The following is a 57671-nucleotide window of genomic DNA, read 5'->3' on the forward strand; positions in this document are numbered from 1 at the left end:
CGGGCTTCTCGGCGGCGGCCGGCTTGGGGGCCGGCGGGCGCGGGGCGGCCGGACGGGCGGCCTGCGCGGGAGAGGGGGCCGCCGGACGAGCCGGGGCGGCCTTGCGTGCGGGGGCGGACTTGCCGCCTCCGTTGCCCTGCTGGAGGGCGTCCGTCAGTTTGCGGACTACGGGCGCTTCGATGGTCGAAGACGCCGAACGGACGAATTCACCGAGTTCCTGGAGCTTGGCCATGACGACCTTGCTCTCAACCCCGAACTCCTTGGCGAGTTCGTATACCCGGACCTTAGCCACTTCGCTCCTTTTAGGTCCGGGTGCGTCCGGACCGTCGCTACTTCATGGGCGTACTCATCGCGTGCTCATCGAGTGCTCATCGCAATCTCGACCTACTTCCAACTCGCGGGGTACCAGGGCCGCACGGGGGTTCCGTACGACCTTCCTTACGGTGTTGCCTGCTCAGCAACTCTCTGACTGTTCGACGTGGTGGCGCAACGCCTTTGTGTCGAGCGCTCCCGGGGCGCGCAACGCCCGCGTGAACGCCCGGCGGCGTACCGCCTGGTCGAGACAGACCAGCGCGGGGTGTACATACGCACCCCGGCCGGGCAGCGTACCGCGTGGATCAGGGACGCACTCGTCCTCGATCGCCACGATCCGCAACAGGTCCGGCTTGGCCGCTCGTTCCCTGCAGCCCACGCAGGTGCGTTCCGGGCATGATCGGGCGGGCGTCCGGCCAGACACTGTTAAGTCTACCTCCCCGTACCGACCTCACCCCTCTGGGTGAGAAATCGAACGGTTGTTGTCGTGATCCAAGCGCCGTGCGGCTTGGATCTATTCCCCGGTCTGCTCCGTGTCGGGGCGGATGTCGATCCGCCAGCCGGTCAGGCGGGCGGCGAGGCGGGCGTTCTGGCCCTCCTTGCCGATCGCCAGCGACAGCTGGTAGTCCGGCACCGTCACGCGCGCGGAGCGGGCGGCGAGGTCGACGACCTCCACCTTGGAGACCCGGGCCGGCGAGAGCGCGTTCGCGACCATCTCGGCCGGGTCGTCCGACCAGTCGACGATATCGATCTTCTCACCGTTCAGCTCGCCCATGACGTTGCGCACCCGTCCGCCCATGGGGCCGATGCAGGCGCCCTTGGCGTTCAGGCCCGAACGGGTGGACCGCACGGCGATCTTGGTGCGGTGACCGGCCTCACGGGCGATCGCGGCGATCTCGACCGACCCGTCGGCGATCTCCGGCACCTCCAGGGCGAAGAGCTTCTTCACCAGGTTGGGGTGGGTGCGCGACAGGGTCACGGACGGGCCGCGGACGCCCTTCGCCACCCGGACGACGTACGAGCGCAGGCGCATGCCGTGCGGGTACGTCTCGCCCGGCACCTGCTCCTGCACCGGCAGGATGGCCTCGAGCTTGCCGATGTCCACGAGCACGTTCTTCGGGTCGCGGCCCTGCTGGACCACACCGGTGACGATGTCGCCCTCGCGGCCGGCGTACTCGCCGAGCGTCGCGTCGTCCTCGGCGTCGCGCAGCCGCTGCAGGATGACCTGCTTGGCGGTGGTGGCGGCGATACGGCCGAAGTCGGACGGGGTGTCGTCGAACTCGCGGGGCTCCTGCCCCTCCTCGAGGTCCTCGGGGTCTTCCTTCGCCCACACGACCACGTGACCGGTCTCGCGGTCGAGCTTCACGCGCGCGTGGCGGTGGCTCCCCTCGGTGCGGTGGTAGGCGATGAGGAGGGCCGACTCGATCGCCTCGACCAACAGGTCGAAGGAGATCTCCTTCTCCCGAACCAAGCCCCGCAGGGCACTCATGTCGATGTCCACGGCTACGCCTCCTCTTCCTTCTTGTCGTCCTTGCGGCTGAACTCGACCTGCACGCGCGCCTTCTCGACGTCCTGGAAGGCGAGTCTGCGGGCGGTGGCCTTGCGGCCCTTGACCCCGGGCACCTCGACGTCGAGTCCCTCGTCGTCCACCGTCAGGATCCGGGCCACCACGTCGCCGCCCTCGGCGAGCTGGAACTTCACCAGGCGGCCCACGGCGCGCAGGTAGTGGCGGTGCTCCTTCAGCAGGCGCTCCGCGCCCGGGGTGCCGACCTCGAGGGTGTACTCCCCCTCGCCCATCGCGTCCGTCTCGTCGAGCTTCGCCGAGAGCGCGCGGCTCACATCGGCGATCTGGTCCAGGTCCGCCCCGGTGTCGGAGTCGACGACGACGCGCAGCACCCGCTTGCGTCCGACGGAGTCCACCGCGATCTCTTCGAGATCCAGGCCCTGGGAGGTGACGAGCGGTTCCAGGAGCTCTCGCAGCCTCTCGCTCTGGGTGGTGCTCATCCGGGTGACTCCTCGGCCGCGTGTGCTGTTGTGGGATGGGTCGCGTGTCTGGTCAAAGGGTATCCGGTCGCAAGGGGTGTTGCCGTCCAGTGCGTACGGGCGGTGCCGATGAGCGGCACCGGGCGGGGACGCGGGTACCGTGATCACGGCGGGCCGTCCCGCCCGTGTGTTCGTACGAGCCCCCCGAGGACGTCAGCCGTGCCGTACCCCCCACCGTCGCGCATCCCCTCGGGGACGCGCAGAAGATCCCTGCTCGCCTCGGCCGCCGGCGCCGCCCTGCTGGCGGGCTGCTCGGGCGGCTCCCAGGACTCCGGAAGCACCGGCGGCAGCCCGTCGGTCGCCGAGAAGGCACGCGCACGTGCGGCGCGGGACAGCGCGGGGCTGGTGGAGCGCTACGACGCCGCGATCGCCGCGTTCCCGGGGCTGGCGGAGCACCTCGCGCCGTTGCGGGCCGAGGTGGTCCGGCACACGGAGGCGTTCGGCGGAGTGCGCAAGACCACGAAGAAGGCTTCCCCCACGGCGCCGCCCTCCCCCTCCGCCTCCCCCTCCGCCTCCCCCTCCGCCTCCCCCTCCGCCTCCCCCTCCGCCTCCCCCTCCGCCTCCCCCTCCGCCTCGGCTTCCGCTCCGGCGGACGAGAAGGACGCCCTCACCGGCCTCGCCGACGCCGAGCGGACCCTCTCCGACCGGCGGACGGCCGCCCTGCTGGAGGTGCCCGGCGAACTGGCGCGGCTCATGGCCTCGGTCGCGGCGGCCGGCGCGGTGCACGCCTACCTGCTGACGGAGGGGGCCCGGTGAGCGAGCAGCAGACCCTGAAGGCCCTGCAGGCGGCGCTGGCCGCCGAGCACGCCGCCGTGTACGGCTACGGCGTCGTCGGCGGCCGGATCGGCGAGAGCCGTCGTACGGAGGCCAGGGCGGCGTACGACGCCCACCGCGCCCGGCGCGACGCGCTGGTGCGTGACATCCGGGATCTCGGCGGCACGCCGGTGGCCGCGGCGGCCGGGTACGCGCTGCCGTTCCCGGTGCCGGACCCGGCCGCGGCCGTGCGGCTGGCCGCCGAACTGGAGGACCGGGTGGCCGACGTGTACTCCGACGTCGTGCGGGCCACCGGCGGCTCACGGCGCGACGCGGCGGCGCGGGCCCTGCGGGAGGCGGCGGTGCGGGCCGTGCGCTGGAGCGGGGAGAGCGTAGCCTTCCCTGGGCTCGCGGAGCGGGCGGCCACACCGGCCGCCTCGCCGACGCCCTCGGCTTGACCGGCAGCGAAGGGAACGACTCGCGCATGGCATTCGAACCGCCGCAGCGCCTGGTGAGGGCGCTCGGCGAGACGGCACCGGACGGTGACGACTGGCTGGAGACGCTGCCCGGGGCGGCGCAACGGGCCGTCGCCCTGCGCGAGTTGACCGTGGAGCGGGTGCAGGTGCCCGGCGGCCGCAGCAGCCTGGTGGTGCTGGTCCGGCGCGCCGACGGCAGTCCCGCCGTGCTCAAGCTGGCGCCGCCGCGGTTCCGGCCGGAGGCGGAGCGGGCGGCGCTGGCGCGCTGGGGCGGCTCGGGTGCCGTGCAACTCGTCGAGGAGTCCGCGCAGGAGGGCGTGCTGCTGCTGGAACGGCTGCATCCCGATGTGTCGGTGCGGTCCCTGCCCGAGGCGAAGGCGCTGCTGGAGGCGGCGGGGACCCTGCGGCGGCTGTGGGTGGAGCCGCCGGCCGAGCACGCCTTCGAGAGTGTCGCCGAGCGGACGGAGCGGCAGGCGGCGGCCATGCGGGCGAGTGCGGGCGCGGAGGTCGTGCCGCTGGTGGACGCGGCGCTCACGGCACGTGCGGAGCTGCTGGCCGCGCCGCCCGAGCGGCGGCTGCTGCACGGGACGTTCCGGCAGAGCAAGGTGCTCGCGGGTGAGCGGATGCCGTGGCTGGCCGTCGGGCCCGATCCGGTGGTCGGCGAGTGCGCGTTCGACCTGGCGCGACTCGTGCGGGACCGGGTGGAGGACCTGATCGCCTCGCCGTCGGGGGCGGCGACGACCCGGCGGCGGGTGAAGCGGCTCGCGGAGTCGCTGGAGGTGGATCAGGAGCGGTTGCGGGGGTGGACGCTGTTCCGGGCCGTGGAGTCCGGGGTGCGGGCCCTCCGGGTGGGGCGGCCTAAGGACGCGGAGCTGCTGCTCGAATTCGCCGGGTGGCTTTAGGGCGGATCAGCTCCGGGGGTGCGGTTTCCGTTCCGCGACCGTCACTTTCAGGGCCAGGACCGGGCAGTCCGCCGCTGCTCTGCGGGCGCGTTTCACCGTGTGGGCCGGCAGCGGGGTGCCGGCCACGAGCGGGTAGCCCCACTCGTCCAGGCTGATGTGCTCGGGGAGGAGTTCCGCGCACAGGCCGTGGCCCTGGCAGGACGTCCAGTCGATGTCGATGCGCTGGTCCATCTCAGGCCTCCTGGGGGACGGGGAGGACGGGTGTGCGGTCGGTCGCGGTGCACAAGCCCCGCGCGTGGGCGTCGAGTTCGGCCGCGAACGTCGTCATCGCGCTGCGCACCAGGCGGACCGTGCCGTCCGGGTGGTGGCAGGCGCCGCGGCCCTCGACCAGGCCGGCCCAGCGGGCGACGTCGGTGCGGGCTGTGCCGTGGCGGCCGGGCGCGGCCAGGGTCCGGAAGGCGGCGGCGATGCGCGGCAGCCCGTTGATGCAGGGGCCGCACTGACCGGCCGACTGCAGGGCCAGATAGCGCAGAACCCGGGACGTTTCCACGAGGCCGCAGCGCTCGGCGGGCAGGGCCGCCAGGACGCCGGCGCCCATCGTCGAGGCGTCCAGCGGGAGTCCGGCCGCCTCGGCCGCCGGAATCCAGGTGCCGTGGTAGCCGCCGAGGAGGACGGCGGACATCCCGTCCACGGGGAGGAGGCGGTGCAGGGGCGTGCCGAACGGGGCCTCGACGACGCGCGGCCGGTGACCGGGCACGTGCACCGTGCACAGCGCGCTGCCCGGCTGGGCCGCGGTGCCGGCCGTGCGGAACCACTGTGCGCCGTAGCGGGCGACGAGGGCGAGGTGGGCCAGCGTCTCCACGTTCTGCACCAGGGTGGGAGCCCGGCGCACGCCCTCCTCCCGGACCGGCGGGTGCTGGTACCCGGGCAGCGCCGGGCCCCCGCCGACGAACCGGGCGAGCGCCGAGGCCTGCCCGGACAGGAACCGTCCGGGCAGCCGTACGACCGTGACGGGGACCGGGTCCGCGCGGTGGGCGACGGCCGCCTCCAGGCAGGACGCGCCCTCCTCGACCGCGAGGTACGCCTCCCCGGCGCCGACCGCCCGCGCCGCCACCTGGACGCCGTCGAGGACGAGGTGCGGCGACAGGGCGAGCAGCGTCCGGTCCTTGCGGCTGGCGGGCTCGCCCTCGGCGCCGTTGGCGACGACCACCGGGGCCCGGCCGGTGCGGCGGGCGGCCTCGGCGACCGCGGCGAGCTTGCGGTGCACGGAGAAGGCGGCCCCGCCCCGGCCGGTCAGCCCGGAAGCGGTGACGGCCCTCAGCAGCGCGGCCGGATCGCCGTACGGCAGGGGGCCGTAGCGCTGCTCGTGCGTGGGCAGGTCGGCCGGGGTGCCGCCGGGGGCGAGGAGGCGCGGGGGCATGTACAGGTCGGTGTGGGTGGCGGTCATGGGCGGGCTCCTTCGGCCGTGCGGAGGACGGCTGCGGGGGTGCGGCGGGTGGCGCGGGCGGCGTGGGCGAGCCGGACGCCTCCGGCGGCGGCGACGGCGGCCACGCAGGAGACCGTCAGCCATGTCATCCAGTCGGTGCCGGTGTCCGTGCCGATGCCGATGCCGTGGACCAGGGCGACGGGCCAGGCGGCGTAGGCCGTCCAGTGCAGCGCCCGCCAGATGCGGTGGCCGATGCGTTGCCGCAGGAGGCTGGTGATCAGGACGGCGAGCATCAGGTCGAGGGCGACCGTGCCGAGGCCGAGCCAGAGGGGCTGGTAGGCGGAGACGAAGGGGACGAGGACGTCGGTGGGGCTGATGTCGACGTAGGTGTCCAGCACCGCGAGCGCGATGTGCAGGGCCAGGAAGGCCGTCGCGGAGAGGGAGAGGGTGCGGTGGAGGGTGACGGTGCCGAAGCGGGGCAGGCCGGGGAGTCTGCCGCGCAGGCGGACGGCGATGCCGAGGAGTACGACGACCGTGAAGAGGATCAGGCAGACGGCGCCGGTGGCCCGGTTGGCGTACCAGAGGGTTGCGGAGGTCATGCCGCTTTCCCCTGCGGCCTCGCGCCCGTGGGGGTGACGGGCCAGCCCGGAGTCGTGATGACCAGCCCTTCCCGGCTCACCAGACGGGCCGGCAGGCCCCTCATCGTCAGCCAGTGTTCCGCTCCCGCGCCCTTCACCAGGGCCGCCGTCGTCGCCGCGTTGGCCTCGGCGCAGGTGGGGGCGGCCACCGAGACCGTGCGCCACGGTGTGCGGGCCGGCAGGCCGGTGCCGGGGTCGACGATGTGGTGGAGGGTCCGGCCGCCGCGGCTCCAGGTGCGGGCGGCCGTGCCCGACGTGGCGAGGCCGCCGCTGTGCAGGCCGACCGTGGCGTACGGGCCCTCGGCGGGGCCGTCGTCGACCGGGCCGGTGACGTCCTGGACGCGGACCTGCCAGCCGTCCGCGGGGGGCTTGCCGACGACGGCGGTGTCGCCGCCGAGGCTGACGAGGACTCCGCAGCCGGCCGTCGCCGCGAGGATCGCCGCCGCCTTGTCGGCGGCCCACGCCTTCGCCGTGGCTCCGAGGTCGAGGCGGACGCCCGTCGGGACGGTGACGGTGCCCGCCGCGCGGTCGAGGCGGACCGTGCGCCAGCCGGGGACGCGCCGCACGGTGAGCCGCACCGGGCGGTCGTCCTCCTGGACGAGGGTGAAGTCGCGGTCGTAGCCGATCGCGTCCATCGCGGAGCCGACCGTCGGGTCGACGGCGCCGTCGGTCGTCTCGGCCGCGTGCAGGGCGACCTCGAGGGCCTCGGCGAGCAGCGGGCTCACCCGGACCGGGCGGCCCTCGCTCGTGTCGAGGGCGGCGAGTTCGGAGTCGGTGCGGAAGCGGCTGCAGGCGGCGTCGACGTCGGCGAGATGCCGGGCGAGGAGCAGGTTGCAGGAGTCCAGCAGGGCCGGGTCGGTGACGACCAGGCGGACCGTGGTGCCCAGGGCGCGCCATTCGGTGGCGGCCGTGGTGCGGGGGTGGCGGGCGCCGCTCATCACGACGCCCCCGAGGTGGAGTCGGCGGAGCCGCTGCCGTTGGGCGCGGTGAGGCCGCCGGAGGAGGAGGACGAGCTCGTGCCGCTGTTGCCGGACGCGCTCGATCCGGTGCTGCTGCTCGTCGTCGAGGACACGGCACTGCTGTCCGTGTGCAGGGTGCCGATCAGCGCGAACGTTCCGGCGACGGCCGCCAGTGTGACGGCCGTCGCTGTCGCCGCCGTGCGCCGGGCCCCTCTGCGGACCGCGGCGACGGCACCTCGTTCCCTGTTCGTCATGGCCGTTCCCTCCCTGGTGACGTGCTGTCACACACCAAGGTCGGGCACGGACCTCAGAGAACCCTGTGAGGTGCCTTTAGGCGCCCCGAGACGTTTCTGAGGAGTTCCTTTACAAGGAGTTCCTTTACGCGGTGAGGCGGGCGATCGCCTCGTCGACCGTCAGCTCCTCGCGCTCGCCGGTCCTGCGGTCCTTCAGCTCCAGCACACCGTCGGCGGCCCGGCGTCCGGCGACCAGGATCTTCGGTACGCCGATCAGCTCGGAGTCGGTGAACTTCACGCCCGGCGAGACGCCGGCCCGGTCGTCGACCAGGACGCGCAGGCCCGCGGCCCGCAGCTTCTCGGAGACCTCCAGCGCCAGCTCGGTCTGCAGCGCCTTGCCGGCCGCGACCACGTGCACGTCGGCCGGGGCGACCTCGGCCGGCCAGCACAGGCCCTGCTCGTCGGCGGTCTGCTCGGCGAGCGCGGCGACGGCACGGGAGACGCCGATGCCGTAGGAGCCCATGGTGACGCGGACCGGCTTGCCGTTCTGGCCGAGGACGTCGAGCTTGAGGGCGTCGGCGTACTTGCGGCCGAGCTGGAAGATGTGGCCGATCTCGATGGCGCGGTCCAGCTTGAGGCCGGTGCCGCACTTGGGGCACGGGTCGCCGTCCTGCACGACCACGACGTCGACGTACTCGTCGACCTCGAAGTCACGGCCCGCGACGACGTTCTTCGCGTGCGTGTGCTCCTTGTTGGCGCCGGTGATCCAGGCGGTGCCGGGGGCCACGCGCGGGTCGGCGATGTACTTCACCTTCTCGCCCCGGCCCTGCGGGCCGACGTAGCCGCGCACCAGGTCCGGGCGGCCCGCGAAGTCGGCCTCGGTGACCATCTCGACGACGGCCGGGGCGAAGTGCGCCTCGACCTTGCCCAGGTCGACCTCGCGGTCGCCCGGCACGCCCACGGCGACGATCTCGCCGTCGACCTTCACCAGGAGGTTCTTCAGGGTGGCGGAGGCCTCGACGCCGAGGTGGGCGGCGAGGGTCTCGATGGTCGGGGTGTCCGGGGTCGGGATCTCCTCGAGCGCGGGCACGCCCGCGGCGTCCACCGGCTTGAGCTCGTACGTGATCGCCTCGGTGTTGGCCGCGAAGTCGCAGTTGGGGCAGTCGGCGAAGGTGTCCTCGCCGGCGCCGGCCGGGGCGAGGAACTCCTCGGACTTCGAGCCGCCCATCGCGCCGGCAGTGGCGGCGCAGATGCGGTAGTCGAGGCCCAGGCGGTCGAAGATGCGCTGGTAGGCCTCGCGGTGCAGGGCGTAGGAGCGGCCGAGGCCCTCGTCGTCGAGGTCGAAGGAGTAGGAGTCCTTCATCAGGAACTCGCGGCCGCGCAGGATGCCGGCCCGCGGACGGGCCTCGTCACGGTACTTGTGCTGGATCTGGTAGAGGATGACCGGCAGGTCCTTGTACGAGGACGCCTGGTCCTTCACCAGCAGGGTGAAGATCTCCTCGTGGGTGGGGCCGAGCAGGTAGTCGCCGCCCTTGCGGTCCTTCAGCCGGAACAGCTCCTGGCCGTACTCGTCCCAGCGGCCCGTGGCGTCGTACGGCTCCCGCGGCAGGAGGGCGGGCAGCAGCACCTCCTGGGCACCGATCGCGTCCATCTCCTCACGGACGATCCGCTCGACGTTGGCGAGGACCTTCTTGCCGAGGGGCAGCCACGACCAGATGCCGGCCGCCGTCCGGCGGACGTAGCCGGCGCGGACGAGAAGCTTGTGGCTGAGGACCTCGGCGTCCGCCGGGTCGTCGCGCAGCGTCTTCGCCATCAACTGGGACATGCGCTGGACCGGTGCGTTGGCCATGGTTCTCGTACTCCTGCCGGGAAAGGGTGATGGCTGGGGGTGCCTGACACATTCCCGTCGTCCGCCCGGAGGGCGGGCCGCGCGGCGTCTGGTGCGTGCGATCGCAAGGCGCCGGAGCGCCCGCGTGGCGGAGCCACGTGGGCGATTCGGCAACGCCGCGAGCGTGCGTGCCAGACGCCGCGCGGCAGGCGGGAATGTGTCAGGCACCCCCTAGGAGGTTAGCCGGGGGCGCTGGGTGGGTGGAAATCGGTTATCGGCGGCGGAGGGGCAGGGGGGCGCCCATCACGGCGTACGGCTTGGGGGCGCTCGGGAAGAGGACCTGGCGGGCCAGGTCCTGGTAGCCGAGGGAGTGGTAGAGGCCGCGGGCCGGGCTGTCGGTGTCGATCGCGGAGAGGATCGAGCGGGGTTCGGCGGCGCCGTCGGTGATGGTCGTGATGAGCGAGCGGCCGATGCCACGGTTCTGGTGACCGGGGTGGACGTGCAGCTCGGTGATCACGAAGGAGTCGTCGAGCCACTCCTCGCGGCCGCGTGCGCGCAGATACGGCTCCACGACCGTCGACCACCAGTGGGTGCGGTCGTTGGGCATGCCGTAGACGAAGCCGACCAGGCGGCCGTCGGGCAGGGTGGCGCCGAACGCGCGGGCCCCCGGGTAGGTCATGTGCCGCAGCACGATCTGCCGCCGTACGGCGACCTCGTCGGCGCCCAGTCCGAAGGCCACGGCCTGCACGGCGAGCGCCTCGTCGACCCGCGCGGACAGATCGAGGGGGCCGATCACGACGTCGTCGGGCTGGTGGCGATGACCGTGACCGGGAAAGTGCAGCATGCCGGGGAGACTACAGGTCTCCTACGGGGGTCAGCGCGGCACTGTGAACGGCGGCTAGAACAGGATGCTCATGAAAGCGCCGACCTCCTGGAAGCCCACCCTCCGGTAGGTCCTCCTGGCCGGTGTGTTGAAGTCGTTCACGTACAGGCTGACCACCGGCGCCACGTCCGCCAGCGCGTAGCGCAGGACCGCCGCCATGCCCGGTGCCGCGACGCCCCTGCCCCGGTACTCGGGGGCCACCCACACACCCTGGATCTGGCAGGCGTGGGGCGTCGCCGCGCCGATCTCCGCCTTGAAGACGACCTTGCCGTTCTCGTCGAGGCGGGCGAAGGAGCGGCCGGAGCCGACGAGTTCGGCGACCCGGGCCTGGTACAGCAGGCCGCCGTCACCGGCCAGCGGGGAGACGCCGACCTCCTCGGTGAACATCGCCACGCAGGCCGGCATGATCGTCTCCATCTCGTCCTTGCGGATGCGACGGACGTACGGGTCCGGGGCGATGTCGTCGGGCATGCGGTCGGTGACCATGAGCGGCTGGTGGGCGCGGACCTCGCGGGCCGGGCCCCAGCTCGGTTCCAGCAGGCGCCAGAGCTGGGTGGTGGCCTCGGCGGGGCCGACGATGGAGGAGCAGCGGCGGCCCGCGCGCCGGGCACGGTCGGCGAAGGCGCGGACGGCCCGCGGGGTCGCGCAGATCGGGACCAGGTTGGCTCCGGCGTAGCACAGGGACGTCAGCATGCCGTCCTCGTAGTAGCCCCACATCTCGCCGCCGAGCCGCCAGGGGTCGAGGCCCGCGACCTGGACCCGGGAGGTCACGAAGGCGTTCGCGACCGGCTCGCGGTCGAGGACGGCGAGCGCGGCGTCCAGGTCGCTCGGTTCGAGCACCCGTGAGGTGGTCTGCGTCAACACGTGCGGGCCCTCACCCTGAGGTTCTGCTGATCTACCGCACTGTACCTGCGGAAGCTTGGCGGTGCTGCCCTGCAGTGGTGGCCGTTGGCCTGGAGGCGTGCGGTGTTGGGGATGCCGTGTCCGGGGGCTGCCGCCCCCGGAACCCCCGCTTCGGCCCTGAACGGGCCTCGTCCTCAAACGCCGGACGGGCTGAGGGCACGGGCCCGGCGCCGAGAAGGTCGCGCGTCTCAGCCCGCCACCGACACCGACGGCTCGCCCGAGGCGACGCCCTCGTCCTGCATCTGCTCGGCGATCTTCATGGCTTCCTCGATCAGGGTCTCCACGATCTTGGACTCGGGGACGGTCTTGATGACCTCGCCCTTGACGAAGATCTGGCCCTTGCCGTTGCCGGAGGCGACGCCGAGGTCGGCCTCGCGGGCCTCGCCGGGGCCGTTGACGACGCAGCCCATGACGGCGACGCGGAGGGGGACCTCCATGCCGGTGAGGCCGGCGGTGACCTCTTCGGCGAGCTTGTAGACGTCGACCTGGGCGCGGCCGCAGGACGGGCAGGAGACGATCTCCAGGCCGCGCTGCTTGAGGTTCAGCGACTCCAGGATCTGGTTGCCGACCTTGACCTCCTCCACCGGCGGGGCGGACAGCGAGACGCGGATCGTGTCGCCGATGCCCTGCGAGAGGAGCGCGCCGAAGGCGACGGCCGACTTGATCGTGCCCTGGAAGGCGGGACCGGCCTCGGTCACGCCCAGGTGCAGGGGGTAGTCGCACTGGGCGGCGAGCTGGCGGTAGGCCTCGATCATCACGACCGGGTCGTTGTGCTTCACCGAGATCTTGATGTCCCGGAAGTCGTGCTCCTCGAAGAGGGAGGCCTCCCACAGGGCGGACTCGACGAGGGCCTCGGGGGTGGCCTTGCCGTACTTCTGCAGCAGTCGCCGGTCGAGGGAGCCGGCGTTGACGCCGATGCGGATCGGGGTGCCGTGGTCCTTGGCGGCCTTGGCGATCTCCTTGACCTTGTCGTCCAACTGCTCGATGTTGCCCGGGTTGACCCGGACCGCGGCGCAGCCGGCCTCGATGGCCGCGAAGACGTACTTCGGCTGGAAGTGGATGTCCGCGATGACGGGGATCTGCGACTTGCGGGCGATGGTGGCCAGCGCGTCCGCGTCGTCCTGCGTGGGGCACGCCACGCGCACGATCTGGCAGCCGGAGGCGGTCAGTTCGGCGATCTGCTGCAGGGTCGCGCCGATGTCGGACGTACGGGTCGTGGTCATCGACTGCACCGACACGGGGGCGTCTCCGCCCACCGCCACGGACCCGACCTGGATCTGCCGGCTCTTGCGCCGTTCGGCGATCTTGGTCGGAACGGACGGCATGCCGAGAGAAATCGCAGTCATCTGCTGTGCAACCCCAAGTCGTGGATCAGGATCCGGTCCCGGAACAACGGGCTCCAGGCTTCGAGATTACGGCACCGGCGAAGCCGCGAGCACATCCTGCCCCTGGACCCGCCCCATGGAACGCGGCCCGGAACGAAACGCTCCGGGCCGCGGTGAACGAGAGGTGACTACGTGATTTTCACCGGGTTGACGACGTCCGCCACCAGCACCAGGAGGGTGAAGCAGACGAAGATTCCCGCGACCACGTAGGCGACCGGCATCAGCTTCGCCACGTCGAAGGGGCCCGGGTCCGGGCGCCGCAGCACGCGGGCCAGGTTCCGCCGCAGCGACTCCCACAGGGCGCCCGCGATGTGGCCGCCGTCGAGGGGCAGCAGCGGGAGCATGTTGAACAGGAACAGGGAGAGGTTGAAGCCCGCGACCAGCATGACGAACATCGCCAGCTGCTGGGTGGCCGGGATGTCCAGGGTGAAGATCTCGCCGCCGACGCGGGCCGCGCCGACCACGCCCATCGGTGAGTCGGGGGCGCGCTTGCCGTCGCCGAAGGCGGCGTCCCACAGGCCGGGGATCTTGGCGGGCAGGGCCGCGATGGAGTCGACGGCCTCGCCGACGCGGTCGCCCATCCAGGTCACCGACTCGCCGAAGTCCTGCTTGACGATGCCGGTGGCGGCGCTGAAGCCGAGGAAGCCGGCGCTGACGTACTTGCCCTGGACGATCTGGCCGCTGGAGTCCTTCCTGGCGACCTGGTTGGTGGCGATCGTGGCGTGGAGCGTGACCTCCTGGCCCTTGCGGTCGACGACGATCGGCACGTTCTTGCCGGGGCTCTGCCGGATGAGGTCGGAGAGCTTGTTCCAGTCCGTGGTGCGCACCCCGGCGAAGGAGACGATCTTGTCGCCGGGCTTGAGGCCCGCGGCGGCGGCCGGGGAGGCCGGGTCGCCCTTCTTGCAGGTGTCGCGGTTCTCGCTCTGGGCGATCACGCACTGGGACACCGAGCTGACCGTGGTGGTCTGCTGGGAGATGCCGAAGCCCATCAGGACGGTCAGGAACAGCGCGACCGCGAGGATGAGGTTCATGAACGGGCCCGCGAACATCACGATGACCCGTTTCCAGGGGGCGCGGGTGTAGAAGAGGCGGGTCTCGTCGCCGGGCTTGAGCTCCTCGAAGGCCGCGGAGCGGGCGTCCTCGATCATGCCGCGCCAGGGCGAGGTGGAGCGGGCGGTGAGCTGTCCGTCCGGGCCGGGCGGGAACATGCCGATCATGCGGATGTAGCCGCCGAACGGGACGGCCTTGATCCCGTATTCGGTCTCGCCCTTCTTGCGCGACCAGATGGTCGGGCCGAAGCCGACCATGTACTGGGGCACGCGGATGCCGAAGAGCTTCGCGGTGGACAGGTGCCCCAGCTCGTGCCACGCGATCGAGACCAGCAGGCCGAACGCGAAGACGACTATGCCGAGGATCATCATCAAGCTCGTCATGCACGCGCCTCCGCGGTCGCCGTCTGCGCTGTCAGTTCCCGGGCCCGGGCCCGTGCCCAGGTCTCCGCTTCGAGGACGTCCGACACCGTGAGCGAGGTTCCCGTGACCGGCGTGCCGTGCTCCTCCACGACCCGGGTCACGGTCTCCATGATCCCGTTGAAGGGCAGCTCGCCGGTGCGGAACGCCTCCACGCACTCCTCGTTGGCCGCATTGAACACCGCCGGGGCGGTGCCCGCGAGCTCACCCACGTGCCGGGCGAGGTTCACCGAGGGGAACGCGTCGTTGTCGAGCGGGAAGAACTCCCACGTCGAGGCCTTGCTCCAGTCGAAGGCCGGCGCCGCGTCCGGGACGCGCTCGGGCCAGCCGAGCCCGATGGCGATGGGCCCGCGCATGTCGGGGGGCGTCGCCTGGGCGATCGTCGATCCGTCCGTGAACTCAATCATCGAGTGGACATACGACTGAGGATGCACGACCACCTCAATGCGACTGAAGGGAATGTCGTAGAGGAGGTGTGCCTCGATGACCTCCAGCCCCTTGTTGACGAGGGTCGCGGAGTTGATCGTGATCACCGGGCCCATGGCCCAGGTGGGATGCGCGAGGGCGTCCTCGACCGTCACGTCCGCCAGCTGGGCCTTGGTCCGGCCGCGGAACGGGCCGCCGGAGGCGGTCACCACGAGCTTGCGCACATCGGCCCGGGTGCCGGCCGCGAGCGCCTGGAAGAGGGCCGCGTGCTCGGAGTCGACGGGGATGATCTGCCCGGGCTCGGCGAGCGCCTTGACCAGCGGGCCGCCGACGATGAGCGACTCCTTGTTGGCGAGCGCGAGGGTGCGCCCCGCCTTCAGGGCGGCGAGGGTGGGCGCGAGGCCGATGGAGCCGGTGATGCCGTTCAGCACGGTGTGGCAGGCGGAGCCGGCGAGCTGGGTGGCCGCGTCCGGGCCGGCCAGGATCTCGGGGAGCGGCTCCCCCGCGCCGTAGCGGCTCGTCAGCGCCTCGCGCAGCTGCGGTACGACGTCCTCGCGGGCGACCGCGACGGTCCGGGCGCGCAGCCGGTGCGCCTGTTCGGCGAGGAGGGTGACGCGGCCGCCGTTCGCGGACAGGCCGGTGACCCGGAAGCGGTCGGGGTTGCGCAGCACGAGGTCGATGGCCTGGGTGCCGATCGATCCGGTCGAGCCGAGGATCACCACGTCCTTGGGACCGCCGCCGGTCACGGGGTCGTAGACGAGGTGCGGGTCGGCGAGGGCGCGTGCCGGGCGTCGCGGGGCGGACGGGTTCTCCGGGCCGCGCCCTCGGAGTGCTGGACTGTCGCTCATCCCTCCATTGTGGCCGTAAGGACGGTGTGTGAGGACAGCGCGTCCCCCTCGTCCCCCGCACGGGGGGTCCTGGGGGACGCGCTGTTCCCCGCCGGTCAGCGGATCGGCCGGTGGACGTTGTCCTTCTTCGACGGTCCGGGTGCCGTCTCGGCGATCCACGGGCCGTCGCCGGAGGGGTCGACGACGCCTTCCTCCAGCCATGCGTAGGTGCCGGACATGACGCCCTTGACCACGGTGCGGTCGACGTCGTCGGTGTTGGTCCACAGGCGGTCGAAGAGTTCCGCGACGCGGATGCGGGCCTGGCGGCAGAAGGCGTCGGCGAGCTGGTAGGCCTCGCGGCCGTGGTCGCCCTGGCTGCGCAGGAGTTCGGCGCGGACGCAGGCGGCGCTCATCGCGAACAGTTCGGCGCCGATGTCGACGATCCGGCCGAGGAAGCCCTGCTTGGTCTCCATCTTCCCCTGCCAGCGGGACATGGCGTAGAAGGTGGAGCGGGCGAGCTTGCGGGCGTGCCGCTCGACGTAGCGCAGATGCGGCGAGAGGTCGACCTCGTGCTTGAACTCGCCGTAGGAGACCGGGAGTTGTCCGGGTCCGGCGACGAGCTTGGGCAGCCACTTGGCGTAGAAGACGCCGGCGTTGGCGCCCGCCTTGGCCTTGTCCTGGAGGGACTTGTCGGGGTCGATCAGGTCGCCGGCGACGGAGAGGTGGGCGTCGACGGCCTCGCGGGCGATGAGGAGGTGCATGATCTCCGTCGAGCCCTCGAAGATGCGGTTGATGCGCAGGTCGCGCAGGACCTGTTCGGCGGGGACGGCGCGTTCGCCGCGCGCCGCGAGGGACTCGGCGGTCTCGAAGCCGCGGCCGCCGCGGATCTGGACCAGTTCGTCGGCGATCCTCCAGCCCATCTCGGAGGCGAACAGCTTGGCGAGCGCGCCCTCGATGCGGATGTCGTTGCGGTTCTCGTCGGCCATCTGCGAGGAGAGGTCGAGCACGGCCTCCAGGGCGAAGGTGGTCGCCGCGATGAAGGAGATCTTCGCGCCGACGGCCTCGTGCTGGGCGATCGGCTTGCCCCACTGCTCGCGGGCCGCCGACCACTCGCGTGCGATCTTCAGGCACCACTTGCCGGCGCCGACGCAGGAGGCGGGCAGGGAGAGGCGGCCGGTGTTGAGGGTGGTCAGCGCGATCTTGAGGCCGGCGCCCTCGGGGCCGATGCGGTTGGCGGCGGGGACGCGGACCTGGTGGAAGCGGGTGACGCCGTTCTCGATGCCGCGCAGGCCCATGAAGGCGTTGCGGTTCTCGACGGTGACGCCGGGCGAGTTGGTCTCGACGACGAAGGCGGTGATGCCGCCCTTGTGTCCCTCGCTCTTCGGCACCCGGGCCATGACGACCAGCAGGTCGGCGACGACGCCGTTGGTGGTCCACAGCTTCACCCCGTCGAGGACGTAGTCGTCCCCCTCGGGTACGGCGGAGGTGGCGAGCCGGGCCGGGTCGGAGCCGACGTCGGGCTCGGTGAGGAGGAAGGCGCTGATGTCGGTGCGGGCGCACCGCGGCAGGAACCGCTCCCGCTGCTCGTCGGTGCCGAACAGCTTGAGCGGCTGGGGCACGCCGATCGACTGGTGGGCGGAGAGCAGGACGCCGATGGCCGGGCTGGCGGAACCGACCAGGGCCAGGGCCTTGTTGTAGTAGACCTGGGTCAGGCCGAGGCCGCCGTACTTGGTGTCGATCTTCATGCCGAGGGCGCCGAGCTCCTTGAGGCCGTTGATGACCTCGTCGGGGATGCGGCCCTCGCGCTCGATCAGCGCGCCGTCGACCTTCGTCTCGCAGAAGTCGCGGAGTTTGGCGAGGAACTCCTCGCCGCGCTGGGCTGCCTCGGTGGAGGGGGTGGGATGGGGGTGGACCAGGTCGAGCCGGAAGCGGCCGAGGAACAGTTCCTTGGCGAAGCTGGGCTTGCGCCATTCCTGTTCCCGGGCGGCCTCCGCCACCTGACGGGCCTCACGTTCGGAGACGGTGGGGCGTCCAGCGGACTCGGAGGGACTGGCGGACATGAGGCTCACCTCGCCGCGAATCGGGATCTTGGGCCGTTATGGTTACCGACGGGTGCTACCCGATCGTATGTACCCGATCCCGGGCGCCCCCACCACCCCGCGTGCAGCCGTTCGGCCGAAGAGATGCCCGGCGGTCCGCTCCGCGGTGTTGCGCCGGAAGCCCTTACCGGGAGACGGTTCGTGCAGACCCCCACGGCACCGGCGTCCTCCGCGGAGGAAAAGCTGTCGAAGCGCTTCGATGAACTCTGGACACCCGCCCGTGCCGGAGCTAGTGTCGAACCACCCTCACACCCACCCCTGAACGTCATGCGCAGTGTCGAAGCGCTTCACACCGCTGGGAGAGCTGGATGGTCACCCTCGCCGAGGTCGCCCAGCACGCCGGAGTCTCGGCGAGCACGGTGAGCTATGTCCTCAGTGGCAAGCGGTCCATCTCCACGACCACCCGGCAGCGGGTCGAGCAGAGCATCCGCGAACTGGGCTACCACCCGAACGCGGGCGCGCGGGCGCTGGCCAGCAGCAGGTCGAACATCATCGCGCTGATGGTCCCGCTGCGCACCGACATGTACGTGCCGGTGATGATGGAGATCGCCATCGCGGTGGCCACGACGGCCCGCAACCACGGGTACGACGTCCTGCTGCTGACCGGCGAGGAGGGTCCGGACGCCGTGCGCCGGGTGACCGGCAGCGGGCTGGCCGACGCGATGATCCTGATGGACGTCGAACTCGACGACGAGCGGCTGCCGTTGCTGCGCGGCACCGACCAGCCGTCGGTCCTGATCGGGCTGCCCGCCGACACGTCCGGTCTCACCTGTGTGGACCTGGACTTCCGGGCGACGGGCGCCCTGTGCGTGGAGCATCTGGCGATGCTCGGGCACCGCGACATCGCTGTCATCGGCGAGGCGCCCGCGGTCTACGAGCGGCACACCGGCTTCGCCGAGCGCACCCTCGACGGACTGCGGTCGCGCGCCCAGGAGCTGGGCGTACGGCTGCTGCACCGGCCGTGCGAGGGCGGGTACGACGCGACGGCCGTCACCCTCGCCCGCATCCTCGACGAGCGCCCCGGCACGACGGGGTTCGTCGTGCAGAACGAGTCGGCGGTCGAGCCGATGCTCGCGCTGCTGCGCCAGCAGGGCCGGGCCGTCCCCGAGGACGTGTCCGTGGTGGCGGTCTGCCCGGAGCAGGTGGCCGTGCAGGCCTCGGTGCGGCTGACGTCCGTGGCCATCCCGGCGCAGGAGATGGGCCGGTACGCCGTGGAGTACCTGGTCGCCAAGCTCGACGGCCGCGGCACGGACGACGTCGTGCTGATCGCACCGGAGCTGACGGTGCGGGCGAGCACGGGTCCGGCGCCCTCCGGCTCTTCGTAAGACCCGCCCTCCGGCTCTTCCTGAGACCCGCCTTCCATCGCCCTGCGGGGCACCACCGTGTCCCGGCCCGGGACATGTCCTTTCGGGAGCACCCTTCGTGAATCAGCCTGCCGGAAACCAGAACCAGGTCTCGCTCGCGCAGTCGTCCCCCACCGTCGGCACCTTCCGCGAACGGGACGGCGCGCTGGAGTGGAGCGGCCGCCAGGAGACCCTCCGTGTCGAGCCGTGGGGCCCGGACGCGGTCCGGGTCCGGGCGCGGCTCGGCGGCCCCATCCTGCACGGCCTGCCGGGCGCCCTCCTCGACGAGGCGCCGGCCACCGAGAGCAGCGTCAAGATCGCCGACGGCGAGGGGCGGCTGACGGTCGGCACGCTGACGGTGCAGGTCACCGCCGAGGGCCTGGTCCGGTTCCTGCGCACCGACGACCTCGGGGAGCTGCTGTCCGAGGAGCGCGCCCACTTCTGGTGGCCGGGCTCGCGGCTGTACACGGCCGTCGGCAACGGCCACCACCGGCTGGAGCAGCGGTTCGCCGCCTACGACGACGAGAAGCTGTTCGGCCTGGGCCAGCACCAGCACGGCCGCCTGGACCAGAAGGGCCTGGTCCTGGACCTGGTCCAGCGCAACGCCGAGGTCACCGTCCCGGTGCTGACCTCCAGCCGCGGCTACACCCTGCTGTGGAACAACCCGGCGATCGGCCGGGTGGAGCTGGCGGGCAACGGCACCCGGTGGGTGGCCGACTCCGCCCGGCAGATCGACTACTGGATCACGGCCGGCTCCCCGGCCGACGGCCAGCGCCGCTACAGCGCGGTGACCGGGCGTACGCCGATGCTGCCGGAGTGGGCGGCGGGCTTCTGGCAGTGCAAGCTGCGCTACCGCACCCAGGACGAACTCCTCGCCGTGGCACGGGAGTACAAGCGCCGGGGGCTGCCGATCTCGGCGATCGTCTGCGACTTCTTCCACTGGACGCACCTGGGCGAGTGGAAGTTCGACCCGGCCGAGTGGCCGGACCCGGCGGCGATGGTCCGCGAACTGGACGAGCTGGGCGTCAAGTTGGTGGTGAGCGTGTGGCCGTCGGTGTCGCCGCTGTCGGAGAACCACCCCGTGATGGAGCAGCGCGGCCACTTCGTCGGCACCCAGTACGGCCCGATGGCGCACGCCGACTGGCCGGACAAGGGCGTCGCCTCCACGGTGCAGGTCGCCTTCTACGACGCCACGAACCCGGACGCGCGCGCGTTCGTGTGGTCGAAGGTGCGGGACAACTACCTGGTGCCGTACGGCATCACGGCGTTCTGGCTGGACGCGTGCGAGCCGGAGCTGAAGCCGGGCTTCCAGGAGAACCTGCGGTACTGGGCGGGGCCGGGGCTGGAGGTCGGCAACCTCTACCCGGCCGAGAACTCCCGGACGTTCCACGAGGGCCTGGTCGCCGAGGGCGAGGAGGTCGTCACCCTCAACCGTTCGGCGTGGGCGGGCAGTCAGCGCTACGGCGCCGCCTTGTGGTCGGGTGACATCGGCACCGACTTCCCGACGCTGCGCCGGCAGATCGCGGCCGGGCTCAACACCGCGCTGTCCGGCATCCCCTGGTGGAACACGGACATCGGCGGCTTCCACGGCGGCGACCCGGACGACCCGGCGTACCGCGAGGTCATGGTCCGCTGGTTCCAGTTCGGGGCGCTGTCCCCGCTGATGCGGCTGCACGGCTTCCGCGACCCGGGCATGCCGCTCGGGCCGGAGATGACCGGCGGCCCGAACGAGGTGTGGTCCTACGGCGAAGAGGCGGGCGCCATCCTGGAGCGGTACCTGCGCCTGCGCGAGCGTCTGAAGCCGTACGTGCTCCAGGTCATGCGGGAGGCGCACGAGGAGGGGCTGCCGGTGATGCGGCCGCTGTTCCTGGAGTTCCCGGAGGACTCGGCGGCCTGGTCGGTCGACGACGCGTACCTGTTCGGGCGGGACCTGCTGGTGGCGCCGGTGCTGACGGCGGGCGCGACGGCCCGTACGGCCTATCTGCCGGCGGGCGCGACCTGGACGGACGCGTGGACGGGGCAGACGTACGAGGGCGGTGCCCGCGTCACCGTCGACGCCCCGCTGGACCGCATTCCGCTGTTCCTGCGGGACGGGGCGCGATTGCCCGTGCGGGGCTGAGCGGCGTCGGGCGGCTGCCGCGTCGTCGTGGCTTGTCGCGCAGTTCCCCGCGCCCCCAAGGGGCGCGGGGCCGGCGGTCCCCTCATCCGGTCCGTGGGGTCAGTCGCGGCAGATGTGGGCCAGGGAGCGGGCCAGGGCCGTCGTGTGCAGCAGGTCCTGGTGCTTTTCGTGGTGGACCTCGACGGCGGCGACCAACAGTTCGGGCCCGCAGCTCGGGGAGACGCGCTCGGGCGTGGTGTCCGCCAGGGACCGGACCAGGTCGGTGTTGATGCGGTTGATGGTCGCGCGGACGACGCTCAGGTCGGGCTTGGTGGTCGGGGCCCGGTCGGGGTGGGCGGTCCACTCGGCGAACAGCGCGCGCTGGACGAGTTTGTTGGCCTCGATCTGGTCGCGGAACACGCGCCGCATCTCGTCGGGGTCGGCGCCGATCTGCTGGGCCTGGGCGGCGACGGTGTCGAGGACCTGCTGTTCGCGCGCCGGGTCGTCGATGGGGCTGTCGGTGCCCCACTTGGCGGCCGCGACCAGGTCGGCGGTGGCGAGGCGGTCGGCGGCGAGGGCGGCGACCGGCAGCAGGCCGTCGGCCGGGTGCCGGCCGTCCGCGGAGGCCGCCGCCGCGGTGCCCGGCACGGCGAGCAGTACGGCGGCGGCGGTCAGGACGGTGCGGTGGGGGGTGGAGATGCGCATGCGCCCATGAAACCCCACCCCCGACCGCAATCGGGTCAACTACTGCTGACGCTTTCGCTGTTGACGGTGAAGTTCAGGCCACCGGACGAGGACGTGATCTCGAAGCCGAACTGCAGGTCGCCGATGGTGACGTTGCCGAACCAGCCCTTGGTGTCCTTGATCCACTTCAGGATCGGCAGGATGTTGACGGTGCCGGAGCTGGAGTTGGACGTGCGGACGAACGAGAACACCTCGTTGGAGCCGTTGCTGCCCTTGTAGACGGTCCAGGTGTGGCCGCCCAGCGTGACGTTGCCCTGCGAGGTGCCGAGCGGACCGACGGCTCCGGTCTTGTTCATCCAGAGCATGATCTCGTACTGGTGGTTGGTGTCCCAGATGTCGTAGGCGGTCTCGTAGGCGCCGGACGACGGGACGGTGACGTTGTAGGCGCTGGAGAGGGAACCCAGCGACGTGATCGACTTGTTGATCGCCTTCGTGGCGTTGGGGTAGGACTTGATGCCGCCGGTGTTGGGGTGGTTGGCGTAGACGCCCCAGTTGGTGCCGGAGTTCGCCCAGATGCACTGGCTGCCGGCGCCGGAGCCCCAGATGTCGTTGTAGAGCGTGTAGCCGTTCAGGGTCGTGCTGGCCCACTGGTCGCAGGAGCTCCAGACGGCGGCCGAGGCGGGGGCGGAGGCGAGGCCGACGGTGGCGCCGAGCGCCAGGGCGGGTGCGAGGACCGCCATCGTGATCCGGCGGCGGACGGTGTGTGCTGCCATGGTGTCCCTTCCATGGGTGGGGGGAGTTGCGCGGATGGTCACCACGCCCCCAGGGTGAGGACGTGGTCTTCCCCGGCGACGAGGTCGAGCGGGGTCGCGCCGGAGGAAGTCCGGAGTTCGACGCGGCGGGTCCGGGTGGGGCGGATCACCGCGGTCACCTCCTGCGGGCTCCAGGTCAGGTCGAGCTCGGCCGCGAACCTGGTGCGCAGGCCGGTGAGCCGGCCGGCCGGCCAGGCCGCCGGGAGCGCGGGCAGCAGCACCAGCCGGTCGGGCGTGGACTGCACGAGCGTCTCGACGACGAGGGCGGGCAGGGTGTGGGCGGCGTCCGCGTTGTAGACGTCGCGGTGCGGGTAGTGCGCGCTCATCAGGGAGGCGTGGAAGAAGTCCCCGTTCAGCACCTGGCCGAGGGCGTGCGCGACCCGCTCGCCGTCGCGCAGGCGGGCGGCCACGAGGGCGTGGTGCAGATGCCCGTGGGCGGAGTCGTTCTCGGCGCCGCGCAGTTCGAGGGCGCGGTGGGCGGCGGCCGCGAGGTCCGGGGTGTCGTACGGGGTGATCTCGTCGAGGGGCCAGACGCCGTAGAGGTGGCTGAGGTGGCGGTGGTCGTAGCTGTCGTCGAGGCCGGGCCAGGCCCATTCGGCGAGGGCGCCGTCGGCGTTGACCCGGTGCGGGGGAAGGCGCTCGGCGAGCGCGCGCCAGCGGTCGGCCTCGGGGGTGCCGGGGTGGTAGGCGGCGGCGGTGGTGAGGGCGTGCCGGGCGGCCGAGAGGTCCATGGCCGCGTTGATCGCGCCCCAGCCGAAGCCGGCCGGACGGTTCTCGGGCGAGTAGGAGGGGACGACGACCACCCGGCCGTCCTGGTCCGTGCGGCTGAGGAAGTCCTCGTAGAAGAGGGCGACTTGGGCGAGCAGGCCGGCGGTGCGGGGGTCGCGCTCGCCGCGGGTCTCGTCGTGGTCGACGAGCGGCTTGAGCAGCCAGTCGGCGCCCGCGGTCCACAGGTGCAGCGGGTACTCGCGGTTGAAGTGGTACGACAGCCCGGACGCGCCGTCGGTGTGGGCGGGGGCGACGACGCCCCGGCAGCCGAGGACGGTACGGGCGTTCTCCGCCCAGTCGTCCTGCTGACGGGCAATCAGGTCGGCCAACGCGGCGGTGACTTCGGGGAGGGCGGCGGTCGCGGCCGAGGCGGTCTGGAGGTTGAGGTTGGCGTCGTTGGTGAAGGCGCCGGACCAGGCGGTGTCCCAGTCCCCGGTCCACAGACCCGTCAGGCGCGGCGGGTTCAGGCCGCTCGCGGAGAGCAGGTGGTAGCGGCCGGCGGCGAAGAGGCGTTCCAGCAGGGCGGGGCTGTCCGGGCGGGTCAGCAGTGCCGAGCCCGGCAGCGCGCGTTCGGCGGGGTCGGCGCCCAGGTCGAGGGTGACGCGCTCGTAGGCGGTGCGGTGCAGGGCGGTGTGGCGGGACAGCAGGGTGGTGTACGGGTCTGCATCGGCCGGCAGCAGGTCCCGCAGGGCGCGGGCGTGCGGGGTGGTGTCCAGCTCGCCGGTGTGGCGCAGGACCCGGGTGAGCAGCAGGACGGACTCGGCACCGGTGATCCGGACGCCGGGCGGCGTGAGGGTCGTGACGCCACCGGTGACGACGACGTGCGTCAGCCCGGTGTACGCGGTGTCGCCGCCGGGGTAGCGGACGCGCAGGGTGAGCAGCGCCCCGTCCGCGGTGAGGACGGCGCCGTCGCCGACGGCGAGCCGCGTGGGGGCGTTCGGCAGGCGGTGGTCCAGGGCGATGTGCAGGTCGTCGGCGGTGACCTGCTGGACGACGACGTCGTCGGCGCGCGAGACGAAGACGCGGCTGCGCCAGCCGTCGCAGGTCTCCTCCACGACGCCGGTGGGGAAGTCGACGCCGCGGCGGTAGCGGTGCGGCGGGTCGCCGGGCGCCCTGCGCAGCCGTACCTGGAATGCGGGGTGGAAGGGCTGCACCCATTGCAGGTCGCGGCCGTCGGTGAAGGTCTCGGCGGCGTCGGGGTCACCGGCGAGCAGCCGGTCCTGCAGCTGCGGGAGCAGGTCGGCGAGCCGGGGCGGGCGGGCGCTCTCACCGCCGTTGGGGCGGACCAGGGTGTGCTGGGTGACGACCACTCGCTCGTCGTTCGGATCACCGAACACGAGTGCGCCGTGTCGGCCGTTGCCGCTCAGGAAGCCGTCCTCCCAGCGCGCGGCGGGTTGTGCTTCCCAGGTGCCGTGCATGATGTTCATGGGCGCAACACCACCACGCCGTGGCGCTCCAGCGTGCACCGGCCCTCCACAACCGTCCCTGTGAGCAGGTCACGGTGGCTGCCGGGCAGGTCGACGGTCACCGTGTCGCGGCCGTGGTTGAGCAGGAACAGCAGCTCGCCCCGGCGTACCGCTTCGACCTGGTCGGGCAGTGCGGGCAGGACGGGGTGGACGCCGGCCCCGGCCGCGATCCCGGCGAGCAGGGCGCGCAGGGCGTCCGGCTCGGGCAGCGTGGACAGGTAGTGCGCCCGTCCCTTGCGCAGCACGGCGGGCATCCCGTCGAGCTCTCCGCCCTTGTACGTGACCTCCGCCGAGGCCTCCTCGTCCTTCTCGATCTCCTCCGACCACAGGACGCCGGGGAAGGCGTCGGTCCCGACGCTCTCGCCCTCCTCCAGCGGCCACCACTCGTGCAGCGTGCGGATGCCGAACAGTGCGCGCAGCCGGGCGTCCATGCCGCCGGTCCGGACCCGGTCCTGCTCGTCGGCGATGCCGGTCAGGAAGCCGCCGACGAGGGTGCCGCCGTCACGGACGTAGGCGAGGAGGTTGTCGATCGCCGTGTCCGTGAGGGCGTACGCCTGTGGGACGACGACGAGCTTGTAGGCGCTCAGGTCGTGTTCCGGACGGGCGAAGTCGGTGGCGAGGTGGGCCTGCCAGAGGGCGCGGTGCCAGGCGGTGAGGATCCGGGTGTGGTCGACGAGCGTGGACAGGCGGCCCTCGTGGGCGCCGGCCCACCAGGAGTCCCAGTCGTGCAGGACCGCGATGTCGCTGCGGGTGTGACTGCCCGTCACCGCAGCGCCGATCAGGTTCAGTTCGGCGCCCAGCCGCTTGATCTCCTGGTACGTCCGCCCCTGCTCCCCCGCATGACTGACCATGCCGGAGTGGAACTTCTCGGCGCCCTGCCGGGACTGGCGCCACTGGAAGTAGCAGACGGCGTCGGCGCCGCGGGCGACGGCCTGCAGGGACCACAGGCGGTTCAGGCCCCGGGGCTTGGGATGGTTCACTCCGCGCCAGTTGACCGGCCCGGCCGCCTGCTCCATCAGCATCCAGGGGCCGCGGGCCTGGGAGCGGGTCAGATCCTGCACGAGCGCACCGTGCTGGGCGCCGAAGGGATCGCGCGGGTCGGGATAGAGGTCGACGGAGACGACGTCCTCCTCCTCGGCCCACCGCCAGGCGTCCTGCCCGGCCCACAGCGGCATGAAGTTGGTGGTGACCGGGACGTGGGGCGGGGTGTGCCGGCGGACGATGTCGCGTTCGGCGACGTAGCACTCCAGGAGCATGTCGGAGGTGAACCGCTTGAAGTCCAGCACCTGGCCGGGGTTCTTCAGGTAGTGGGCGTGGCGGGGCGGCAGGACCTCCTCCCAGTCGCCGTAGCCCTGGCTCCAGAACGCCGTGCCCCAGGCGGAGTTGAGGGCGTCGAGGGTGCCGTAGCGGGCCCGCAGCCAGTGGCGGAAGCGGGCGGCGGCCTCGTCGCCGTAGTCGTAGGTGCAGTACTCGTTGTTGATGTGCCACAGGGTGAGGGCGGGGTGGCGGCCGTAGCGGGCGGCGAGGTCCTCGGTGATGGCGGCGGCGTGCCGGCGGTAGACGGCGCTGGAGTGGGAGAAGTGCTGGCGGCCGCCCCACCACTCGGTGCGGCCGTCCTCGTCGCGGGGCAGGGTCTCGGGGTGCAGGCGGCCGAGCCAGGGCGGCGGCGAGGACGTGGGGGTGGCCAGGACGACGCCGATGCCGTGCTCGTGCATCAGGTCCATCAGCGTGTCCAGCCAGCCGAAGTCCCGCTCCCCCGGCCGGGGTTCGAGCTTCGCCCAGGAGAAGACGCCCAGGGTGACGGAGTTGACGCCGGCGTCCTTCATCAGCCGGACGTCCTCCTGCCAGGTCTCCTCGGGCCACTGCTCCGGGTTGTAGTCGCCGCCGAAGAGGATGCGGCCGCGGGTGGCGTCGGCCAGGGCGGCCCGACGGCCGGGTGGGAACGCGAGCATGACATACCTCGATCCGTAAGCAGAGGGGGACCGTGGCGCTGGTCCGGCGCGAGGAGGCCGCGGCGCCACCGAGGGGATCAGCCCTTGATCGCGCCGGTCAGCATGCCCTTCTTGAAGTGCCGCTGCACGAACGGCGACAGCACGGCGACGGGCAGCAGCGCCATCACCATCACGGCCATCTGCACGGCCAGCCCCGACAGCTGCCCGGTCCTGATGGCCTGCCCCAGCCCCACCGGCGCCTGCTGCTTCTGCACCAGCTGGATCATCACGTTCTGCAACGGCATCATGTCCTGGTCGTTCAGGTACAGCGACGCGTTGAACCAGGCGCTCCAGTACCCGACGGCGTAGAACAGGGTGATCACCGCGAGGACCGCGCGGGACAGCGGCATCACGATCTGCCACAGGATCCGGAAGTCGCCGGCCCCGTCGATCCGCGCGCTGTCGATGAGTTCCTGCGAGATGCCCATGAAGAACCCGCGCAGCACGAGGATGTTGAACACGCTGATCGCGCTGGGCAGGATCAGCGCCAGATAGCTGTCCGTCAGCCCGATGGACTGCACGAGCAGGTACGTCGGGATCAGACCGGCGCTGAAGAACATGGTCGCCAGCAGGATCATCAGGATCCAGCGGTGCCCCAGCGAGCCGGTCCGCGACAGTCCGTACGCGCACAGCACCGACACGGCCATGGAGAACAGCGTGCCGACGAGCGTGATGAGGACGCTGATGATCGCGGCCCGGGTGACCTGTCCTCCGCCGAGGAGCTCCCTGTAGGCGATGAAGGTGATCCCCTTGGGCACCATCACCAGCCCGCCGGCCTCGCTGATGGTCTTGCGCGAGGAGAGGCTGGTGACCACCACGATCCACAGCGGGAAGAGGATGCCCAGGCAGGCCAGAGCGAGGACGAGCCCCTTGCCCGCCACTCCGGCCGTACTGGGCTCCTCCTCCCAGGAGGGCCGCGGCGGAGCGGCCCAACGGGACTCCTCGCGTGCCGGTTTCGTCATCACGGCGGTCACTTCTTGTACACCCCCTGCTCGCCCATGAGATGGGCCACCTTGTTCGCGGCGAGCACCAGCCCGATGCTGACGACGCCCTTGACCAGGCCGGCGGCGGCCGCGTAGCTGAAGTCCTGATTGCGCACGCCGTTCCACCACACGAAGGTGTCGAGGACTTCCCCGGCCCCGGGGCCGACGGCGTCGCGCTGCAGCAGGATCTGCTCGAAGCCGACGGTCAGCGCGTCGCCCACGCGCAGCACCAGCAGCAGCGCGATCACCGGCCGCAGCGCGGGCAGGGTGACGTGCCACATCCGCCGCCAGCGTCCGGCGCCGTCCATCGCGGCGGCCTCGTAGAGGTCCGGCGGGACCGAGGCCAGCGCGGCCAGGAAGACGATGATCCCCCAGCCGGCGTCCTTCCACACGCTCTGCGCGGTGACCAGGAACTTGAAGGTCGCCGGGTCGGTCATGATGTCCAGCCCGTCGAAGCCGTGCTGCCGCAGCAGCTGCGACAACAGGCCCGCGCCTCCGAAGAGTTGCTGGAAGACGGCGATGACCAGCACCCAGGAGAAGAAGTGCGGCAGATAGAGGATCGCCTGGGAGATCGCCCGGACCCGGGGCCTGACGACGCTGTTGATGAGCAGCGCGAGCACGATCGGGATCGGGAAGTAGAGCAGGAGCTGGACGAAGAAGAGCACCAGGGTGTTCCGCACCGCGTTCCAGAAGGCGGAGTCCTGGAAGATCTGCTGGAAGTTCTCCAGACCCACCCAGGGGCTGTGCAGGATCGAGACGATGCCGTTGTCGCTGACGTAGGGGTCGTAGTCCTGGAAGGCGACCACGTTGCCCAGGATCGGCAGGTAGTTGAAGACCAGGACGAGCACGATCGCCGGCACCGTCATCAGGAGCAGGGTGCGGTCGCGCCGGAACCTGAGCCGCAGGCTCGGCCTGCCCGGCTCGTTCTTCTCCCGGGGACCGGTGGCGCCGCCGGACGCCACCGGGTTCTGGACCGGTGTGCTGGCCTCGGCCCTCCGAGGCACCGTGCTGTGGGACACGGCGGATCTCCTTGCCTCGGTACCGGGTCAGCTCGCCGCCGTGCCGTTCTCGTCGAGCAGCTTCTTGTACCAGTCGCGCAGCCTGTCGCCGCCCTTGCTCCGCCAGTCGGAGATGAACTGCTGCATGTCGCTCATCTTCTTGTGGCCCCGGACGATGTCGTCCTCCAACTGCTCCATGTCGTTGGTAAGGTTGGTGTAGCGGTTGGGCTCGACGATCTGCAGGCCCCAGAAGGACGACTTCTTGGTGAACGCGCCCATCCGCTGCTGCCAGCCGACCATGCCCTTGGTGTAGTCGGGCAGGTCGGGGTGGGCGATGGTCGAGGCGGGGCTCGCGACCATGACATAGGCGTTGGCGACTTCGAGGTTGCCCTTGTCCGTCTTGACGGGCACGCCGTTCTTGAGCGTGTAGTGGGTGCCCTCCTGACCGTAGTTGGTCATCATCCACTCCTTGGTGCCGTACGGCGCCGCGGTGACGTTGGCGACGGCCAGCACGTCGCGGACGACGGACTCGGGGGCCTTCTTGTTGACGAAGGCGAAGATGCTCGCCGGGTTCGCGGCCCACAGCACGGGGTTGCCGCCGTCGTGGCCCCACAGGTCCATGCCCCAGACCTTGAAGCCCGGGTTCTGCGCCGCCTGGATGGCCTGCTGCCCGTACCAGTTGGAGATGTCGTTGTTCCAGATCAGGAACTCGCCGGCGGCGAACTTGGCGCTCGGGTCGGTGGCCTGGCTCTTGCCCAGCTTGAAGTCGGGGTGGACGTACCCGGCGGCGAACAGCTTGCGCGTCCACTCCAGCGCCTCGAGGTACTCCGGGGTCTCCATGCGGTGGGTCATCTTGCCGTCGACCACGGTCCAGCTCAGCGCCTTCTCCCCGCCGCTGATCACGCCGAAGGTGTTGAACGCGGTCCACTTCATGTCGCCGCAGGCCCACCGCTTGGCCCGGGGGCTGGTGATCTCCTTGGCCAGGGACATGAACTCGTCGGCGGACTTCGGTACCTCGTAGCCCTGCTTGTCGAAGACGTCCTGCCGGTACAGCGGCACGATGTTCTGCACGTACGACGCCGGCATCGGCAGGCCCATCAGCTTGCCGCCGAAGATGGAGCGCTGCCAGGCGTCGGACGGGATCGCCGCCAGGTTCGGGTACTCCTTGACCTTGTCCCCGGACAGGTACGGGCCGAGGTCGGCGAACTTGCCGATGATGGCGCTGGGTATCTTGGCGGTCATGTTCCAGCCCGGGATGACGACCACGTCCGGGATGTCGCTGGAGGCCAGGACCGCGCCCAGCTTCTGGTCGTAGGTGTTGCCGTCCTGGTTCTGCCACCGGACGTCGACGCCGATCATGGAGTTCGCCGCCGTGTAGTAGGCGCAGTCGCCCTTCGGCGGCGAACCCCAGAACGGCGACATGATGGTGACCTTGCCGCCCTTGCCGAGCTTCTTCGGCACCGAGGTCTTGAGGGTGCCGACGTCGAGCTTGCCGGTGAAGCCCATGGACGAGCCGTTCTTGGACGGGATGTCCGGGCTCACCACGTTGCTGGCCACGTAGGCCGGCAGGATCTTCTTGGCGTTCTTGCCCGAGGTGGTCCCTCCGCGCGACCCGCCGTCCGAGCCACCGCAGGCGGCGAGCAGGGGCATCCCGCCGGCCACCGCTGCGGTGGCGACCGCCGTGGAGGCGAGGAAGCTTCTGCGGCTGGGTCCGGAGGAGCCGGAAGAACCGGAAGCGGCGTTCGGCGTCATTGCGTCAACCCTTCATGGCGCACCAGGACACCCGGCGGTGGCCGTCGGCTGCGGTGTCTCGAGTGGAACTGGCTGAGCTGAAGCGATCCTCCGACGACTGCGGCTCGCGGTACTAGTCGAAGCGCTTCGATGTTGGTGTGAGGTTAGGTGAACACCCAGGGGTGCACAAGGGTCGCTCCCAACATTCCTCGGAGCCCTCACAGCCGACCTGTGCGTCAGACGCCGCTTGAAGTGTCGGTGAGCGACCCTTGACACCCGGCCGTCGGTCGAATGAGCATCGAAGCGCTTCGAAAGCGCCCGGCCGCTCCATCGCAAGGGGATCCCCACGTGACCGAACAGACGCCGTCCACACCGCCGTTCCGCGATCCGCACCTGCCGTTCGCGAAGCGCATCGACGACCTGCTCCAGCGGCTGACGCTCGATGAGAAGCTCGCTCTCCTGCACCAGTTCACGCCCGCCGTGGAGCGCCTGGGCATCGCCGCCTGGCGCACCGGCCAGGAGGCCCTGCACGGCGTGGCGTGGATGGGCCCGGCGACGGTCTTCCCGCAGGCGGTCGGCCTCGGCGCCACCTGGAACACCGACCTGGTGCGCCGGGTCGGCGAGGCGGTCTCCAAGGAGGTCCGCGCCATGCGCGCCCACGACGACCGCGTGGGCCTCAACGTCTGGTCCCCGACGGTGAATCTGCTGCGCCATCCGCTGTGGGGCCGCAACGAGGAGGGCTACTCGGAGGACCCGAGGTTGACCTCCGCCATCGCCACGGCCTACACCCGTGGCCTGCGCGGCGACCACCCGGTGTACTGGCGCACCGCGCCCGTCCTCAAGCACTGGCTGGCCCACAACAACGAGACGGACCGGGCGACCTCGTCCAGCTCGGTCCGCCCGCGCGTGCTGCACGAGTACGACCTGCGGGCCTTCCGCGAGACGGTCCAGGCGGGCGCGGTCGCCGGGGTGATGCCGGCGTACAACCTGGTCAACGGCCGCCCCAACCACGTCTCCCCGTACCTGCGCGAGCACCTGCGGGCCTGGACGGAGGAGGAGCTGCTGGTCTGCTCGGACGCGGGCGCGCCGTCCAACCTGGTCGATCACGAGCACTACTTCGACACCCACGAGGAGGCGACGGCGGCCGCGCTGATCGCCGGCGTGGACAGCTTCACCGACCACGGCACGGACAGCTCCCAGATCGTGGGGCGGGCGAGAAGGGCGTATGAACAGGGCCTGTTGACGGAGGCCGACCTCGACACCGCCGTCCGCCGCCAGCTCTCCGTCCGCTTCCGGCTCGGCGAGTTCGACCCGCACGACGATCCGCACGCCGGCACCTGGGAGTTCGACACCCCGGCCCATCGCGCCCTGGCCCGGGAGGCGGCGGAGCAGGCGATCGTGCTGCTGCGCAACGACGGTCTGCTGCCGCTCGCCCCGGACACCCGGATCGCGGTGGTCGGCCTGCTCGCCGACGAGTGCAAACTCGACTGGTACAGCGGGACGTTGATGCACCGCTCCACCCCGCTGGAGGGCCTGTACGAGCGGTTCGGCGCCGAGCGCGTGGAGTTCGCGGAGGGCGTGGACCGCATCCGCCTGAAGACCTCCGCCGGGACCTTCCTGCACGTGCCCGAGGCGCCCGAGGCGGCGGACGGGGTGCGCGGCGCCGAGGGCGCCCTCGACCCGGCCCTGCTGGCCGGCCGCACCGACCTGCCCCCGCTGACCACCGACGCCACGGGCACCGAACTCGCCCTGATCGACTGGGGCGAGGACGTGCTGACCCTCCGCGCGCCCGACGGCCGCTACCTGTCGGTGGCCGACGACGGATACCTGCGGGCCTCCGCGGACCAGCCCGGCGGCTGGATCGTCCAGGAGACGTTCCGCCTGGAACCCCACGAACACGGTCACCTCCTGCGGCATCTGGGCACGGGTCGTCACGTCTGCGTCGCCGCCGACGGGGTGAAGGTTGCCGACGGCGATCCGGAATCCGCCGGGCCGCGGCCGGAGGTGTGGGAGCGGGTCGTCGTCGAGCGCGGCGAGGAGGCCGTACGGCGGGTCGCCGAGCGGGCGGACGCGGTCCTGGTCCTCGCCGGGAACGACCCGCACATCAACGGCCGCGAGACCGAGGACCGTACGACGCTGCGGCTGCCCGCCCAGCAGGAGCGGCTGCTGCGCGCGGCCCGCGCGGTGAACCCGCGCACGGCTCTGGTGCTGGTCTCGGCGTATCCGTACGCGGTGGACACGTCGGCGCTGCCCGCCGTGCTCTGGACGGCGCACGGCGGGCAGGCGGCGGGGACCGCCCTCGCCCGCGTCCTGGCCGGCGACGTCTCCCCCGCCGGCCGGCTGCCGCAGACCTGGTACGCGGACGACGCCGACCTGCCCGGCCTGCCCGACTACGACGTGATCGGCTCCCGCCAGACCTACCTGTACTTCGAGGGCACGCCGCTGTTCCCGTTCGGGCACGGCCTGTCCTACGCCGCGTTCTCCTACGGCGATCTCGCGGCCCGCGTGGACGGCGGCTCGCTGCGGGTGACCTTCACCGTCACCAACACCGGGGACATGACGGCGGACGAGGTGCCCCAGCTGTACACCCGCGCGCTGGAACCCTCCGTGCCCCGTCCGCGCCGCGAGCTGCTCGCCCACGACCGCGTGACCCTCGCCCCGGGCGAGCGGAGGGAGCTCTCCTTCGACGTCCCGCTGTCCGCCTTCGAGTTCTGGGACGTCGCCCGGGGCGGCCGGCGCCTGGAGCCGGGCCGCTACGACCTGCTGGTCGGCGCCTCCAGCGAGGACGTCCGGCTGCGGACGACCCTGCGGCTGGACGGCGAGCCCGGCGCCCCTCGCCCCGTGGCGCACCGGGGCCTGGAGGGGGCCGACTTCGACGAGCAGAGCGGGGCCCTGATCGTCGACCGGACGCGGACCGCGGGTGACGCGGTGACACCGCAGGAGGGCCGGACGGCCGAACTGGTCTACCGGCACTGCGACTTCGGGGACGGTGTGACGCGGGTGGACGTCACGGTCGCCGGTGCGGGAGTCGTGGAGCTGTCCCTGGACGGGGGCGCGCCGCTCGCCGTACTGACCCTCGACACGGCCACGGCGACGCCGTACGACTACACCTCGCTCGGCGCCGATGTCGCCGTCGAGGGCGTGCACGACGTGCACCTGAGGCTGCGCGGCCCGCTGCGGCTCGCGCACGTCGGCTTCTCCGGTTGAGGGTCCGGGGCAGACCGACGACATGAAGGGGCCCGGCACCGGAAGGCAACGGTGCCGGGCCTCTTTTAGGGCGTGTGTCGAAAGTCCCGCCTGCCCCGCGACGCCTGGCACGCGCGCTCGCGGCGTTGCCGAAACGCCCGAATAGCTCCGCTATTAGGGCGCTCCGGCGCCTTGCGATCGCACGCACCAGACGCCGCGGGGCCCGCCCTTCGGGCGGACGACGGGACTTTCGACGCACGCCCTGGGAGCCTAGCTGGAAACGGTTCCCATCAACCAGGGGTGTGCGGGGTGCCTCAGAGCGCGAGGCCGGTCAGCACCAGCACCCGCTCGTAGGTGTAGTCGTCCATCGCGAACTTCACGCCCTCGCGGCCCACGCCGGACTGCTTGGCGCCGCCGTAGGGCATCTGGTCGGCGCGGTAGGAGGGCACGTCGCCGATGACGACGCCGCCGACCTCCAGCGCCCGGTGGGCCCGGAAGGCGGCCTGCAGGTCGTGCGTGAACACCCCTGCCTGGAGGCCGTACTTGGAGGAGTTGACGGCGGCGAAGGCCGCGTCCTCGCCCGCCACCCTCTGCACGGTCAGCACGGGCCCGAAGACCTCCTCGCAGGAGATCGTCACATCGGCCGGGACGTCGGTGAGGACGGTCGGAGCGTAGGAGGCCCCGTCGCGGTCACCGCCGGTGAGCAGGCTCGCGCCCGCCTCCACGGCCTCCTTCACCCAGGACTCGACGCGCCGGGCCGCGTCCTCGCTGACCAGCGGGCCGACGTCGGTCTTGTCGTCGGACGGGTCGCCGGTGACCTGCGCCTCGACGGCGGCGACGATGCGCGGCAGCAGGCGGTCGTAGACGGAGGCGTCCGCGATGACGCGCTGCACCGAGATGCAGGACTGGCCGCCCTGGTAGTTGGAGAAGGTCGCGATGCGCGTGGCGGCCCAGTCCAGGTCGGCGTCGGAGGCGTAGTCGCCGAGGACGACCGCGGCGCCGTTGCCGCCCAGCTCCAGCGTGCAGTGCTTGCGCGGCACCGAGTCCATGATCGCGTAGCCGACCTTCTCGGAACCGGTGAAGGAGATGACCGGCAGGCGCTCGTCCTGGACGAGGGCGGGCATCTTGTCGTTGGCGACCGGCAGGATGCTCCAGGAGCCGGCCGGCAGGTCGGTCTCGGCGAGCAGGTCGCCGAGGATCAGCCCGGACAGCGGGGTGGCGGGCGCCGGCTTGAGGATGATGGGCGCGCCGGCCGCGATCGCGGGGGCGACCTTGTGGGCGCACAGGTTGAGCGGGAAGTTGAACGGCGCGATGCCGAGGACGACGCCCTTGGGGAAGCGGCGGGTCAGCGCGAGCCGCCCCTGGCCGCCGAGGTCGGTGTCGAGGCGCTGGGCCTCACCGCTGTTGAAGCGGCGGGCCTCCTCGGCCGCGAACCGGAACACGGACACGGCACGGCCGACCTCGCCGCGCGCCCACTTGATCGGCTTGCCGTTCTCGGCGGAGATCAGCCGGGCGATGTCCTCGGTGCGCTCGGCCAGCCGCCGGCTGACGTGGTCCAGGGCGGCGGCGCGGACGTGCGCGGGGGTGGCGGCGAACTCCTCGCGTACGGCGTACGCGGCGGCGACGGCCTCCTCGACCTGCGCGTCCGTCGGCACGCTCACCTTGCCGACCAGGTGGCCGTCCCAGGGGGAGGTGACGTCGAAGGTGTCCTCGCCGGTGACCTGGCGGCCGGCGAGCCAGAAGGCGGTGGTGGAAGTCATTGTGCGAATCCCGGCCCTTCCCGTTGGGGGTGCTGTGCGTGGCGTTCGGGTCCACGGTAGGGCGGGGCGTCCGGGGAGGCGTTTGTCCAGGGTGGAGCAGTGCCGGCCAGCGGCGCTACGGTTTGGCACCTCAGCCGTCGGTGTCCTCGGCGGCGGCCGGGTGACCGGGACATCCGGGTCACCGGTCATGACGTGGTGGCCGCGGGCGCGCGGCTTGCCGGTGACGCCGGCCGGCACGACCCCGCCCGTCGGGGGGCGACACGTCCGGCCGGGCGCCGGCCCGCGGGGCGGCGCGTCCCCGATCCTCATCCCGGTCGACCGGCAGGCGCCTGCCGGGTCGGCATCTCAGCCGTGCTCCGCCGCCACCGCCTTCAGGGCCAGCCACAGCTCCATCCGCACGTCCGGGTCGTCGAGCGAGCGGCCCAGGATCTCCTCCACCCGCCGCATCCGGTAGCGCAGCGTGTGCCGGTGCACCCCCAGGTCCGCGGCGGCCGCGTCCCACTGGCCGTGCCGTGACAGCCAGGCCCGCAGCGAGGCCACCAGGTCGCCCCGCCCGGTCGCGTCGTGCTCGTACAGCGGCCGCAGCAGCCCGTCGGCGAACGCCTTCACCGCGTCGTCCGCCAGCAGCGGCACCACCGACCCGGCCGCCAGCTGTTCGTGCTCCACGTATGCCCGACCCCGCCGCCGGGCCACCGACAGCGCCTGCTCGGCCTGCTTGTAGGCGGCGGCAGCGGCGACCGGCCCCACCGGCGCCGACACGCCCACCACCAGCTCGTCGTCGTCCGTGCCGCCCGTCTGCTCACGCACGCCCGTCCCGGTCCGCGCGGCCTCCAGCGCCGCCGCGTACTGCGCGCAGGCCGCGAGCGCCGCGCCCCCGTCCGCCGCGAGCACGACCAGCCGCAGCCCGTCGCCGTCCCCCTCGGGCACCACCAGCACGGCCTCCCCGGCGCGTGCGGCGGCCGACTCCACGGCCTCGGCCAGCGCGGCGAGCGGATCGCCGTGCGGGGCGTTGGCGGCCACTCCCGCCGGGGCGTGCGAGTCGACGGACATCCGCGGCGCCGACGGTGCCACCTCGGCGACGATCATCCGGAAGGGCGCGTCGAGCAACCCGCCGTACAGCCCGCCGGCCACGGCCCGCGCGTGGTCCGGTTCCCCGGCGAGCAGCATCCTGAGCACCGCGGCCCCGAGCCGCTGCTCGGCGGCGTGCAGGGACCGCGACCGTTCCGTGGTGAGGGTGAGCAGCGCGATCGCCGAGTGGACGGCGTAGCGCTCGGCGGTGCCGGGTGCCGCGGCCGTCCCGACGGCCAGCGCGGCGCGCGGCCGCCGTCCGGTGCCGAGCGAGTGCAGCTCGACGCGGTCCTCGTTGTCCGGGCCGCCCACCACAGACGACGCCGGCGCCGGACGCTCGCGCAGCCGCTCCACGTCCGCCGTCAGCCGCGCGGCCCGCCGTCCCGCCCACTCCGGCGCGGCGGCGACGACGGTGCCGGAGGCGTCGTAGAGCGCCGCCCAGCCGTCGACCTGCGAGGCGAGCGCGGCCAGCAAGCCCTCGGGGCCCTCGGCGATGGCCTGCTTGGTCAGCTCGCGCTGGGCGGCGAAGCCCGCCGTCACCGCGCGGTACTGGTCCGCCGCATTCGCCGCGGACACCGCCTTGCTGATGGCCAGGAAGGGAGTGCGGCGCGGCACCTCTAGGAGCGGCAGCCCCTCCTCCTCCGCCGCGTCGACGAGCGCCTTGGGCGTCTCCTCGTAGTTGACGCCGACGGCAAAGCCGAGCCCGACGACCCCGGCCCCCACCAGCCGCTTCACATACCGGCGCATCGCCTCGGGGTCCTCCGCGTCCAGCTTCAGCGCGGTGATCAGCAGCAGCTCCCCGCCCTCCATGTAGGGCACGGGGTCGGCGAGCTCGCTGACGTGGGCCCAGCGGACGGGCACGTCCAGACGGTCCTCGCCCGCCCGCACGGCCAGCTTGAGCGCGGAGTGGTGGACGAGCGCGGCGAGGGTCAGGGGCATGGGGCCTTCAGGTCTGCGAGGCTCGGACGGGCTACGGGGATCGGGCGAACCTTGTGATCATTTGGCCGTCACGTATGAACACCCTATGGCGATTCTGCCTCACCGTACGGTCCCCCGGTCACCCGAAAGCGCGGACCCGAAGGTCACTGCCCCCGCAGGTCCACCAGCAGCGGAGGCGCGTGCTCGCCCTTCACGTCGGTCAGCGACAGCACCGCGTGCCCCGGCGGCACCCCGTGCGCCAGCTCGGACGCCGACCAGCGTTCGCGCTCGACCTGGCGGACGGTGACGGCGCGCTGGGTCGGCGCCTTGCCGGTGATCACGCGGCGCAGCATGTGCAGGGCCTTCCCGGCGGGCGTCTCGGCGATGATCTGCCGGTCGGTGACGTCCCGTGCCTCGATCCACTCCTTGCCCCACACCTCGGCGAAGTCCTGCCCGTCCCAGGGGGTCAGACCGGACAGTGCCATACGGCATCCGGCTGCGCCGAGCAGCGGACCGCGCAGCGGCCTCGGCACGTCGTCCAGCGTGCGCAGGGTGAGCACGGCGCCCGCGTTCGCCGACCGCAGCCGCTGGATGCCGCGCACCGCCTCCGGGGTGACGACCCCGGTCGCGTCGTCCAGCACCAGACAGGCGAACAGCGACCGGTCCTCGCGCACCGCCACGCTCGCCGTGAACTGCGCGAGCACCAGCCGGGCCAGCATCCGCGAGGCGTCCGCGTGCCCGCGCTCGGGCAGGTCGACCCGGACCCGCACCGGGTGGTCGAGGGCCTTCAGCGAGAACGGCTTCGTCTGCCCCGAGGTGTCGAAGAACCCGGCGAAGGCGGGCCGGTCGAGCAGCGCGACGCGGTCCGCGAGGACCGACGCGACATCCCCGGGGTGCGCCGACTGCCGCTCCCGGGCGTCCAGTTCACGCACCAGCGACTCCTGCCCGGAGCCCTCCAGCGCGGTCCGCAGCGCGGCCAGCGGACCGGGCGCCCCGTCCAGCAGCTGCCGCAGCTCCGGTACGGAGGGGAAGCGGCCGTGGACCGCCCGGAACGGCCCGAGGAGCTGGGCGAGCACGGTCGTGGAGCGCCGGCTGTCGCTGCCGGGGTGCGGATCGGCGAGGTCCCCGACGAGCGCCTCGGCGAGCACGGCGGCGGCCTCGTCGGGGTCGCCCGTCCCGCCGTACAGGTCGAGGTCGTACACCGATTCCGGATGGCCGATGCGTACGACCACGTCGTAGGCGTCGGCCGGTCCGAGCCCGGCGCCCGCCGCGCCGACCACGACGACCGCGGCGCGCCCGGCGAGGGCGTGCAGGCACAGCGACTCGGCGAGCGGCCGGATCACCGTGCCGGTCTTGCCGGAGCCGGCCGGGCCGATCGCCAGCAGGGAGGTGCCGAGCAGCTCGGGGCCGAGGGCGAGCCCGGCCCCGCGGTAGGCGTAGGGGTTGCGCGGGTCGTCGGCGGCGGTGCCGAGCCGCACCTGGCCGGTGAGCAGGTCGTGGCGGGCGATGCGGGCCGGCAGGTCGCGTTCCCCGGAGGGGTGCAGGCAGGCGGCGGAGCCGCTCTCGAGCACGGCGCCGGTGAAGGCGGCGAGGTCGTGGCGGCCGCTGCGCACGCCCTGCCAGGCGCGGGAGATGCGGGCGTGGTCGACGTCCCGCATCAGACCGGCGCGGGCATCGGCGGCGAGCCGCTCGGCGGCCTCGACGGCGCCGACGGCGCGCAGCTGGGGCCACTCGGCGGGATCCTGTTCGGGGGCGGGCGGCCGTTCGGTGCGGGCGGCGGCGGTCTTTCCGCTCCAGGCCGGCGGGCCGTAGCGGCGCCAGATCTCCGACCAGCGGCCGAGCCGGCCCACCCCGATCATGATGACGACGGCGATGAGCACGTAGTAGGCGTAGACGACCACGACGGAGGCGAAGCTGTGCGGCGAGGCCCAGGAGTCGGGGATCATCGCGTAGAGCGGGAGCAGCCACCAGCCGCCGAGGTAGCCGTTCCACAGCAGCGACCAGATGAGCCAGCCGACGAGGAAGGCGATCAGCGCGCCGCTGATCAGCTGGCGGGCGGGGACGAGCTCCGGTTCCTCCGCCGCCCGGGGCCGATGCCCGAACCGCCACACACCGGGCAGCGCCTCGGGCCGCGGCGTCCGCAGCCAGGCGAGGAACGCCGAGCCGTCGGGCCGCGGCGGCACGCCCGGGGCCTCCGTGGGCATCGGTGGTACGCCGGAGCGTGCCCGTGGCACAGGATTCGCCTGCGTACCCCGCGCGTCCTGCGTCCCGTCGCTGTCCATCGTCCTCGCTCCCCGACCAGCCGCTTCCGTCGACCCTCAGCGGTCAATCTAACGCCCTCACCAAGGCAGTTCACCGATTACGGGGCCGGGCGGCCGCGTCCGTTCCGGACAGGTCCGGCGGCGGTGCCGTACGGTCGTCCCGGGGCGGCGGCGGCCGGCCGGCCGGCGCGCTATGTCCACCGCGGACAACCCGAATCGCCGACACCGCCCACATGGAGCATGCCCACTCCCCTCGCCCCGCCCTAGCCTGCGAGAAAAGAAGGCAAGAAACCGCAATTCCCCCCAGGAGCCCCTCATGAGCGCACTTCCGCAGGAGCGCCGCGTCGTCACCGCCATCCCCGGCCCGAAGTCGCAGGAGCTGCAGGCCCGCCGTACCGCCGCGGTCGCGCAGGGCGTGGGCTCCGTGCTGCCCGTCTTCACCGCGCGCGCGGGCGGCGGGATCATCGAGGACGTCGACGGCAACCGCCTGATCGACTTCGGTTCCGGCATCGCCGTGACGAGCGTGGGCGCCTCCGCCGAGGCCGTCGTACGCCGGGCGTCCGCGCAGCTCGCGGACTTCACCCACACCTGTTTCATGGTCACCCCGTACGAGGGCTACGTGGCGGTCGCCGAGGCGCTCGCCGAGCTCACCCCGGGTGACCACGCGAAGAAGTCGGCGCTGTTCAACTCCGGCGCCGAGGCCGTCGAGAACGCCGTCAAGATCGCCCGCGCGTACACCAAGCGCCAGGCCGTCGTGGTGTTCGACCACGGCTACCACGGCCGCACCAACCTCACGATGGCGCTGACGGCGAAGAACATGCCGTACAAGCACGGCTTCGGTCCGTTCGCGCCCGAGGTGTACCGCGTCCCCGTGGCCTACGGCTACCGCTGGCCCACCGGCCCGGAGAACGCCGGCCCCGAGGCCGCCGCGCAGGCCATCGACCAGATCACCAAGCAGGTCGGCCCGGAGAACGTGGCCGCGATCATCATCGAGCCGGTGCTCGGCGAGGGCGGCTTCATCGAGCCCGCCAAGGGCTTCCTGCCGGCGATCAGCAAGTTCGCCTCGGACAACGGCATCGTCTTCGTCGCCGACGAGATCCAGTCCGGCTTCTGCCGCACCGGCCAGTGGTTCGCGTGCGAGGACGAGGGCATCGTCCCGGACCTGATCACCACCGCCAAGGGCATCGCGGGCGGTCTGCCGCTCGCCGCCGTCACCGGCCGCGCCGAGATCATGGACGCCGCGCACGCGGGCGGCCTGGGCGGCACCTACGGCGGCAACCCGGTGGCCTGCGCCGGTGCGCTCGGCGCCATCGAGACCATGAAGGAGCTCGACCTCAACGCCCGGGCGAAGGACATCGAGGCGGTCATGAAGGCGCGGCTGACCGCGATGGCCGAGAAGTTCGACGTCATCGGCGATGTCCGCGGCCGCGGCGCGATGATCGCCATCGAGCTGGTCAAGGACCGCGCGACCAAGGAGCCGAACCCGGAGGCGACCGCCGCGCTGGCGAAGGCCTGCCACCAGGAGGGCCTGCTGGTCCTGACCTGTGGCACCTACGGCAACGTGCTCCGCTTCCTGCCCCCGCTGGTCATCGGCGAGGACCTCCTCAACGAGGGCCTCGACATCATCGAGCAGGCGTTCGCGCGCATCTGAGCCGAGCGGAGTCCGCAGCTCGTCCCCAGGGTGCGCGCCCCGCGGATTCCGCCGAGCGGCAGGCCGTGTGAAGAACGTGTGCGGGGTGGATGGCGGGACGGGTTTGTGCCTGTCTTCGGCCACCGAGCTGCCGTAGGTTCTACCCAGATGAGAGATACACCCCGCCCACAGGGGACTGTGGGCGAACTCAGGCCGTGGCCTCCCCAGCTACGACCTGGTCGTGCCCTCGCGCACACTCCCGGAGCTTCCGGCTCCGGATCTCCTCACCGATCGGACAGTCGCCCGCCCCAAACCCCCCGGGGTGGGCGTCGATCCGGTCTGGACGGCCGCCTCGGAATCACCCCCCCTGTTCCGGGGCGGCCGACCCTCCTCTTCCTCCTTCTCGGGCTTCCCGCCCTCTGCTTCGCGCTCATCACCTGGCAGGTCGTCTCCGGCGGCCTGCTGCTGCGCGTGGACGCGCGGATCAGCCACGCCCTCGTCGACCCCGTGCGCCTCTACGGCGCCCTCGCCGATCTGGGCAACGTCACCGTCGCGGTCCCGGTTCTCGCCGTCGCCGTCGGATACGTCGCCCGGCGGGGCCGGACCGCCGGTCTGCACCGGTGGTGGCTGCCGCCCCTCGCGGCGGCCGTCCTGATGGCCCTGGTCCCGGCGCTGGTGGTCCCGCTCAAGGTGCTGGTGGACCGGCCGGGCCCGCCGGTCACGGGCCCCGGCACCGGCTACTACCCGTCCGGCCACACCGCCACCGCGTCCGTCGCCTACGGCGCGGCGACCCTGCTCCTCCTCCCCTGGCTGCGCGACGCCCGCGTGCGCCGCGCGCTCGTCGCCGCCTGCGTCGTCGTCAACCTCGCCGTCGGCTGGGGCCTGGTCCGGCGCGGCTACCACTGGCCACTGGACGTCGTGGCCAGCTGGTGCCTGTGCGCGATGCTGCTGACGGGCCTGTGGGTGCTCCTCGGCCGGAGCGGCCGGAGCGGCCCGGGCGACCGTCAGCCGAAGTAGCCGTCGAAGGTCTTCTGGAACTCCCAGTTCGCGAAGCGGTCCCAGTTGACCGACCAGGTCATCAGGCCGCGCAGGGCCGGCCAGGTGCCGTGGGTGGGGTACGAGCCGCAGCCGGACCTCTTCGTCAGGCAGTCGAGGGTCTTCACGACCTCGGCCGGCGCCACGTAGCCGTTGCCCGCGTTCGTGGACGCCGGCATGCCGATGGCCACCTGGTCGGGGCGCAGCGGTGGGAAGACGTTGTTCGCGTCGCCCGCGACGGGGAAGCCCGTGAGCAGCATGTCGGTCATGGCGATGTGGAAGTCGGCGCCGCCCATGGAGTGGTACTGGTTGTCCAGGCCCATGATCGGACCGGAGTTGTAGTCCTGGACGTGCAGCAGGGTCAGGTCGTCGCGCAGGGCGTGGATGACCGGGAGATAGGCCCCGCACCGCGGGTCCTGGCCGCCCCACTTGCCGGTGCCGTAGTACTGGTAGCCCATCTGCACGAAGAAGGTCTCCGGGGCCATCGTCAGCACGAACTTCGAGCCGTATCTGGCCTTCAGGGTCTTCAGCGCCGAGATCAGGTTCACGATCACCGGGGTCTTGGGGTTCCTGAAGTCGGTGTCGTCGGCGTTCAGGGACAGCGAGTGGCCCTCGAAGTCGATGTCCAGGCCGTCGAGGCCGTAGGTGTCGATGATGTTCGAGACGGAGGAGACGAAGGCGTCCCGGGCCGCGGTGGTGGTGAGCTGGACCTGGCCGTTCTGGCCGCCGATCGAGATCAGCACCTTCTTGCCCGCCGCCTGCTTGGCCTTGATCGCCGCCTTGAAGTCGGCGTCGGACTCGGCGTTCGGGCATTCGGTGACGGGGCAGCGGGTGAAGCGGATGTCGCCGGAGGTGGCGGAGGTCGGCTCGCCGAAGGCCAGGTCGATGACGTCCCAGCTGTCGGGGACGTCGGCCAGGCGCGTGTAGCCGGAGCCGTTGGCGAAGCTCGCGTGCAGATAGCCGACCAGGGCGTGGGCGGGCAGGTCCGGGGTGCCGCCCGAGGAGCCGGCCGTGGTGGTGGCGGTGACGGTGGCCGACCGCGCGGACTCGCCCGCGGCGTTCACGGCCGTGACCTGGAAGCCGTACGCGGTGGACGCGGACAGACCGGTCACGGTGGCCGAAGTGCCGCTCGCCGTCTGCACCTTGGCGCCGTCTCGGTAGACCGCGTAGCCGGTCGCGCCGGTGACCGCCGACCAGGACAGGGTGGCGGAGGAGGAGGTGACGGCGGTGACCGCGAGACCGGTGGGGGCGGCCGGCGGCTGTCCGGCGCTCGCGCCCGGGCCGGTGAGGGAGAGGTCGTCGGCGTAGTACGTGCCGGTGCCGTACCAGCCGTGGGTGTAGATCGTGACCCGGGTGGTGGACGGGCCGGTGCGGAAGCTCGTCGTCAGCCGCTGCCAGTCGGGGGCGGACTGGGTCCAGGTGGAGACGTCGGTGGTGCCGGTGCCGGACGCGCCGAGGTAGACGTAGGAGCCGCGGACGTAGCCGGACAGCGTGTACTGCGCGTCCGGCTGCACGGTCACGGTCTGCGCGCACTGCGCGTTGTCGCTGCCGGCCGGCGTCGCCTGCAGGGCCGCGTCGCCGCTGTGCACGGGTGAGCCGACCGTCGTTCCCGCCGTGCAGTTCCAGCCGTCCAGGCCGGACTCGAAGCCTCCGTTGCGTGCGAGGTCCGCGTCGGCCGCACGGGCGGCCGACGAGAGCGCGGTGATGCCCGGCAGCGCCAGCAGGGCGGCCGTGAGCGCGGCGAGGACGGGCCTGGTGCGTCTGGGGCGATCCACGAGAACCTCCGGACAGGGGGAAGGGGAGGGTGGAGCGCGCCCAACTTGGTCCAGACCAATCCGGTTGTCAAGACCTCCCGCCGTCAGCCGCCGCCCTCGGCCAGACCGGCCGCCGCCTCGTGCATGGCCAGTTCGAGCAGGGCCGGGTCGGTGAGGGTCCCCGAGCCGTCCGGGGGCACCAGCCAGCGCACGCCGCCGGTGGCGCGGCCCGGGTAGGGCACCACGATCCAGGTGCCGGCCCCGGCCGTGCGGATACCGGTGCCCAGCCAGCGGGCGGCCGTGCCGGGCGGCACGAAGAAACCCATCCGGTTGTCGCCGAAGTCGACGAGGACCGGGCCGAGCTGGTCCAGCACCCGGGTCAGCACGTCGAGCGTGGGATAGCCGAGCTCGCCCGGCAGGATCAGCACGTCCCACGCCTTGCCGGCGGGCAGCAGCGCGACCCCGAGGGGATTGCGCTCCCACTCCCAGCGGCAGGCCTGCGGATCGGGCGCCACCGATGCCAGCCACTCGACCGCCGTCTTCGCCCCGCTCATGGAAAGACCTCCCTCTGCCTCGCGGACGCGGGCTGCGTCACGAGGGAGAGGGAGGTCCACGGCCGGCATTACGCGACTTCGGGCGACTTCCTCGCGGTGAACCGGATCACACGCGCCGGCACCGGTCAGCCGTCGAAGCCGCGGTCAGCTGTCGAAGCCGAGCCCGAGTCTGTCCATCGTCCGCAGCCAGAGGTTGCGGCGGCCGCCGTGGGAGTCGGCGCGCGCGAGGGACCACTTGGTCAGGGCGATGCCCGTCCAGGCGAAGGGCTCGGGCGGGAAGGGCAGCGGTTTCCTGCGGACCATCTCCAGGGACGTGCGCTCGGTGGGCTCGCCCGCCAGCAGGTCCAGCATCACCTCGGCGCCGAAGCGGGTGGCACCCACGCCGAGGCCCGTGTAGCCGGCCGCGTACGACACCCTGCCCTGGTGGGCGGTGCCGAAGAACGCCGAGAAGCGCGAGCAGGTGTCGATCGCGCCGCCCCAGGCGTGCGTGAAGCGGACGCCCTCCAGCTGCGGGAAGCAGGTGAAGAAGTGCCCGGCGAGCTTGGCGTAGGTCTCCGGCCGGTCGTCGTACTCGCGGCGCACCCGGCCGCCGTAGTGGTGGATCGCGTCGTAGCCGCCCCACAGGATGCGGTTGTCGGCGGACAGCCGGAAGTAGTGGAACTGGTTGGCGCTGTCGCCGAGGCCCTGGCGGTTCTTCCAGCCGATCGACGCCAGCTGCTCCGGGCCGAGCGGCTCGGTCATCAGCGCGTAGTCGTAGACCGGGACCGTGTAGGCCCGCACGCGCTTGACCAGGTTCGGGAAGATGTTGGTGCCGAGCGCGACCTTGCGGGCGCGCACCGAGCCGTAGGGGGTGCGTACGGTCATGCCCGCGCCGTACGGCTTCAGGTCGAGGGCGGGGGTGTGCTCGTAGACGCGGACGCCGAGGCGCAGACAGGCCCGCTTCAGACCCCACGCGAGCTTGGCGGGGTTGACCATGGCCACTCCCCTGCGGTCCCACAGGCCCGCCTGGAACGTCGGTGAGTCGACCTGCTCGCGCACCGCGTCGGCGTCCAGGAAGTCGACGCCGTCGGCGAGGCCCTCGCGTTCCATCTGCTCGTACCAGTCGCGCAGTTCCCACGCCTGGTACGTCTCGGTGGCCACATCGATCTCGCCGGTGCGCTCGAACTCGCAGTCCAGGTCGTGCCGGGCGACCGCCTTCTCGATCTCGTCGAGATTGCGGGCGCCCAGCTCCTCCAGCTTGTGGATCTCCTCGGGCCAGCGGGCCAGGCCGTTGGGCAGCCCGTGGGTGAGGGAGGCGGCGCAGAAGCCGCCGTTGCGGCCGGAGGCGGCCCAGCCCGCCTCCCGGCCTTCCAGCAGGACGACATCCCGGCCGGGGTCGCGCTCCTTGGCGATGAGCGCGGTCCACAGTCCGCTGTAGCCGCCGCCGACGACCAGCAGGTCGCAGGTCTCGGCGCCGGTCAGCGCGGGCTCGGGGTGGGGCTTGCCGGGGTCTTCCAGCCAGTACGGGACCGGCTGGGCTTCGGAGAGTGCCTTCGTCCAACGGCTCATGGCGCTCGGGGCCATGATTTCAACTCCCTACAGAGGGTTTTCCAGAGGGTTTTTCCGGAGAGTTTTCCAGAGGGTTTTTCCGGAGGGGCTTTCCGGAAAAGTCCTACGCCTTTTGCTTGTTGCGGCGGTTGCCGATGACCATGGAGGTCAGGACCAGCAGGACGGCGACCAGGAACATGGTCGTACCGATGACGTTGATCTGGACGGGTGTGCCGCGCTGTGCCGAACCCCAGACGAACATGGGGAAGGTGACGGTCGAGCCCGCGTTGAAGTTGGTGATGATGAAGTCGTCGAAGGACAGCGCGAAGGCGAGCAGCGCGCCGGCCGCGATGCCGGGGGCGGCGATGGGCAGGGTGACCCGCAGGAAGGTCTGCGCGGGGCCCGCGTAGAGGTCCTGCGCGGCCTGCTCCAGGCGCGGGTCCATCGACATCACGCGGGCCTTGACCGCGGTGACGACGAAGCTCAGGCAGAACATGATGTGGGCGATGAGGATCGTGTAGAAGCCCAGCTGGGCGCCCATGTTGAGGAACAGGGTGAGCAGCGAGGCGGCCATGACGACCTCGGGCATCGCCATCGGCAGGAAGATCAGCGAGTTCACGGCGCCGCGGGCCCGGAAGCGGTAGCGGACGAGCGCGAAGGCGATCATCGTGCCGAGGACGGTGGCGCCGATCGTCGCCCAGATCGCGATCTGCAGGCTGAGCGACAGCGAGCCGCACATGCCGGCGACCCCGCACGGCTGTTTCCAGGCGTCCAGCGAGAACTGCTGCCACTCGTAGTTGAAGCGGCCCTTCGGTTTGTTGAAGGAGAACACCGTGACGATGACGTTCGGCAGCAGGAGATATCCGAGCGTCAGCAGTCCCGCGATGACGACGAGATTGCGCTTGAGCCATTTGACGAAGGCCATTTAAACCAGATCCTCCGTCCCCGACCTGCGGATGTAGAAGGTGACCATGATGAGGATCGCGGCCATGAGGATGAAGGACAGGGCCGCGGCCGTCGGGTAGTCGAGAATTCTCAGGAACTGCGTCTGGATGACGTTTCCGACCATGCGCGTGTCCGTGGAGCCGAGGAGGTCCGCGTTGACGTAGTCGCCGGCCGCCGGGATGAAGGTCAGCAGCGTGCCGGAGACCACGCCCGGCATCGACAGCGGGAAGGTGACCTTGCGGAAGGTGGTGAACGGCTTGGCGTACAGGTCGCCCGCGGCCTCGTGCAGCCTGCCGTCGATGCGCTCCAGCGACGTGTACAGCGGCAGGATCATGAACGGCAGGAAGTTGTACGTCAGACCGCAGACGACGGCGAGCGGTGTCGCGAGGACGCGGTCGCCGGCCGTCCAGCCGATCCAGCTGGTCAGGTCCAGGATGTGCAGCGAGTTGAGGGTGTGCACGACCGGGCCGTTGTCGGCGAGGATCGTCTTCCAGGCCAGGGTGCGGATCAGGAAGCTGGTGAAGAACGGCGCGATCACCAGGATCATGATCAGGTTCCGCCAGCGTCCCGCGCGGAAGGCGATCAGGTAGGCCAGCGGATAGCCCAGCAGCAGGCACAGCACGGTCGCGGCGCCCGCGTAGAGCACCGAGCGCAGGAACTGCGGCCAGTACTCGGACAGCGCGTCCCAGTAGGTCGCGAAGTGCCAGGTGACCTTGTAGCCCTGCTCCAGGGAGCCCGTCTGCACGGACGTGGAGGCCTGGTAGATCATCGGCAGCGCGAAGAAGACGATCAGCCAGAGGATGCCGGGCAGCAGCAGCCAGTACGGCACCATACGGCCGCGTTTGCGCGGCGGCTTCTTCTCCGGCGCGGTGGGGGCGAGAGGCGGCGGGGCCTCGGTGACGGCGGCCATCAGGCGGCGTCCTCCTCGACCTCGGCGACACCGGCGTCGATGTCCTGTGCCGCGTCCAGGCCGAAGGTGTGCGCCGGGTTCCAGTGCAGGACCACCTCGGCGCCGGGCACGAGCCGGGCGTCGCGGTCGATGTTCTGGGCGTAGACCTCGAACTCGGGGCAGACCGGGCTGTCGATGACGTACTGCGTGGAGACGCCGATGAAGGAGGAGTCGGCGATCCGGCCGGTGATGCGGTTGCGGCCCTCGGCGATCTCGCCGGCGTCGTCGGCGTGGGTGAGGGAGATCTTCTCCGGCCGCACCCCGACCAGCACCTTGCCGCCGGCCGTCGTGGGCGCGGAGCAGCGCGCCTCGGGCAGCACCAGCTTGCCGCCGCCCGCCCGCAGCACGATGTCGTCGCCGCTCTTGGTGTCGACCTCGGCCTCGATCAGGTTGGAGGTGCCGAGGAAGTTGGCGACGAACGTCGTCTGCGGGTTCTCGTACAGGTCGGCGGGCGAGCCGAGCTGCTCGACGGTGCCCGCGTTCATCACGGCGACCGTGTCGGCCATGGTCATGGCCTCCTCCTGGTCGTGCGTGACGTGGATGAAGGTGATGCCGACCTCGGTCTGGATGCGCTTGAGCTCCAGCTGCATCTGGCGGCGCAGCTTCAGGTCGAGGGCGCCGAGGGGCTCGTCGAGCAGGAGCACCTTGGGGTGGTTGATCAGGGCGCGGGCCACGGCGACGCGCTGCTGCTGGCCACCGGAGAGCTGGTGCGGTTTCTTGCGCGCCTGCTCGCCGAGCTGGACCAGCTCCAGCATGTCCTCGACCTGCTTCTTCACGCTCTTGATGCCGCGGCGGCGCAGACCGAAGGCGACGTTCTCGAAGATGTCGAGGTGCGGGAAGAGGGCGTAGGACTGGAAGACGGTGTTCACCGGGCGCTTGTACGGCGGCAGGTTGGTGACCTCCTGGTCGCCGAGGTGGACGGCGCCCGTGGTGGGCTCCTCCAGACCGGCGATCATGCGCAGGGTGGTCGTCTTGCCGCAGCCGGAGGCGCCGAGCAGGGCGAAGAAGGAACCCTGGGGGACGGTCAGGTCGAGCGGCCGGACCGCGGTGAAGCCGTTGTCGTACGTCTTGCTGATACCGGAGAGGCGGACGTCGCCGCTGTTGTCTGTCGTCGTCATCTTCGTCACGCCCCTGTGAGCTTCGCGAACTTCTGCTGGAAGGCCGTCTCTTCCTTCGCGCTCAGCGAGCGGAAGGCGTGGGACTTCGCCTGCATGGCCTTGTCGGGAACGATCAGCGGGTTCTTCGCCGCCGACTTGTCGATCTTGGCGAGGTAGGGCACCACGCCCGCGACCGGGCTCACGTAGTTGATGTAGGCGGCGAGTTCGGCGGCCGGTTCGAGCTCGTAGTAGTAGTCGATGAGCCGTTCGGCGTTCGTCTTGTGCCGGGCCTTGTTGGGGATCAGCATGTTGTCGGTCGACGTCATGTAGCCGCTGTCGGGGATGACATAGCCGACGTCCGGGTTGTCCGCCTGCAGCTGGACGATGTCGCCGCCCCAGGCGACGCACGCGGCGAAGTCGCCCTTGGTGAGGTCGGACGTGTAGTCGTTGCCGGTGAAGCGGCGGATCTGCCCCTTGTCGACGGCCTTCTGCAGGCGGGCGATGACCGCGTCGTAGTCGTCGGCGGTGAACTTCCCCGGGTCCTTGCCCATGTCCAGCATGGTCATGCCGACGGAGTCGCGCATCTCGGTCAGGAACCCGACCCGGCCCTTGAGCTTGGGGTTGTCCAGCAGGTCGGAGATCGACTTCACCTCGACGCCGTCGAGGGCCTTCTTGTTGTACGCGATGACGGTGGAGATGCCCTGCCAGACGTACGAGTAGGCGCGGCCCGGGTCCCAGTCGGGGCTGCGGAACTGCTCCGAGAGGTTGGCGTAGGCGTGCGGCAGGTTCGAGGAGTCCAGCTTCTGCACGTAGCCGAGCCGGATCATGCGGGCGGCCAGCCAGTCGGTGAGGACGATCAGGTCCCGGCCGGTGTCCTGGCCGGCGGCGAGCTGCGGCTGGATCTTGCCGAAGAACTCGTCGTTGTCGTTGATGTCCTCGGTGTACTTGACCGAGATGCCCGTCCGTTTGCGGAACGCGTCCAGCGTCGGGTGGTGTTTCTCGCTGTCGTCCACGTCGATGTACTCGGGCCAGTTGGAGAAGTTCACCACCTTCTCCTTGGCCGAGTGGTCGTCGGCGGACACTCCGCCGGTGGTCTTGCCGGCGGCGGGGATGCCGCAGCCGCTCAGCGTCGCGAGACCGCCGAGGGCGAGCGCGCCGCCGGCGGAGGCACGCATCAGGGACCGGCGGGTCATCGCCGCCCGGCCGTTGCGAAGGCTGCGCCGCATCGCGGCCGCCACGACCGGCGACAGGCGGTCGGGCTCGTACTGCTCCATGCGCGTGGTGCCCTTTCGGGAGTGGCGGCCGCGGGTCTGGCGGCCTGTTCTGCTGCTATCGGTCCCCGAAGATCGTGCGGTGCCAGTCCTTGCGGGCTACCGCCGTATTGTCGAACATGACGTGCTTGATCTGCGTGTATTCCTCGAACGAGTACGAGGACATGTCCTTGCCGAAGCCGGACGCCTTGTACCCGCCGTGGGGCATCTCGCTGATGATCGGAATGTGGTCGTTGACCCAGACACAACCCGCCTTGATCTCGCGGGTGGCGCGGTTGGCCCGGTAGACGTCCCGGCTCCAGGCGGAGGCGGCCAGGCCGTACGGGGTGTCGTTGGCGAGGGCGATGCCCTCCTCGTCGCTGTCGAACGGCAGGACCACCAGCACCGGGCCGAACAGCTCGGACTGGACGATCTCGCTGTCCTGGGCGACGTCCGCGACCAGGGTAGGCCGGTAGTAGGCACCCTTGGCGAGTTCACCGTCGGGCGCCTCGCCGCCGGTGACCACGCGCGCGTAGGAACGCGCCCGCTCGACGAAGCCGGCGACCCGGTCGCGCTGCACATGGGAGATGAGCGGGCCGAGGTCGGTTCCGGGGGCGAACGGGTCGCCCAGCCGGACGGTCTCCATCAGGGCGGCCGTCCGCTCGACGAAGGCGTCGTACAGGGGCCGCTGCACGTACGCGCGAGTGGCGGCCGTGCAGTCCTGCCCGGTGTTGATGAGGGCGCCCGCGACGGCGCCGTGCACGGCCGCCTCCAGGTCTGCGTCGTCGAAGACGACGAAGGGGGCCTTGCCGCCGAGCTCCAGGTGCAGGCGCTTGACGGTCGCGGTGGCGATCTCGGCGACGCGCTTGCCGACGGCGGTGGAGCCGGTGAAGGAGGTCATCGCGACGTCGGGGTGCCCGACGAGGTGCTCTCCGGCCTCCCTGCCGGTCCCGGTGACGATGTTGACGACACCGTCCGGGATTCCGGCGTCGGTGGCGGCCTGCGCGAACATCAGCGAGGTGAGCGGGGTGAGCTCGGCGGGCTTGAGCACGATGGTGTTGCCCGCGGCGATCGCCGGGAGGATCTTCCAGGCGGCCATCTGGAGGGGGTAGTTCCAGGGCGCGATGGAGCCGACCACGCCGATGGGCTCGCGGCGGACGTACGAGGTGTGGTCGCCGGAGTACTCGCCGGCGGACTGTCCCTGCAGGTGCCGGGCGGCGCCCGCGAAGAACGCGGTGTTGTCGATGGTGCCCGGCACGTCGAACTCGCGGGTCAGCTTCAGGGGCTTTCCGCACTGCAGGGACTCGGCGCGGGCGAAGTCCTCGGCGCGGTCGGCCAGCACGGCGGCGAACCGGTGCAGGGCGTCCGAGCGCTCGCCCGGGGTCAGGCCCGCCCAGCCGGGGAACGCCGCGCGGGCGGCGGCGACGGCGGCGTCCACGTCGTCGGTGCCGGCCAGTTCGTACGTGTAGACCTCCTCGCCGGTGGCCGGGTCGACGACGGCGTGCGTGCGGCCGGACGTGCCCTTGGTGAGGCGGCCCGCGATGAACTGCGCGCCGTCCGCGAAGCGGTCCTGCGCGGGGAATCGTTCCGGGGTGGGCGTGCCCGGGTTCTGCATGTCGCTCTCCTCCGCCGTCGCCCCGCGTCCAAAAGGGGCGGGTGGCGTAGCTCCAGCTCGATTTGAGTGCCGATCCTGACAGAGCAATAGCGGTCCTACAAGTGATTCCGTTGTTGCCTTTCGGTTACGCGACGGAATCTGTCGACCAGGTGTCGAGTGAGCGCGGAAAAGGGGGGACGGAGTGTCAGTGGTGGCTGCGAGACTCGCGTGCATGGAAAGGATCACGGGGAAGATCGACTCGCGGGAAGCCCTGGTCAGGGAGGTTCACGCGGGGGCGAGGGTGAAGTACCTGCATTTCTGGGGGCACCGTCCGCTGCCGGACGGGCGGATCGGCGCGAGCTGCCTGAGTCAGTGGTGGCCGGCGCCGTTCACCGTGGACGGAGTGACCTATGGGACCGCTGAGCACTGGATGATGGCGGGCAAGGCGCGGCTGTTCGCCGACGCGGAGGCCGAGCGCCGGATTCTGGCCGCCGGGCACCCCTCGCGGGCCAAGAAGGAGGGGCGGCTGGTGCGCGGCTTCGACGAGGAGACATGGCGGCGCGAGCGGTTCGCCGTCGTCGTCGAGGGCAGCGTCCACAAGTTCGCCGCGCATCCGGAGCTGCGGGAGTTCCTGCTGAACACCGGGGACCGGGTGCTGGTGGAGGCGAGCCCGGTGGACCGGGTGTGGGGCATCGGCCTCGCGGCCGACGACGAGGCGGCGACGGACCCGGAGCGCTGGCGCGGGCCGAACCTGCTGGGCTTCGCCCTGATGGAGGCCCGCGAGCGGCTGCGGCGGGGGTGAGCGGCGGGGCTTGGGAGCCCGGGGCGCCGGGCACCGGCCCTCGGCTCCGGGGGCGGGTGCGCCGGGTGGTGCCGGGCGAGCGCGGGGGCTCGGGGAGCGGGGTGAGGCTCCGGGGCGGGCGCGCCGAGTCTGGCGCCCCGGAGCGGTGCCTTGTGCCCGGGGGGGGCGTCGGGCTCGGGGCGTCGGGCCTGCCGACGGGGCGCGAGATCCCACCGGGGTAGGGGCGCAGGTCTCGGGGCATCGCGCATTGGGACTGCCGACGCGGCGCGAGATCCCACCGGGGTACGAGCGCAGGTCTCGGGGCATCGCGCATTGGGACTGCCGACGCGGCGCGAGATCCCACCGGGGTACGAGCGCAGGTCTCGGGGCATCGCGCGTCGGGCCTGCCGACGCGGCGCGAGCGGGCGTTTGATGCGGCGGCAGGCCATGACCGCGCGGTGCGGCCGGACGCCCCGCGGTCACGTGCCCGCGGGGCGGAGCGCGCTGGGCACGTGACCGCGTCAGGCTCGGGGCAGCAGCGGGGCCGAGACGGCGGGGGCCGAGTTGTAGGACGGGCCGTCGTCCACGGTGTTGTTCCGCTCGTCGTTGACGGCGGCCACGATCGCGAAGACGATCAGGGCGATCGTGGCGAGGCCGAGCACGATGCCGACGATGCCGGTGACGAAGCCGGCCTGCGCCTGACCGCGGTTGTCGGCCTCACCGCGGTCCGCCCGCCGCTTCCCCTTGACGCCGAGGATCACGGCGAGGATGCCGAGGACGAGGGAGACGATGCCGTAGAGGCAGAACAGGCAGCACGACAGGATGCCCAGGATCATCGCCGACGTGCCCAGGCCGTTCTGCGGGGGCGGCTGCATACCGGGCCACCCGTAGCCCTGCGGGTAAGCGGGATAGCCGTAGCCGCCGGGCGCCCCGGGGCCGTGCTGTCCCGGGCCGGTGGGCGCTATGGGGGGCGGCGGCACGGCGGACTCGGACCAGCCCTCGGGGGCGGCGCCCGCGCCGGGCGGGGCGTAGCCGGGGGCGCCGTAGCCCGGGAGGCCGTAACCGGGGGCTCCGTAGGCGGGTGTACCGGGGCCGGGGTAGCCGTAGCCGGGGGTTCCCGGGACGGGCGTCCCGACTCCGGGGGTTCCGGGACCCGGTGTTCCCATTCCGGGGGTTCCGGGGCCCGGTGTGCCTACTCCGGGGGTTCCGGGGGCGGGCGTGCCCGCTCCGGGCGGGGCGAAGCCGTCGGAGGGCACGGACGTCATGGTCGCCTGGTCGTGCACGGAGGGCGGCTGCGGCGAGCCGGGCGTCTGGGCCCGCGGCCCCTTGTCCAGCGACGTCTTGCGCTCGGGCGGCGCCCACGGATCGTCCTCCGGCGCCGCGCCCCCACCCGGCTGTGTCTGATCCGCCACGTCCCTGTCCCCCTCAGTCGATCGTCCGGCCATGGTAAAGCCTCGACCTGCCGGTACGACGGGCCGGTGCCCCGCCCGCGCGACCCCGGCCCACCCCGGGCGGCGGCCACCGCCGGGGCCCGGCCCCGCGAGGGCTCTGTCTACGATGACCACGATTCACCGATCAGCCGATCACCCGCGTCCCGGACCCACAGGGCACCGGACGCCGTTCCCGGGGAGGAACCTTGACCGACCACCGCGACCTGCACCCCTTCATCGCCGGACTGCCGAAGGCCGAACTCCACGTCCACCACGTCGGCTCCGCCTCCCCCCGGATCGTCTCCGAACTGGCCGCCCGCCACCCCGACTCCAAGGTCCCCACCGACCCCGAGGCCCTGGTCGACTACTTCACCTTCACCGACTTCGCCCACTTCATCGACGTGTACCTGTCGGTCGTCGACCTCATCCGCACCCCCGAGGACGTACGTCTGCTGACGTACGAGGTGGCCCGGGACCTGGCCCGGCAGCAGGTGCGCTACGCCGAGCTGACCATCACGCCGTTCTCCTCCACCCGCCGGGGCATCGACGAGCGGGCCTTCATGGACGCGATCGAGGACGCCCGCAAGGCGGCCGAGGCCGAGTTCGGCACGGTGCTGCGCTGGTGCTTCGACATCCCCGGCGAGGCGGGCCTGGAGTCGGCCGAGGAGACGGCACGGCTCGCCACCGACGACCGGCTGCGCCCCGAGGGACTGGTCTCCTTCGGGCTCGGCGGACCCGAGATCGGCGTGCCGAGGCCCCAGTTCAAGCCGTACTTCGACCGGGCGATCGCCGCCGGACTGCACTCCGTGCCGCACGCCGGCGAGACCACCGGCCCGGAGACGGTGTGGGACGCGCTCACCCATCTGCGCGCCGAGCGCATCGGGCACGGCACACACTCCTTCCAGGACCCCGAGCTCCTCGCCCACCTCGCCGAGCACCGCATCCCCCTGGAGGTCTGCCCGACCTCCAACATCGCCACCCGCGCGGTCCGCACCCTCGACGAGCACCCGGTCAAGGAGTTCGTGAAGGCCGGGATCGTGGTGACGATCAACTCCGACGACCCGCCGATGTTCGGCACCGACCTGAACAACGAGTACGCGGTCGCGGCCCGTCTGCTGGACCTCGACGAGCGGGGCGTCGCCGCCCTCGCGAAGAACGCGGTCGACGTCTCCTTCCTGGACGAGCCCGGCAAGGCCCGCATCCGCGCGGAGATCGACGCCTACACCTCGGCGTGGCTGGCCCCCTGACGCGTCCCGCCCTCGGCGGCCACCACAATGGGCCCATGCAGAAGCTGACCGCCGTGGCCCACCGGGGCGACCCGTACCGCGTCCGCGAGAACACGATCGACTCGCTGCGTTCCGCGCTCGACCGGGGCGCGGACGCCGTCGAGATCGACGTACGCCTGACCAGGGACGGCGTCCCCGTGCTGCTGCACGACGCGACGCTCAAGCGGCTGTGGGAGCACGACCGGCCGCTGCGGTCGCTGTCCGCGGACGAGGTCCGCGGGCTGACCGGCGGCCACATCCCGACGCTCGCCGAGGCCCTGGCCGCCACCGAGGGCAGCCGGGTGATGATCGACCTGCCCGGCACCCGGGACGTGCGGGAGGCCCGCCGGGTGGTGGACGCCGTACGGGAGGCCGGAGCGGGAGAGCGCGTGTACTACTGCGCGGGCGCCCAGGAGATGCTCGCCGTGCGGGCGGCCGACCCGTCCGCGGAGATCGCGCTGACCCGCAGCACGCTCGCGCCCGCCCGCCCCGTGCTGCTGGAGGCGGTGCGCCCGCGCTGGCTCAACTACCGCTTCTCGCTGGTCGACCGTGCCCTGGCGGGCCGGGTGCACCGCGACGGCCTGCTCCTCTCCGTCTGGACGCCGGACACCCGCCGCTCGATGCGCCGCCTCATCGACCTGGGCGTCGACTCGATCACCACCAACCGCGTCGACGTGCTGTGTGCGCTGCGGGAGGCGCCCTCCACCCGCGAGCGCTGAGGCACCGCCGCGACGCGAAGGCGCCTCCCGTAGGGGCGATCCCCCACAACTCCACTGCTGTGTAAGGGACTTGGTCCGGGAGTCCTCAGGGGCCCGCCCCCTCCTCGCCGACGATCCCCGTCGGCCCGCACCGGCTGAGGATGATCTCGTCACCCACCGCCGAGTCCTCCGGAGCAGCCCATGCGTGCCCGCGTCCCGACCGCTCTCGCCGCCTCCCTCACCCTCGCCCTGGCGGCCGGCCCCCTGGCCGCCCCCGCGTTCGCCGCCCCCGTGGCGGCGTCCGCGCACCACAGCTCCGGACCCGACGCCGACGCCCTGCGCGCCGCGATCGCCGGCCTTCCCGACGCGGACGCGACCGCCGCGCTCCTCCGGGTCGGCGGCGAGGGGACGTGGAAGGGGACGGCGGGCGTCCGGGACGTCCGCACCGGGGCGCCGGCCCTGGAGAACGGCCGCTTCCGGGCCGGTTCGGTGACGAAGGTGGTCACCGCGGCGATCGTGCTGCAGCTGGCCGCCGAGGGCCGAGTCGACCTCGACGGCACCGTGCAGCAGTACCTGCCCGGGCTGCTCACCGCGGACTTCAAGCCCGTCACCGTACGGCAGTTGCTGAACTACACCAGCGGCCTCGGGCCGGGCGCGTCCCTCGGTGACACGGTCGAGGAGGGCTATCCGCACCGGTTCGAGACGCTGACCCCGCGGCAGGTCGTGGCGGCCTCCGTCGCCGAGGGCCCGGCGCACGACCCCGGTACGCGCCAGGACTACGGCAACATCCACTACACCGTGCTCGGCCTGCTCATCGAGAAGGTGACCGGGGACTCGTACGCCCACCAGGCCGCGGTGCGGATCTTCCGGCCGCTCGGCATGCGCGCCAGCTCGTTCCCCGTCGGCGCCGACCCCCGTGTCCACGGACCGCACAACCGCGGATACGACTGGATCGACGGCGAGTTGACGGACGTGACCGACTGGAACATGTCCGACCGCTGGGCGGCCGGCGACCTGATCTCCACGACCGCCGACCTCCAGAGGCTGCTGGTGGGGCTGTTCCGCGGCCGGGTGGTGCCCGAGCCGCAGCTGCGGGAGATGTTCACGCTCCCCGACGTGCCCGGCGCGCGGTACGCGGCGGCGCTGGAGCGGTTCGAGCTCCACGGCAGGGTGATCTGGGGCAAGACCGGCTCACGCCCCGGCTACGCCACGGTGATCGCCGCCACCCGCGACCTCTCCCGCACCCTCGTCTACTCGGTCGACTCCACCGACGCCAAGGGCGACGGCCAGGCCACCGCCGAGCGTTTCGCCTACCCGGCCTTCAACCGCTGAGGTGTACGGGGCGAGTTGCTCCAGCCGCTTGATCTTCTTGCGGACGACGTAGAGCGGGATCACTCCGAACACCCCGAACGACATGTCGATCACCGACCACCAGAAGGGGATGCCGCGGATCGGCCCGCAGACCAGCGCGAGCGGGATGATCCCGGCGCAGGCGATCATCGCGAACTCGACGACCCAGACGTTGCGGACCGG

Annotated in this window: 47 protein-coding genes and 1 pseudogene (1 of these 48 running past the window's edge); 12 read left to right on the forward strand and 36 right to left on the reverse strand. The window is 71.9% G+C overall.

The annotated features are described in order from the left end of the window. From M8J74_RS10430 to rimP, 4 genes are all read right to left on the reverse strand, one after another. The coding region (locus M8J74_RS10430) for a translation initiation factor IF-2 N-terminal domain-containing protein (RefSeq protein ID WP_249836108.1) at positions 1–292 on the reverse strand (292 nt) is incomplete at its 3' end. Positions 293–454: 162 nt separating this feature from the next. Beyond that, on the reverse strand, positions 455–736 hold the full coding sequence (locus tag M8J74_RS10435; RefSeq protein ID WP_249836109.1) for a YlxR family protein: 282 nt from the start codon (positions 734–736) through the stop codon (positions 455–457). Positions 737–826: 90 nt separating this feature from the next. Then, a complete protein-coding gene (gene nusA / locus M8J74_RS10440; protein ID WP_058922657.1) occupies positions 827–1813 on the reverse strand; it encodes a transcription termination factor NusA in 987 nt (328 codons plus the stop codon). Positions 1814–1815: 2 nt separating this feature from the next. Further along, positions 1816–2316 (reverse strand): ribosome maturation factor RimP, encoded by a 501-nt coding sequence (gene rimP / locus M8J74_RS10445; protein WP_058922658.1) that lies wholly within the window; start codon positions 2314–2316, stop codon positions 1816–1818. A 198-nt stretch (positions 2317–2514) separates the two neighbouring features. On the opposite strand from rimP, the gene M8J74_RS10450 reads away from it, so the two are divergent. Genes M8J74_RS10450 through M8J74_RS10460 form a run of 3 tightly spaced genes read left to right on the forward strand, consistent with a single transcriptional unit; the run spans position 2515 to position 4486 of the window. Beyond that, complete coding sequence (locus M8J74_RS10450) at positions 2515–3111, forward strand: hypothetical protein (protein WP_249836110.1); 597 nt, start codon at positions 2515–2517, stop codon at positions 3109–3111. Beyond that, complete coding sequence (locus tag M8J74_RS10455) at positions 3108–3566, forward strand: ferritin-like domain-containing protein (RefSeq protein WP_249836111.1); 459 nt, start codon at positions 3108–3110, stop codon at positions 3564–3566. The genes M8J74_RS10450 and M8J74_RS10455 overlap by 4 nt, the downstream gene beginning before the upstream one ends. A 26-nt stretch (positions 3567–3592) precedes the next feature. Continuing rightward, positions 3593–4486: an aminoglycoside phosphotransferase family protein gene (locus M8J74_RS10460; RefSeq protein ID WP_249836112.1), complete on the forward strand. Its 894-nt coding sequence runs from the start codon at positions 3593–3595 to the stop codon at positions 4484–4486. 6 nt (positions 4487–4492) lie between these two features. On the opposite strand, the gene M8J74_RS10465 is transcribed toward M8J74_RS10460, so the two are convergent. From M8J74_RS10465 to M8J74_RS10520, 12 genes are all read right to left on the reverse strand, one after another. Further along, on the reverse strand, positions 4493–4717 hold the full coding sequence (locus M8J74_RS10465) for a ferredoxin (protein ID WP_249836113.1): 225 nt from the start codon (positions 4715–4717) through the stop codon (positions 4493–4495). Position 4718: 1 nt separating this feature from the next. Then, complete coding sequence (locus M8J74_RS10470) at positions 4719–5933, reverse strand: NADH-ubiquinone oxidoreductase-F iron-sulfur binding region domain-containing protein (protein WP_249836114.1); 1215 nt, start codon at positions 5931–5933, stop codon at positions 4719–4721. Further along, positions 5930–6511 (reverse strand): ferric reductase-like transmembrane domain-containing protein, encoded by a 582-nt coding sequence (locus M8J74_RS10475; RefSeq protein WP_249836115.1) that lies wholly within the window; start codon positions 6509–6511, stop codon positions 5930–5932. The genes M8J74_RS10470 and M8J74_RS10475 overlap by 4 nt, the downstream gene beginning before the upstream one ends. Then, positions 6508–7488 (reverse strand): FAD:protein FMN transferase, encoded by a 981-nt coding sequence (locus tag M8J74_RS10480; protein ID WP_249836116.1) that lies wholly within the window; start codon positions 7486–7488, stop codon positions 6508–6510. Before M8J74_RS10480 ends, M8J74_RS10475 begins: the two co-directional genes overlap by 4 nt. Then, positions 7488–7763 carry a hypothetical protein gene (locus M8J74_RS10485; protein WP_249836117.1) on the reverse strand — a complete coding sequence of 92 codons (276 nt, stop codon included), beginning with the start codon at positions 7761–7763 and terminating at the stop codon, positions 7488–7490. The genes M8J74_RS10480 and M8J74_RS10485 overlap by 1 nt, the downstream gene beginning before the upstream one ends. Positions 7764–7887: 124 nt before the next feature. After that, a complete protein-coding gene (locus M8J74_RS10490) occupies positions 7888–9591 on the reverse strand; it encodes a proline--tRNA ligase (RefSeq protein WP_249836118.1) in 1704 nt (567 codons plus the stop codon). Positions 9592–9841: 250 nt separating this feature from the next. Next, positions 9842–10414, reverse strand: a complete 573-nt coding sequence (locus tag M8J74_RS10495) for a GNAT family N-acetyltransferase (protein ID WP_249836119.1) — start codon at positions 10412–10414, stop codon at positions 9842–9844. Between the two features lie 54 nt (positions 10415–10468). Further along, positions 10469–11317, reverse strand: coding sequence for a GNAT family N-acetyltransferase (locus M8J74_RS10500; protein ID WP_058922669.1), 849 nt, complete (start codon positions 11315–11317; stop codon positions 10469–10471). 227 nt (positions 11318–11544) lie between these two features. Further along, complete coding sequence (ispG, locus tag M8J74_RS10505; RefSeq protein ID WP_249836120.1) at positions 11545–12702, reverse strand: flavodoxin-dependent (E)-4-hydroxy-3-methylbut-2-enyl-diphosphate synthase; 1158 nt, start codon at positions 12700–12702, stop codon at positions 11545–11547. A gap of 167 nt (positions 12703–12869) precedes the next feature. Continuing rightward, positions 12870–14174, reverse strand: a complete 1305-nt coding sequence (locus tag M8J74_RS10510) for a M50 family metallopeptidase (protein ID WP_058922671.1) — start codon at positions 14172–14174, stop codon at positions 12870–12872. After that, positions 14171–15484, reverse strand: a complete 1314-nt coding sequence (gene dxr / locus M8J74_RS10515) for a 1-deoxy-D-xylulose-5-phosphate reductoisomerase (RefSeq protein ID WP_249836121.1) — start codon at positions 15482–15484, stop codon at positions 14171–14173. Before dxr ends, M8J74_RS10510 begins: the two co-directional genes overlap by 4 nt. A 95-nt stretch (positions 15485–15579) precedes the next feature. Further along, positions 15580–17523 carry an acyl-CoA dehydrogenase family protein gene (locus M8J74_RS10520; RefSeq protein ID WP_249836122.1) on the reverse strand — a complete coding sequence of 648 codons (1944 nt, stop codon included), beginning with the start codon at positions 17521–17523 and terminating at the stop codon, positions 15580–15582. Between the two features lie 347 nt (positions 17524–17870). Here M8J74_RS10520 and M8J74_RS10525 point away from each other — a divergent pair, with 347 nt between their 5' ends. Further along, positions 17871–18887 (forward strand): LacI family DNA-binding transcriptional regulator, encoded by a 1017-nt coding sequence (locus M8J74_RS10525; protein ID WP_249836123.1) that lies wholly within the window; start codon positions 17871–17873, stop codon positions 18885–18887. Between the two features lie 97 nt (positions 18888–18984). Further along, entirely contained in the window at positions 18985–21024 is a 2040-nt protein-coding gene (locus M8J74_RS10530) for a glycoside hydrolase family 31 protein (protein WP_249836124.1), read from the forward strand. Between the two features lie 99 nt (positions 21025–21123). Here the strand turns inward: M8J74_RS10530 and M8J74_RS10535 are convergent, their stop codons facing one another. The 7 genes from M8J74_RS10535 to M8J74_RS10565 form a co-directional block, all read right to left on the reverse strand. After that, positions 21124–21708 carry a chorismate mutase gene (locus M8J74_RS10535; RefSeq protein WP_249836125.1) on the reverse strand — a complete coding sequence of 195 codons (585 nt, stop codon included), beginning with the start codon at positions 21706–21708 and terminating at the stop codon, positions 21124–21126. Positions 21709–21743: 35 nt separating this feature from the next. Beyond that, the gene (locus M8J74_RS10540; RefSeq protein ID WP_249836126.1) at positions 21744–22460 is read right to left on the reverse strand and encodes a glycoside hydrolase family 12 protein; all 717 of its coding nucleotides are present in this window, start codon (positions 22458–22460) and stop codon (positions 21744–21746) included. A gap of 38 nt (positions 22461–22498) precedes the next feature. Continuing rightward, positions 22499–24694: a glycosyl hydrolase family 95 catalytic domain-containing protein gene (locus tag M8J74_RS10545; RefSeq protein ID WP_249836127.1), complete on the reverse strand. Its 2196-nt coding sequence runs from the start codon at positions 24692–24694 to the stop codon at positions 22499–22501. Continuing rightward, positions 24691–26685, reverse strand: a complete 1995-nt coding sequence (locus M8J74_RS10550; RefSeq protein ID WP_249836128.1) for a beta-galactosidase — start codon at positions 26683–26685, stop codon at positions 24691–24693. The genes M8J74_RS10545 and M8J74_RS10550 overlap by 4 nt, the downstream gene beginning before the upstream one ends. Positions 26686–26762: 77 nt before the next feature. Next, complete coding sequence (locus M8J74_RS10555; RefSeq protein WP_372500149.1) at positions 26763–27698, reverse strand: carbohydrate ABC transporter permease; 936 nt, start codon at positions 27696–27698, stop codon at positions 26763–26765. After that, positions 27695–28726 (reverse strand): ABC transporter permease, encoded by a 1032-nt coding sequence (locus tag M8J74_RS10560; protein ID WP_249836130.1) that lies wholly within the window; start codon positions 28724–28726, stop codon positions 27695–27697. Before M8J74_RS10560 ends, M8J74_RS10555 begins: the two co-directional genes overlap by 4 nt. Positions 28727–28753: 27 nt before the next feature. After that, entirely contained in the window at positions 28754–30457 is a 1704-nt protein-coding gene (locus M8J74_RS10565; protein ID WP_249836131.1) for an extracellular solute-binding protein, read from the reverse strand. Between the two features lie 327 nt (positions 30458–30784). Between M8J74_RS10565 and M8J74_RS10570 the strand changes: the two genes are divergently transcribed. Then, a complete protein-coding gene (locus M8J74_RS10570; protein WP_249836132.1) occupies positions 30785–33643 on the forward strand; it encodes a glycoside hydrolase family 3 C-terminal domain-containing protein in 2859 nt (952 codons plus the stop codon). Positions 33644–33936: 293 nt separating this feature from the next. Here M8J74_RS10570 and M8J74_RS10575 read toward each other — a convergent pair whose 3' ends face one another. The 3 genes from M8J74_RS10575 to M8J74_RS10585 all read right to left on the reverse strand — a co-directional run bounded on the left by M8J74_RS10575 (position 33937) and on the right by M8J74_RS10585 (position 39650). Beyond that, complete coding sequence (locus M8J74_RS10575) at positions 33937–35382, reverse strand: aldehyde dehydrogenase family protein (protein WP_249836133.1); 1446 nt, start codon at positions 35380–35382, stop codon at positions 33937–33939. Between the two features lie 345 nt (positions 35383–35727). Continuing rightward, a complete protein-coding gene (locus M8J74_RS10580) occupies positions 35728–37389 on the reverse strand; it encodes a PucR family transcriptional regulator (protein WP_249836134.1) in 1662 nt (553 codons plus the stop codon). A 143-nt stretch (positions 37390–37532) separates the two neighbouring features. Beyond that, positions 37533–39650, reverse strand: a complete 2118-nt coding sequence (locus tag M8J74_RS10585; protein ID WP_249836135.1) for an ATP-binding protein — start codon at positions 39648–39650, stop codon at positions 37533–37535. 295 nt (positions 39651–39945) lie between these two features. On the opposite strand from M8J74_RS10585, the gene gabT reads away from it, so the two are divergent. Both gabT and M8J74_RS10595 read left to right on the forward strand, forming a co-directional pair. Next, the gene (gene gabT, locus M8J74_RS10590) at positions 39946–41280 is read left to right on the forward strand and encodes a 4-aminobutyrate--2-oxoglutarate transaminase (protein ID WP_058922686.1); all 1335 of its coding nucleotides are present in this window, start codon (positions 39946–39948) and stop codon (positions 41278–41280) included. Between the two features lie 177 nt (positions 41281–41457). Further along, on the forward strand, positions 41458–42276 hold the full coding sequence (locus M8J74_RS10595) for a phosphatase PAP2 family protein (protein ID WP_372500151.1): 819 nt from the start codon (positions 41458–41460) through the stop codon (positions 42274–42276). On the opposite strand, the gene M8J74_RS10600 is transcribed toward M8J74_RS10595, so the two are convergent. The 8 genes from M8J74_RS10600 to M8J74_RS10635 all read right to left on the reverse strand — a co-directional run bounded on the left by M8J74_RS10600 (position 42264) and on the right by M8J74_RS10635 (position 51985). Then, entirely contained in the window at positions 42264–44069 is a 1806-nt protein-coding gene (locus M8J74_RS10600; RefSeq protein WP_249836136.1) for a chitinase, read from the reverse strand. The genes M8J74_RS10595 and M8J74_RS10600 overlap by 13 nt on opposite strands. An 83-nt stretch (positions 44070–44152) precedes the next feature. Next, a complete protein-coding gene (locus M8J74_RS10605; RefSeq protein WP_249836137.1) occupies positions 44153–44602 on the reverse strand; it encodes a hypothetical protein in 450 nt (149 codons plus the stop codon). A 144-nt stretch (positions 44603–44746) separates the two neighbouring features. Beyond that, complete coding sequence (locus M8J74_RS10610) at positions 44747–46165, reverse strand: NAD(P)/FAD-dependent oxidoreductase (RefSeq protein ID WP_249836138.1); 1419 nt, start codon at positions 46163–46165, stop codon at positions 44747–44749. A gap of 88 nt (positions 46166–46253) precedes the next feature. Beyond that, complete coding sequence (locus M8J74_RS10615; protein WP_249836139.1) at positions 46254–47054, reverse strand: ABC transporter permease; 801 nt, start codon at positions 47052–47054, stop codon at positions 46254–46256. Further along, positions 47055–47984: an ABC transporter permease gene (locus M8J74_RS10620; protein ID WP_249836140.1), complete on the reverse strand. Its 930-nt coding sequence runs from the start codon at positions 47982–47984 to the stop codon at positions 47055–47057. It lies immediately after the preceding gene. Continuing rightward, the gene (locus M8J74_RS10625; protein ID WP_283948012.1) at positions 47984–49141 is read right to left on the reverse strand and encodes an ABC transporter ATP-binding protein; all 1158 of its coding nucleotides are present in this window, start codon (positions 49139–49141) and stop codon (positions 47984–47986) included. The genes M8J74_RS10620 and M8J74_RS10625 overlap by 1 nt, the downstream gene beginning before the upstream one ends. Before the next feature lie 5 nt (positions 49142–49146). Further along, the gene (locus tag M8J74_RS10630) at positions 49147–50394 is read right to left on the reverse strand and encodes an ABC transporter substrate-binding protein (protein ID WP_249836142.1); all 1248 of its coding nucleotides are present in this window, start codon (positions 50392–50394) and stop codon (positions 49147–49149) included. Between the two features lie 55 nt (positions 50395–50449). After that, complete coding sequence (locus M8J74_RS10635) at positions 50450–51985, reverse strand: gamma-aminobutyraldehyde dehydrogenase (RefSeq protein WP_249836143.1); 1536 nt, start codon at positions 51983–51985, stop codon at positions 50450–50452. A gap of 211 nt (positions 51986–52196) precedes the next feature. Here M8J74_RS10635 and ybiA point away from each other — a divergent pair, with 211 nt between their 5' ends. Next, on the forward strand, positions 52197–52766 hold the full coding sequence (ybiA, locus tag M8J74_RS10640; protein WP_249836144.1) for a riboflavin biosynthesis intermediates N-glycosidase: 570 nt from the start codon (positions 52197–52199) through the stop codon (positions 52764–52766). A 500-nt stretch (positions 52767–53266) separates the two neighbouring features. Here the strand turns inward: ybiA and M8J74_RS10645 are convergent, their stop codons facing one another. Further along, positions 53267–54157: a DUF4190 domain-containing protein gene (locus M8J74_RS10645; protein WP_249836145.1), complete on the reverse strand. Its 891-nt coding sequence runs from the start codon at positions 54155–54157 to the stop codon at positions 53267–53269. A 170-nt stretch (positions 54158–54327) separates the two neighbouring features. Between M8J74_RS10645 and M8J74_RS10650 the strand changes: the two genes are divergently transcribed. The 3 genes from M8J74_RS10650 (at position 54328) to M8J74_RS10660 (ending at position 57470) form a co-directional block, all read left to right on the forward strand. Then, on the forward strand, positions 54328–55422 hold the full coding sequence (locus tag M8J74_RS10650) for an adenosine deaminase (RefSeq protein ID WP_249836213.1): 1095 nt from the start codon (positions 54328–54330) through the stop codon (positions 55420–55422). 35 nt (positions 55423–55457) lie between these two features. Continuing rightward, positions 55458–56159, forward strand: a complete 702-nt coding sequence (locus tag M8J74_RS10655) for a glycerophosphodiester phosphodiesterase (RefSeq protein WP_249836146.1) — start codon at positions 55458–55460, stop codon at positions 56157–56159. Between the two features lie 180 nt (positions 56160–56339). Then, entirely contained in the window at positions 56340–57470 is a 1131-nt protein-coding gene (locus tag M8J74_RS10660; RefSeq protein WP_249836147.1) for a serine hydrolase domain-containing protein, read from the forward strand. A gap of 6 nt (positions 57471–57476) precedes the next feature. Here the strand turns inward: M8J74_RS10660 and M8J74_RS10665 are convergent. Beyond that, positions 57477–57671: pseudogene (locus M8J74_RS10665) on the reverse strand (hypothetical protein) (its annotated part continues 300 nt past the right edge of the window); the annotation flags it as partial.

The sequence above is a fragment of the Streptomyces panaciradicis genome (assembly GCF_023516615.1).
GTDB lineage: Bacteria > Actinomycetota > Actinomycetes > Streptomycetales > Streptomycetaceae > Streptomyces > Streptomyces panaciradicis.

Excerpts from the sequence above, each read along its gene's own strand:
- M8J74_RS10495 (WP_249836119.1), bottom strand. The coding sequence starts at position 10,414 with ATGCTGCACTTTCCCGGTCACGGTCATCGCCACCAGCCCGACGACGTC.
- M8J74_RS10510 (WP_058922671.1), bottom strand. The coding sequence starts at position 14,174 with ATGACGAGCTTGATGATGATCCTCGGCATAGTCGTCTTCGCGTTCGGC.
- M8J74_RS10545 (WP_249836127.1), bottom strand. The coding sequence starts at position 24,694 with ATGAACATCATGCACGGCACCTGGGAAGCACAACCCGCCGCGCGCTGG.
- M8J74_RS10470 (WP_249836114.1), bottom strand. The coding sequence starts at position 5,933 with ATGACCGCCACCCACACCGACCTGTACATGCCCCCGCGCCTCCTCGCC.
- M8J74_RS10610 (WP_249836138.1), bottom strand. The coding sequence starts at position 46,165 with ATGGCCCCGAGCGCCATGAGCCGTTGGACGAAGGCACTCTCCGAAGCC.
- M8J74_RS10485 (WP_249836117.1), bottom strand. The coding sequence starts at position 7,763 with ATGACGAACAGGGAACGAGGTGCCGTCGCCGCGGTCCGCAGAGGGGCC.
- M8J74_RS10480 (WP_249836116.1), bottom strand. The coding sequence starts at position 7,488 with ATGAGCGGCGCCCGCCACCCCCGCACCACGGCCGCCACCGAATGGCGC.
- M8J74_RS10475 (WP_249836115.1), bottom strand. The coding sequence starts at position 6,511 with ATGACCTCCGCAACCCTCTGGTACGCCAACCGGGCCACCGGCGCCGTC.
- M8J74_RS10490 (WP_249836118.1), bottom strand. The coding sequence starts at position 9,591 with ATGGCCAACGCACCGGTCCAGCGCATGTCCCAGTTGATGGCGAAGACG.
- M8J74_RS10585 (WP_249836135.1), bottom strand. The coding sequence starts at position 39,650 with ATGGACAGCGACGGGACGCAGGACGCGCGGGGTACGCAGGCGAATCCT.
- M8J74_RS10575 (WP_249836133.1), bottom strand. The coding sequence starts at position 35,382 with ATGACTTCCACCACCGCCTTCTGGCTCGCCGGCCGCCAGGTCACCGGC.
- M8J74_RS10660 (WP_249836147.1), top strand. The coding sequence starts at position 56,340 with ATGCGTGCCCGCGTCCCGACCGCTCTCGCCGCCTCCCTCACCCTCGCC.
- M8J74_RS10520 (WP_249836122.1), bottom strand. The coding sequence starts at position 17,523 with ATGTCCGCCAGTCCCTCCGAGTCCGCTGGACGCCCCACCGTCTCCGAA.
- M8J74_RS10655 (WP_249836146.1), top strand. The coding sequence starts at position 55,458 with ATGCAGAAGCTGACCGCCGTGGCCCACCGGGGCGACCCGTACCGCGTC.
- M8J74_RS10550 (WP_249836128.1), bottom strand. The coding sequence starts at position 26,685 with ATGCTCGCGTTCCCACCCGGCCGTCGGGCCGCCCTGGCCGACGCCACC.
- M8J74_RS10565 (WP_249836131.1), bottom strand. The coding sequence starts at position 30,457 with ATGACGCCGAACGCCGCTTCCGGTTCTTCCGGCTCCTCCGGACCCAGC.
- M8J74_RS10465 (WP_249836113.1), bottom strand. The coding sequence starts at position 4,717 with ATGGACCAGCGCATCGACATCGACTGGACGTCCTGCCAGGGCCACGGC.
- ispG (WP_249836120.1), bottom strand. The coding sequence starts at position 12,702 with ATGACTGCGATTTCTCTCGGCATGCCGTCCGTTCCGACCAAGATCGCC.
- rimP (WP_058922658.1), bottom strand. The coding sequence starts at position 2,316 with ATGAGCACCACCCAGAGCGAGAGGCTGCGAGAGCTCCTGGAACCGCTC.
- M8J74_RS10620 (WP_249836140.1), bottom strand. The coding sequence starts at position 47,984 with ATGGCCGCCGTCACCGAGGCCCCGCCGCCTCTCGCCCCCACCGCGCCG.
- M8J74_RS10605 (WP_249836137.1), bottom strand. The coding sequence starts at position 44,602 with ATGAGCGGGGCGAAGACGGCGGTCGAGTGGCTGGCATCGGTGGCGCCC.
- M8J74_RS10635 (WP_249836143.1), bottom strand. The coding sequence starts at position 51,985 with ATGCAGAACCCGGGCACGCCCACCCCGGAACGATTCCCCGCGCAGGAC.
- M8J74_RS10615 (WP_249836139.1), bottom strand. The coding sequence starts at position 47,054 with ATGGCCTTCGTCAAATGGCTCAAGCGCAATCTCGTCGTCATCGCGGGA.
- M8J74_RS10525 (WP_249836123.1), top strand. The coding sequence starts at position 17,871 with ATGGTCACCCTCGCCGAGGTCGCCCAGCACGCCGGAGTCTCGGCGAGC.
- M8J74_RS10535 (WP_249836125.1), bottom strand. The coding sequence starts at position 21,708 with ATGCGCATCTCCACCCCCCACCGCACCGTCCTGACCGCCGCCGCCGTA.
- M8J74_RS10630 (WP_249836142.1), bottom strand. The coding sequence starts at position 50,394 with ATGGAGCAGTACGAGCCCGACCGCCTGTCGCCGGTCGTGGCGGCCGCG.
- M8J74_RS10460 (WP_249836112.1), top strand. The coding sequence starts at position 3,593 with ATGGCATTCGAACCGCCGCAGCGCCTGGTGAGGGCGCTCGGCGAGACG.
- M8J74_RS10540 (WP_249836126.1), bottom strand. The coding sequence starts at position 22,460 with ATGGCAGCACACACCGTCCGCCGCCGGATCACGATGGCGGTCCTCGCA.
- ybiA (WP_249836144.1), top strand. The coding sequence starts at position 52,197 with ATGGAAAGGATCACGGGGAAGATCGACTCGCGGGAAGCCCTGGTCAGG.
- M8J74_RS10625 (WP_283948012.1), bottom strand. The coding sequence starts at position 49,141 with ATGACGACGACAGACAACAGCGGCGACGTCCGCCTCTCCGGTATCAGC.
- M8J74_RS10580 (WP_249836134.1), bottom strand. The coding sequence starts at position 37,389 with ATGCCCCTGACCCTCGCCGCGCTCGTCCACCACTCCGCGCTCAAGCTG.
- dxr (WP_249836121.1), bottom strand. The coding sequence starts at position 15,484 with ATGAGCGACAGTCCAGCACTCCGAGGGCGCGGCCCGGAGAACCCGTCC.
- gabT (WP_058922686.1), top strand. The coding sequence starts at position 39,946 with ATGAGCGCACTTCCGCAGGAGCGCCGCGTCGTCACCGCCATCCCCGGC.